This window comes from Streptomyces aculeolatus (assembly GCF_020400605.1).
Lineage (GTDB): Bacteria > Actinomycetota > Actinomycetes > Streptomycetales > Streptomycetaceae > Streptomyces > Streptomyces aculeolatus.
This window is the reverse complement of record NZ_JAINRD010000002.1, coordinates 1-57,671: the sequence shown is the minus strand read 5'-3', so window position 1 is coordinate 57,671 and position 57,671 is coordinate 1. Positions and strand designations below refer to the sequence as shown.

Annotated in this window: 48 protein-coding genes and 5 pseudogenes (1 of these 53 running past the window's edge); 27 read left to right on the top strand and 26 right to left on the bottom strand. The window is 72.0% G+C overall.

All coding sequences use genetic code 11. The features are described from left to right. From LG396_RS04530 to LG396_RS04520, 3 genes are all read right to left on the bottom strand, one after another. Window positions 1-85, bottom strand: partial view of an FAD-dependent oxidoreductase gene (locus LG396_RS04530; protein ID WP_225794008.1) — the 5' portion only. Its footprint begins 1,484 nt before the window's first position; only the first 85 of its 1,569 coding nucleotides appear in the window; the start codon lies at window positions 83-85; the stop codon falls past the left edge of the window. 44 nt (window positions 86-129) lie between these two features. Further along, entirely contained in the window at window positions 130-1,344 is a 1,215-nt protein-coding gene (locus LG396_RS04525; RefSeq protein WP_225793678.1) for a lycopene cyclase family protein, read from the bottom strand. A 160-nt stretch (window positions 1,345-1,504) separates the two neighbouring features. Further along, window positions 1,505-2,755 (bottom strand): NAD(P)/FAD-dependent oxidoreductase, encoded by a 1,251-nt coding sequence (locus LG396_RS04520; RefSeq protein WP_225793677.1) that lies wholly within the window; start codon window positions 2,753-2,755, stop codon window positions 1,505-1,507. A gap of 687 nt (window positions 2,756-3,442) precedes the next feature. Between LG396_RS04520 and uppS the strand changes: the two genes are divergently transcribed. Beyond that, window positions 3,443-4,129 (top strand): polyprenyl diphosphate synthase, encoded by a 687-nt coding sequence (uppS, locus tag LG396_RS04515; protein WP_372483283.1) that lies wholly within the window; start codon window positions 3,443-3,445, stop codon window positions 4,127-4,129. Continuing rightward, a complete protein-coding gene (locus LG396_RS04510; protein WP_225793675.1) occupies window positions 4,126-5,589 on the top strand; it encodes an oxygenase MpaB family protein in 1,464 nt (487 codons plus the stop codon). The genes uppS and LG396_RS04510 overlap by 4 nt, the downstream gene beginning before the upstream one ends. A gap of 195 nt (window positions 5,590-5,784) precedes the next feature. On the opposite strand, the gene LG396_RS04505 is transcribed toward LG396_RS04510, so the two are convergent. From LG396_RS04505 to LG396_RS04490, 4 genes are all read right to left on the bottom strand, one after another. Next, window positions 5,785-6,558, bottom strand: coding sequence for an enoyl-CoA hydratase-related protein (locus LG396_RS04505; RefSeq protein ID WP_225793674.1), 774 nt, complete (start codon window positions 6,556-6,558; stop codon window positions 5,785-5,787). Window positions 6,559-6,584: 26 nt separating this feature from the next. Then, the gene (locus LG396_RS04500; RefSeq protein ID WP_225793673.1) at window positions 6,585-7,886 is read right to left on the bottom strand and encodes an FNR domain-containing protein; all 1,302 of its coding nucleotides are present in this window, start codon (window positions 7,884-7,886) and stop codon (window positions 6,585-6,587) included. Beyond that, window positions 7,883-9,490: an amino acid adenylation domain-containing protein gene (locus LG396_RS04495; RefSeq protein ID WP_225794007.1), complete on the bottom strand. Its 1,608-nt coding sequence runs from the start codon at window positions 9,488-9,490 to the stop codon at window positions 7,883-7,885. The genes LG396_RS04500 and LG396_RS04495 overlap by 4 nt, the downstream gene beginning before the upstream one ends. Before the next feature lie 588 nt (window positions 9,491-10,078). Beyond that, window positions 10,079-10,477 (bottom strand): MerR family transcriptional regulator, encoded by a 399-nt coding sequence (locus LG396_RS04490; RefSeq protein WP_225793672.1) that lies wholly within the window; start codon window positions 10,475-10,477, stop codon window positions 10,079-10,081. A 59-nt stretch (window positions 10,478-10,536) separates the two neighbouring features. On the opposite strand from LG396_RS04490, the gene LG396_RS04485 reads away from it, so the two are divergent. Both LG396_RS04485 and LG396_RS04480 read left to right on the top strand, forming a co-directional pair. Then, complete coding sequence (locus LG396_RS04485) at window positions 10,537-11,445, top strand: NAD(P)-dependent oxidoreductase (protein ID WP_225793671.1); 909 nt, start codon at window positions 10,537-10,539, stop codon at window positions 11,443-11,445. A 279-nt stretch (window positions 11,446-11,724) separates the two neighbouring features. Further along, window positions 11,725-14,022, top strand: coding sequence for a right-handed parallel beta-helix repeat-containing protein (locus LG396_RS04480; RefSeq protein WP_225794006.1), 2,298 nt, complete (start codon window positions 11,725-11,727; stop codon window positions 14,020-14,022). Window positions 14,023-14,048: 26 nt separating this feature from the next. On the opposite strand, the gene LG396_RS04475 is transcribed toward LG396_RS04480, so the two are convergent. Genes LG396_RS04475 through LG396_RS04465 form a run of 3 tightly spaced genes read right to left on the bottom strand, consistent with a single transcriptional unit; the run spans window position 14,049 to window position 17,018 of the window. Further along, entirely contained in the window at window positions 14,049-14,705 is a 657-nt protein-coding gene (locus LG396_RS04475) for a response regulator (RefSeq protein WP_037745021.1), read from the bottom strand. Further along, window positions 14,684-15,853, bottom strand: a complete 1,170-nt coding sequence (locus tag LG396_RS04470; RefSeq protein WP_225793670.1) for a hypothetical protein — start codon at window positions 15,851-15,853, stop codon at window positions 14,684-14,686. The genes LG396_RS04475 and LG396_RS04470 overlap by 22 nt, the downstream gene beginning before the upstream one ends. Continuing rightward, entirely contained in the window at window positions 15,843-17,018 is a 1,176-nt protein-coding gene (locus LG396_RS04465) for a sensor histidine kinase (RefSeq protein ID WP_225793669.1), read from the bottom strand. Before LG396_RS04465 ends, LG396_RS04470 begins: the two co-directional genes overlap by 11 nt. A gap of 172 nt (window positions 17,019-17,190) precedes the next feature. On the opposite strand from LG396_RS04465, the gene LG396_RS04460 reads away from it, so the two are divergent. Continuing rightward, a complete protein-coding gene (locus LG396_RS04460) occupies window positions 17,191-18,102 on the top strand; it encodes a peptidoglycan-binding protein (RefSeq protein WP_225793668.1) in 912 nt (303 codons plus the stop codon). Window positions 18,103-18,280: 178 nt separating this feature from the next. After that, entirely contained in the window at window positions 18,281-19,183 is a 903-nt protein-coding gene (locus tag LG396_RS04455) for a peptidoglycan-binding domain-containing protein (protein WP_443729172.1), read from the top strand. A gap of 16 nt (window positions 19,184-19,199) precedes the next feature. Here the strand turns inward: LG396_RS04455 and LG396_RS39115 are convergent, their stop codons facing one another. Beyond that, window positions 19,200-19,490 (bottom strand): NTP transferase domain-containing protein, encoded by a 291-nt coding sequence (locus LG396_RS39115; protein WP_263978718.1) that lies wholly within the window; start codon window positions 19,488-19,490, stop codon window positions 19,200-19,202. A 109-nt stretch (window positions 19,491-19,599) separates the two neighbouring features. Here LG396_RS39115 and LG396_RS04445 point away from each other — a divergent pair, with 109 nt between their 5' ends. The 4 genes from LG396_RS04445 to LG396_RS04430 all read left to right on the top strand — a co-directional run bounded on the left by LG396_RS04445 (window position 19,600) and on the right by LG396_RS04430 (window position 24,873). Then, complete coding sequence (locus LG396_RS04445) at window positions 19,600-20,331, top strand: DUF7873 family protein (RefSeq protein WP_018837920.1); 732 nt, start codon at window positions 19,600-19,602, stop codon at window positions 20,329-20,331. 706 nt (window positions 20,332-21,037) lie between these two features. Continuing rightward, window positions 21,038-21,724: a hypothetical protein gene (locus LG396_RS04440; protein ID WP_225793666.1), complete on the top strand. Its 687-nt coding sequence runs from the start codon at window positions 21,038-21,040 to the stop codon at window positions 21,722-21,724. A gap of 3 nt (window positions 21,725-21,727) precedes the next feature. Further along, on the top strand, window positions 21,728-23,701 hold the full coding sequence (locus LG396_RS04435; protein ID WP_225793665.1) for a GMC oxidoreductase: 1,974 nt from the start codon (window positions 21,728-21,730) through the stop codon (window positions 23,699-23,701). 5 nt (window positions 23,702-23,706) lie between these two features. Continuing rightward, window positions 23,707-24,873 carry a ferritin-like domain-containing protein gene (locus tag LG396_RS04430; protein ID WP_225794005.1) on the top strand — a complete coding sequence of 389 codons (1,167 nt, stop codon included), beginning with the start codon at window positions 23,707-23,709 and terminating at the stop codon, window positions 24,871-24,873. 123 nt (window positions 24,874-24,996) lie between these two features. On the opposite strand, the gene LG396_RS04425 is transcribed toward LG396_RS04430, so the two are convergent. Both LG396_RS04425 and LG396_RS04420 read right to left on the bottom strand, forming a co-directional pair. Next, window positions 24,997-26,004, bottom strand: a complete 1,008-nt coding sequence (locus LG396_RS04425; RefSeq protein ID WP_225793664.1) for an ADP-ribosylglycohydrolase family protein — start codon at window positions 26,002-26,004, stop codon at window positions 24,997-24,999. Window positions 26,005-26,181: 177 nt separating this feature from the next. Next, window positions 26,182-27,441: an MFS transporter gene (locus tag LG396_RS04420; protein WP_225793663.1), complete on the bottom strand. Its 1,260-nt coding sequence runs from the start codon at window positions 27,439-27,441 to the stop codon at window positions 26,182-26,184. A 26-nt stretch (window positions 27,442-27,467) separates the two neighbouring features. Between LG396_RS04420 and LG396_RS04415 the strand changes: the two genes are divergently transcribed. Both LG396_RS04415 and LG396_RS04410 read left to right on the top strand, forming a co-directional pair. Further along, window positions 27,468-27,989, top strand: coding sequence for a CGNR zinc finger domain-containing protein (locus LG396_RS04415; protein ID WP_225793662.1), 522 nt, complete (start codon window positions 27,468-27,470; stop codon window positions 27,987-27,989). A 103-nt stretch (window positions 27,990-28,092) separates the two neighbouring features. Beyond that, window positions 28,093-29,010, top strand: a complete 918-nt coding sequence (locus LG396_RS04410; protein WP_225794004.1) for an ATP-grasp domain-containing protein — start codon at window positions 28,093-28,095, stop codon at window positions 29,008-29,010. Window positions 29,011-29,173: 163 nt separating this feature from the next. Here LG396_RS04410 and LG396_RS04405 read toward each other — a convergent pair whose 3' ends face one another. After that, window positions 29,174-30,223 carry an LLM class flavin-dependent oxidoreductase gene (locus LG396_RS04405; RefSeq protein WP_225793661.1) on the bottom strand — a complete coding sequence of 350 codons (1,050 nt, stop codon included), beginning with the start codon at window positions 30,221-30,223 and terminating at the stop codon, window positions 29,174-29,176. A 246-nt stretch (window positions 30,224-30,469) separates the two neighbouring features. On the opposite strand from LG396_RS04405, the gene LG396_RS04400 reads away from it, so the two are divergent. Next, window positions 30,470-31,087: a TIGR03086 family metal-binding protein gene (locus tag LG396_RS04400; RefSeq protein ID WP_225793660.1), complete on the top strand. Its 618-nt coding sequence runs from the start codon at window positions 30,470-30,472 to the stop codon at window positions 31,085-31,087. 199 nt (window positions 31,088-31,286) lie between these two features. Here the strand turns inward: LG396_RS04400 and LG396_RS04395 are convergent, their stop codons facing one another. Further along, window positions 31,287-31,625, bottom strand: coding sequence for a DUF952 domain-containing protein (locus LG396_RS04395; protein WP_199850253.1), 339 nt, complete (start codon window positions 31,623-31,625; stop codon window positions 31,287-31,289). A 123-nt stretch (window positions 31,626-31,748) separates the two neighbouring features. Between LG396_RS04395 and LG396_RS04390 the strand changes: the two are divergent. Continuing rightward, window positions 31,749-32,713: pseudogene (locus tag LG396_RS04390) on the top strand (SpoIIE family protein phosphatase); the annotation flags it as partial. Between the two features lie 108 nt (window positions 32,714-32,821). Here LG396_RS04390 and LG396_RS04385 read toward each other — a convergent pair. Continuing rightward, complete coding sequence (locus tag LG396_RS04385) at window positions 32,822-33,841, bottom strand: DUF4331 family protein (protein WP_225793659.1); 1,020 nt, start codon at window positions 33,839-33,841, stop codon at window positions 32,822-32,824. A 430-nt stretch (window positions 33,842-34,271) separates the two neighbouring features. Next, complete coding sequence (locus LG396_RS04380; RefSeq protein WP_225793658.1) at window positions 34,272-34,859, bottom strand: TetR family transcriptional regulator; 588 nt, start codon at window positions 34,857-34,859, stop codon at window positions 34,272-34,274. Window positions 34,860-34,925: 66 nt separating this feature from the next. Between LG396_RS04380 and LG396_RS04375 the strand changes: the two genes are divergently transcribed. From LG396_RS04375 to LG396_RS04365, 3 genes and pseudogenes are all read left to right on the top strand, one after another. After that, complete coding sequence (locus LG396_RS04375; protein WP_225793657.1) at window positions 34,926-35,453, top strand: SRPBCC family protein; 528 nt, start codon at window positions 34,926-34,928, stop codon at window positions 35,451-35,453. A 570-nt stretch (window positions 35,454-36,023) separates the two neighbouring features. Then, window positions 36,024-38,447, top strand: coding sequence for a lantibiotic dehydratase (locus tag LG396_RS04370; RefSeq protein ID WP_225793656.1), 2,424 nt, complete (start codon window positions 36,024-36,026; stop codon window positions 38,445-38,447). 162 nt (window positions 38,448-38,609) lie between these two features. Further along, window positions 38,610-38,745: pseudogene (locus LG396_RS04365) on the top strand (IS5/IS1182 family transposase); the annotation flags it as partial. A 4-nt stretch (window positions 38,746-38,749) separates the two neighbouring features. On the opposite strand, the gene LG396_RS04360 reads toward LG396_RS04365, so the two are convergent. Continuing rightward, the gene (locus tag LG396_RS04360; RefSeq protein WP_225793655.1) at window positions 38,750-39,337 is read right to left on the bottom strand and encodes a hypothetical protein; all 588 of its coding nucleotides are present in this window, start codon (window positions 39,335-39,337) and stop codon (window positions 38,750-38,752) included. Between LG396_RS04360 and LG396_RS04355 the strand changes: the two genes are divergently transcribed. Beyond that, window positions 39,233-39,976 (top strand): transposase, encoded by a 744-nt coding sequence (locus LG396_RS04355; protein ID WP_225794003.1) that lies wholly within the window; start codon window positions 39,233-39,235, stop codon window positions 39,974-39,976. The two genes, LG396_RS04360 and LG396_RS04355, sit on opposite strands and share 105 nt — an antisense overlap. Before the next feature lie 91 nt (window positions 39,977-40,067). Beyond that, window positions 40,068-40,297 (top strand): annotated as a pseudogene (locus tag LG396_RS04350) (IS5/IS1182 family transposase); the annotation flags it as partial. Between the two features lie 29 nt (window positions 40,298-40,326). Here the strand turns inward: LG396_RS04350 and LG396_RS04345 are convergent. Then, entirely contained in the window at window positions 40,327-40,572 is a 246-nt protein-coding gene (locus LG396_RS04345; protein ID WP_225793654.1) for an Imm21 family immunity protein, read from the bottom strand. Between the two features lie 30 nt (window positions 40,573-40,602). Between LG396_RS04345 and LG396_RS04340 the strand changes: the two are divergent. From LG396_RS04340 to LG396_RS04325, 4 genes and pseudogenes are all read left to right on the top strand, one after another. Beyond that, window positions 40,603-40,989 (top strand): annotated as a pseudogene (locus tag LG396_RS04340) (transposase); the annotation flags it as partial. A gap of 310 nt (window positions 40,990-41,299) precedes the next feature. Beyond that, window positions 41,300-41,968 carry an RNA polymerase sigma factor gene (locus LG396_RS04335; protein ID WP_225793653.1) on the top strand — a complete coding sequence of 223 codons (669 nt, stop codon included), beginning with the start codon at window positions 41,300-41,302 and terminating at the stop codon, window positions 41,966-41,968. Beyond that, a complete protein-coding gene (locus LG396_RS04330) occupies window positions 41,965-43,224 on the top strand; it encodes a CU044_5270 family protein (protein WP_225793652.1) in 1,260 nt (419 codons plus the stop codon). Before LG396_RS04335 ends, LG396_RS04330 begins: the two co-directional genes overlap by 4 nt. A 1,103-nt stretch (window positions 43,225-44,327) precedes the next feature. Continuing rightward, window positions 44,328-44,669 (top strand): hypothetical protein, encoded by a 342-nt coding sequence (locus LG396_RS04325; protein WP_225793651.1) that lies wholly within the window; start codon window positions 44,328-44,330, stop codon window positions 44,667-44,669. Window positions 44,670-44,959: 290 nt separating this feature from the next. On the opposite strand, the gene LG396_RS04320 is transcribed toward LG396_RS04325, so the two are convergent. Beyond that, window positions 44,960-46,105 (bottom strand): hypothetical protein, encoded by a 1,146-nt coding sequence (locus LG396_RS04320; protein ID WP_225793650.1) that lies wholly within the window; start codon window positions 46,103-46,105, stop codon window positions 44,960-44,962. Window positions 46,106-46,433: 328 nt separating this feature from the next. Beyond that, a complete protein-coding gene (locus LG396_RS04315; protein ID WP_225793649.1) occupies window positions 46,434-49,283 on the bottom strand; it encodes an AfsR/SARP family transcriptional regulator in 2,850 nt (949 codons plus the stop codon). 180 nt (window positions 49,284-49,463) lie between these two features. On the opposite strand from LG396_RS04315, the gene LG396_RS39910 reads away from it, so the two are divergent. Then, window positions 49,464-49,967, top strand: coding sequence for a transposase family protein (locus tag LG396_RS39910; protein ID WP_372483364.1), 504 nt, complete (start codon window positions 49,464-49,466; stop codon window positions 49,965-49,967). Between the two features lie 131 nt (window positions 49,968-50,098). Beyond that, window positions 50,099-50,437: pseudogene (locus tag LG396_RS04310) on the top strand (transposase); the annotation flags it as partial. 736 nt (window positions 50,438-51,173) lie between these two features. On the opposite strand, the gene LG396_RS04305 reads toward LG396_RS04310, so the two are convergent. Further along, window positions 51,174-52,532, bottom strand: a complete 1,359-nt coding sequence (locus LG396_RS04305; RefSeq protein WP_225793648.1) for a class I SAM-dependent RNA methyltransferase — start codon at window positions 52,530-52,532, stop codon at window positions 51,174-51,176. Between the two features lie 190 nt (window positions 52,533-52,722). Between LG396_RS04305 and LG396_RS04300 the strand changes: the two genes are divergently transcribed. Together LG396_RS04300 and LG396_RS04295 are read left to right on the top strand one after the other, a co-directional pair. Beyond that, window positions 52,723-53,394, top strand: a complete 672-nt coding sequence (locus tag LG396_RS04300; RefSeq protein ID WP_018838188.1) for a potassium channel family protein — start codon at window positions 52,723-52,725, stop codon at window positions 53,392-53,394. A gap of 43 nt (window positions 53,395-53,437) precedes the next feature. Further along, window positions 53,438-54,106 (top strand): potassium channel family protein, encoded by a 669-nt coding sequence (locus LG396_RS04295; RefSeq protein ID WP_130457778.1) that lies wholly within the window; start codon window positions 53,438-53,440, stop codon window positions 54,104-54,106. A gap of 63 nt (window positions 54,107-54,169) precedes the next feature. Here the strand turns inward: LG396_RS04295 and LG396_RS04290 are convergent, their stop codons facing one another. The 4 genes from LG396_RS04290 to LG396_RS04275 form a co-directional block, all read right to left on the bottom strand. Continuing rightward, window positions 54,170-54,985: a DUF3159 domain-containing protein gene (locus LG396_RS04290; protein ID WP_018838186.1), complete on the bottom strand. Its 816-nt coding sequence runs from the start codon at window positions 54,983-54,985 to the stop codon at window positions 54,170-54,172. Continuing rightward, window positions 54,982-55,386: an OB-fold nucleic acid binding domain-containing protein gene (locus tag LG396_RS04285; RefSeq protein WP_018838185.1), complete on the bottom strand. Its 405-nt coding sequence runs from the start codon at window positions 55,384-55,386 to the stop codon at window positions 54,982-54,984. The genes LG396_RS04290 and LG396_RS04285 overlap by 4 nt, the downstream gene beginning before the upstream one ends. A 32-nt stretch (window positions 55,387-55,418) precedes the next feature. Further along, window positions 55,419-56,102, bottom strand: a complete 684-nt coding sequence (locus tag LG396_RS04280) for a response regulator (protein WP_225793647.1) — start codon at window positions 56,100-56,102, stop codon at window positions 55,419-55,421. A 137-nt stretch (window positions 56,103-56,239) separates the two neighbouring features. Next, window positions 56,240-57,671, bottom strand: a 1,432-nt coding sequence (locus LG396_RS04275; RefSeq protein ID WP_225793646.1) for a sensor histidine kinase, incomplete at its 5' end; no start/stop codon positions are given.

Here is a 57,671-nt window from a genome sequence, read left to right as displayed (position 1 = left end):
ATCGCTCCGCGCCGGGCGCGGGGAAGAGGATCTCGGCCTTGCGGTCGCGGCCCCGGCGGGGGGCGGTGGTGCGGCGGGGGGTCACAGGGCGCACTTCCTTGTCGTGGTCGAGCCGGCGTCGTGGGCGGGTCATCGGCCGCTTCCTCCGGTCAGGGCGCCGGGCTCGGAGCGGCGCGGCAGAAAGGGCACCTCGACCGCCGTACGGAGCATCGGCCGGACGGGGGTGCGCAGCCCGATGCCCCACTCCTCCCAAGGTGAGGTGGTGCCGTCGAGGAACCGCAGCAGGCGTTCGGCCGGGATCCGGCGGAACAGGGCGGTGAAGAAGGCGGGTCCGTCGATCCGTCCGGTGTCCAGGGCCCGCAGCAGGACCGCGTCCATGGCCAGCGCCCGTCGCCCGTGGGGTGCCGGGACGTTCCCGTGGCCGTCACGCAGGGTCGCGGCGATGGCTCTGCTGTGCCGTTGCACCGCGGCGAAGGTGTAGCCGGTGGCGGGACGGGTGGCGCCGCCGGCGGTCCCGATGCGGAACACGGCGGCGCCGGCGCGCCGCGGGAAGCGGGCGTCGGTCATGGGGATGACTCCCTGCTCCGTCCGCTCCGCGGTGAGTTCGCCGAGTCCGAGGATCTCGCGGCAGTAGTGCCCGAGTGCCGACTCGTACGCCCGGGTGCTCAGCACGGTGCGGGAGAACTCGGTGTACTCCACGAGCGCCCGGTCCGGCGCCAGCGGCAGGACGTAGCCGAAGGCGAGCCCGTGTGCCGGCTGGGGAACCCGGAAGTCCATCAGGTCCGCGACCGCGGGATCGAACCGGTCGGTGCCGGTGCGTACGAACCAGCCGCGGAAGTGCTGCAGCAGCCGCGTACGCGCCGGCGGCAGACCGGGCAGCGGCCGCGAGTCGAAGACCCTCCGGGCGTGCAGCGTCAGGGACCGGCCCTCGGGCAGCGTGCACCGGACCTCCGCGCCTCCGGGTACACCGCGCACCGATTCCACCGTGGCTCGCAGCAGACGTCCGCGGCCCGTACGGTCCAGGTGGCCGTGGACCATCCGCTCGAAGTCGGCGGAGCGCACCATGCGGTAGGTGAACGGTGCCGGTCCCACGGTGACCGGCCGGCCGTCGGTGCCATGCAGACGCAGCACGGACCAGGAGCCGCTGACCGCCTCTTCGAGGCCGTCGACGCCCGCCCCCCAGTAGCACCAGGTCCGCTCTGCAGGACGCAGCGGACCGTCCGGCGGCTCGACCAGCGTTACGGTGGCGGCGCCGTCCTCCGTCAGCCGGTGGGCGAGGCTGAGACCGGCCGCACCACCACCGATGACGAGCACGTCGGAGTCCTCGGTGCTGCTGGGTGTCACCGGACCCTCCGTTCGACGAGGGCGTCCAGCCCTTCATGGGCCGCCGGCGCTTCGTGCACGGTCCGAGCACACGACCCGGGACGGTAGGGGCCGAAGCCGGCGGCCGGCGAAACCGGACGTACCCGTGCGGCGTTGGCCCGGCCCCGCTCACACCCCCGCGTCACCTCTGCGGTCCCAGGTCGGCCATCACCTCTCGCGCGGCGCGCGTACCCGACGCCAGGGCGCCCTGCACGGAGCCGGTCGCCCGGTGGTCCCCGCACACGTACCTCCCCGGGCCGAGGCGGGTGGTGCGGCTCAGCGACCACGGGGGAAGCATCGCCGGCAGCGCACCCTCGACCGTGCGGGCGGCGACCTGCTCCCACTTGCCCGTGTCGGTGCCGTACAGCTCGGCCAGACGCCGGAGCACCTCCTGTGCCCTGCCGGGCAGGTCCGTGCCCAGTACGGAGGTGGAGACCAGTCCGGTGCCGGGGGGCGCGTAGGTGGGAGCGACCTCGCTGAGGACGCAGGTGTTGAGGACCGCTCCGGTGCTGTCCACCCTCAGGATCGGTTCGGCCGTCGGCGGGCGGCCGGTGGCGTGGTAGTACGTGGTGACGGTGCGGGTGTCCGGCACGATCAGGTCCGGCACCAGGCGGGCGGCGGTCGCCGGATCCGTCGCCACCACGACGACCCGGGCCGGCACCTCACTCCCGTTCCCGAGCAGCACTCCGTCGCCGGTGACCTCCTCGACGGGCGTACCGAGGCGCAGGACGCCGTCGGGCAGGCCGGCGGCGAGCTGGGCCGGTACGGCGCCGATGCCCTCCGCCGGCAGGCACACGGACCCGCGGACCATGCTCCGCCAGACCAGGTGGAAGAACCGCGCGGAGGTCTCCAGCCGGTCCTCCAGGAAGACGCCGGACAGGAAGGGCCGCAGGATGCCGGCGATCACGGCGTCCGACAGTCCCGCCCCGGACAGGGCTGCCGAGGTGGGGCGGTCCCGGCGCCGGCCGGTGACGGACACGGGCAGAACGGCGTCCCGTACAGTGAGTGCCGCCATCGCGGCCAGATCGCGGGCCGCCAGGACCCGCCCCGGCAGCAGCGTCCCTGCCGCACGGGGCTCCCTGGTCGGATCGGCGAGGCGGACGGGCCCGTCCGAGGTGTGCGCGACGACGCCCGCGGTGAACGGCCGCAGACGCAGGCTCCTCAGCTCCAGACGCCGCTTCACCTGTGGATACGAGGTGTTGAACACCTGGAAACCCCGGTCCAGCAGGAATCCGTCCCGCCGGTCCGTGCGCATCCGGCCGCCCACACCGTCGGACGCCTCCAGCAGGGCCACGCGCCATCCGGCGCGGCACAGGTCCAGGGCGCACGCCAGGCCGGCCAGGCCCGCACCGACGACGACTGCATCCGGCGCCCGGCGATGTTCGTCCCTCATACCTCTCCTCGGTCGAGGCCGTATCCGTGGCGCCCGGGGGGGCCGTCCACTCGGCCCTTTCGCCTCGGCCAGTGCCCGGAACCGGCCGACGCCGGAACATGGTGCGAGCGCGGCGAACGGCGGGCCCGCGGCCACCTGTCCAGCGGACCACGTCCCCAGCCCGATCCCCAGGCGCCACGACCAAGTGCCGTCGGACGACAACCCGTCACGGGGACACCGCAACTCCGAGCGGCGACCGTTTTCGGCTGCGGCTCGCCGCGGGCACCGGTGGGGATCCGGGTGGCGCGTACGCGCCCGTGAACGAAGCGACCGTCCTGGATCGGACATCCCGCTTCACCACAGGGTGAAGCCCACACACGGACGGATTCGAACGTACGAGTCCAGGGTGACGGCCACTCGTTCGGCCGCGGAGGGCCCGGTCGCGCTGTCAGACTCCGCAGGAGAGAAAGCGCCGGTGGGGCGTGGACGAGGCGGGGCGGCGAGGCGGGGTGGGGTGTGACCGAGCGCGGCAACGCCGGCGGTGCCGCTCCGGACGGGGCGGGGCGGGGCATGACGGACTACGGCGCCCCGCACGCACGCGCAACGACGGAGGGCCGGCCGGCCGGGCGACAGAGCGGTGGCCGACCCGGGGATCGGCGGCGGGACGAGGGGGCGACGCGTGGCGGGCCGCGGCACGTGGCCTGCGTGATGGACGGCAACGGCCGTTGGGCGCAGCGGCGTTCGCTTCCGCGTACAGCGGGACACCGGGCCGCGGAGACCGCCGTCATCGACGTCATCGAGGCGGCCCGGACCGCCGGCGTGGAGTGGCTCAGCCTGTATGCCTTCTCCACCGAGAACTGGAACCGCCCCGGCAGCGAGGTCGAGTTCCTGATGCGGCTGGTGCGCCGGGTGGTGCGCAAGCATGCGCCGCTGCTGCTCGCGCGCGGCATCCGTTGCCGTTTCCTCGGGGTCGAAGACCCGCGCATCCCCCGTGAACTGGCCCGGGACTTCGACGACTTGGCGGCCCTCACCGCCGACAACCGGGGGATGACAATGACCGTCGCCTTCGACCACGGCGGGCGCCGGGACATCGTCGAGGCTGCACGGTCGCTGATCCGCAGCGGGACGTCCGCCGACGAGGTGACCGAGCGGCTCTTCGCGGGCCACCTGCCCTTCCCCGACACTCCTGATGTGGATCTGGTCATCCGCACCTCGGGGGAGCAGCGCATCTCCAACTTCATGCTCTGGCAGGTCGCCTACGCCGAGTGGGTCTTCCCCGAGGTCCTCTGGCCGGACTTCCGGGCTCCCGACTTCCTCGCCTGCCTGCACGCCTACCGGCGCCGCGACCGCCGCTTCGGCGGCGTGCCCGCCCGGACGAAGGGAGACCGGTCATGATCACCGAAACCACGGGACCGGCCGACGGGGCATCCCTGTTCGGTCCGGAATCGCATTTCAGCGCTTTCTTCGACGACCCGCGCTGGGCCCTGGCCATCATCCGCGCCACCGTACTGGAGGCCGCTCACCCGCAGATCGGCGCCGCCCTCGTCGACAACTCCGTCTTCGTCGCCCACCCCTGGCGCCGACTGCGCAACACCTTCCTCAGCATGCGGCGCATGTTCGGCACCGACCCGGCGGTACGCGAACGGGAGGCCGCCCGGCTCAACCGGCTGCACGCCCGCATGAGCGGCTCCGACTCCCGCGGCCGCGCCTACGACGCCATGGACCGCGCGACCCGCGCCTGGGTGGTCGCCACCCTCTTCGAGAGCGCCGTCACCATGTGCCGGCTGAGCGGACAGCCGCTCGACCAGGACACGATGGAGCGGATGTACGCCGAGTACCGCGGGTTCCTCGCCGCGCTCGACGGCGACGCCGCAGAGCTCCCCGAGGACCTGCACGACTTCTGGCGCTACTTCGACCGGGTCGTCGACAACGAGCTGGAGAACACCGAGGCGGCCCGTGTCATCCTCTACCGGCTCTTCGACCACCTGCCCGCCCCCGCGCTGCTCGACGGCGCGCCGACGCTGTGGGCGGCCGGCCGCGCCGTCGCCGGTCCGCTCATCGGCGCGATCACCGTCGCCTCGCTCCCCGAGCCCTTCCGGCGCCGGGCCGGCCTGCCCGAGATGCCCGGCGCCCCCACCCTCATGCAGGGCGCCTACCTCGCCGCCGGGCTCACCCGATTCCTGCCCGAGGGCTGGCTCGACGCGGAAAGCATCATCGAAACCCTCTCACTCCCGCCGGGCAGCGACGACCCCCGCGCCCGCACCGTAACCGCCCTGCGCGCCCGTATGAAGCGGGCATCGGCTCTGCTCCGCCTCCTCACACCGCTGAGCGGCGGCACCGACCCCGGGCCGGTACCTTCCGCGGCCGCGGAGGAGAACCGACGCTCGGCGGAGGAGTTCTTCCGCCGAGTGCTGGACCAGACCGGCGACGGCCAACTCGACTGGCCCGACCTCGCCGCCATGGCACGCGAACTCTCCACCCGCCTCGACCTGGACGAGCCCGAGGAGGTCCGTCTCTACGACGCCTTCGCCGCCTGGTGGCGCGAACTCCAGGCCGCCCTCGACACGGACGGCGACGGCCGCGTCAGCGCCGAGGAGTACGCCACCGCCGTGCCCTCCCTCGCCGGACCCGCGCTCATCCGCGTTGCCGAGGTCCTCTTCGACGCCACCGACAAGGACGGCAACGGAAGCATCGACGCGGACGAGTACCGAACCCTCTTCCGCACCGCCTTCCACCGCGACCTCACCAACGCCGGCGGCGCCTACGGCCGGAGCGCCTTCGTGGGCGACTTCCTCTCCTTCATGGCGGGCCGCCGCGCGAGCACCCCGTACGACCCCCTCCTCGCCGACGCCTGACGAGCACCCGGCGTACGAGCGGCCCCCCGGGGGTCGGATACGGCACGCCCCCGGCCCGGCCCCGGGCGCGTTGCCGCGGTGCCACGGCTTCGGCAAGGTCGGCAACGGGCCGGGCGGGAGGCCGGGAATCGACTGCCCGGCGGGGTGCGCCGTGCGCACCGCGGCGGGCAGACGCCCGCCGCGGTGCACCGGCGGCTACCGGCCGGTGAAGCGCGGCTCGCGCTTCTCCAGGAATGCGCGCATACCCTCCTTCTGGTCACTGGTGGCGAACAGGCTGTGGAAGAGCCGCCGTTCGAACAGCAGCCCTTCCCGCAGCGGCACCTCCTGGGCCCGGCCGACGGCCTCGCGAGCCGCCCGCACCGCGGGGGTGCTGCGTGCGGCGATGGCGGACGCCACCGCATGCGCCTCGGCGGCAAGCCGGTCCGCCGGGACGACGCGGGCGACCAGGCCGGCCCGCTCGGCCTCGGCGGCGTCCATGGTCCGGCCGGTGAGGATCAGGTCCATTGCCTTGGCCTTGCCCACGGCCCGGATCAGGCGCTGGGTGCCGCCGATGCCGGGGATCACCGCGAGGGAGAGCTCCGGCTGGCCGAACACCGCGGAGTCGGCGGCGATGACGAGGTCGCACATCATCGCCAGCTCGCAGCCGCCGCCCAGCGCGTAGCCGCTGACCGCCGCCACGGTCGGGGTGCGCAGGGCGCAGAAGGCGTCCCAGCCGGCGAAGAAGTCCTCCTCCGCCATCTCGACCGCCGACTTCGTCGCCATCTCCCGGATATCGGCGCCGGCTGCGAAGGCGCGCTCGGAGCCGGTGATGATGAAGCACCCCACATCCGGGTCGGCGTCGAGCTCGCCGAGCGCCCCGGTCAGTTCCTCCATCAGCTCGCTGCTGAGCGCGTTGAGCACCCCGGGCCGGTGCAGCCGGGCCGTCACCACGGCATCGTTCGCGTCCCTTTCGATCTTCACGTGTTCCACTGCCGCCTCCTCGTGTCCGTGTGCGGTCATGAGTCCCAGATCGCGCCGTACGCGGGGATGCCGCGGCTCTCCAGGGCGTGCACCACTCGCCACGTGAGCTTCTTGTTGGAGATGCAGATGACCGCTTCGGCGCCGGACCTCTCGTACGCCCAGTACGCCAGGCGCACCATGTCGGGCTTGCCCCGCTCGTCGGTGTCCCAGATGAGGGCGTCGGGCTGCACGGCGAGGATTTCGTCGACGAGTGCGTCCCCGTAGGTGTGGCGGGGGCTGCGGGTGGACCACACCAGGGTGGCCGGCACCTCCTGCGCCAGCAGGTGCGGCAGGCACGGACCGATGCCGCTGCCGGTGGCGACGTAGACCACCTTGGTGAAGAGCCGTTCGATGTTGGCGACGCCCGCCGTGGTGATGCCCTTGACCCAGAGCTTCTCCGGGGCGTCGTCGACCAGCCGGCCCGTCCAGTCCCCGGCGCGGGAGACCGTCAGGCGGAATCCCTCCTCGCCGGGAGCGGGGACGTTGGCGAAGGAGTGCCACTCCAGCAGCGGGCTGCGGCTGACCGCTGTGGAGGACCCTGCGAACGGCGTCTCGCCGTGGTTGAACCGGAGCAGCGCCACGTGCGACGACGGGCGGGTGATCCCGACCGGCACCTTGCGCAGCCGCAGCCACGGCAGCGCGACACTCGCGGTGATGCCCGCCAGCACCCACAGCGCCACCGCCGAGCCGGTCAGCGCCGCCTGCGCCCACAGCAGGGCCAGAGCCGCCCAGCCGGCGAACCGATGGGTGCGCTCGAACAGGTCGTGGTGCGGGGTACGGATCCGCGGCAGCGCGGTCACCAGCATGGTGGCGAGCAGCAGCAGCGGGGCGTAGCTCACCGACAGCACCGCGGCGTCGGCACCCTCGGCGGTCAGGGCCGCCACCGAGGCGCAGAACCAGAGCGAGCCGGAAAGAGCGCCGCCGACGTGGAGGCCGCCGAAGTGGTAGACCTTGCCGAGAGTCCAGCGGATCCTCAGCGGCCAGCGGGTGGGGGCGGAGGTGGCGATGCGGAAGAAGAGGTTGATGACGTACTGGTTGCGCGCGATCACGGCCAGCGCGACGTTCGCGAGAGCCATGTACGACAGTGTTCGCGCGTCCCACCATCCCCCGGTGGTGCCGGCCGTGGCCGCCGCGAGGTTCCCGGCGAGCACACCGGCGGCGAGCCGGTTGTAGTGCATCAGGCGGGGGTGCTTGAACGCGCGGCGCAGCGCTCCGGTGCGCGGCGGCAGCCGCACCTCCCCGGGCCCGGACGGCATCCGGACGCGGGTGGCGGCGTCCTGTGCGGCCGGGGCCGTCATGACACGGCTCCCTGCGTGACGGCGGGGGCGAGAGCCGCCACCGGGGCCTCGGTGGCCAGGCGCCGTAGGAGCTCCTTGTCCGTCTTGCCGCGCGCGGTGACGGGCAGCGCGTCGAGCGCGTGCACCTCCGCCGGCGTGCAGTAGTACGGCAGCGCCGCGACAACGGCACGCCGCGCCGCGTCGATATCCACGTCCGCCGGCGTCACGAAGGACACCAGGCTGCGCCCGTCCCGCTGCAGCGTCACCGCCTGCCGGCAGCCGGGGACGGACTCCAGCACGGCGGACACGGAGTCGAGCTCGACGCGGAAGCCGCGCACCTTGACCTGGTCGTCGGTGCGTCCGAGGTGCTCCAACTCGCCTTCCGGGGTCCAGCGGCCCAGGTCGCGGGTGCGGAACATCATCCGTCCGCCGCCGAGGAAGGGGTCGGGCACGTACCGCTCCGCGTTCAGGGACGGGTTGTCCAGGTAGCCGGCCGAGACGCAGTCGCCGCCGGCCCACATCTCGCCCACCTCGCCGATGGGCAGCGGACGCAGCCGGTCGTCGAGGACGTAGACGGTGTTGTTGGGGGTGGGGCGGCCGATCGTGAGCCGGGTGCCCGGCGTGTGCCGATGCATGGTGTTGACGATGGTGGTCTCGGTCGGACCGCAGCAGTTGTAGAAGGTGGCCCTTGCGGCCCAGGCGTCGGCGAGCGGCCGGGGGCAGGGCTCGCCGGCGACGGCGACGGTGCGCACGCGGGCGCAGCGGGCCGGGTCGATCCGGCTCAGCACGGTGGGGGTCGCGATCAGCACGTCGGCGCGCTCGGCGGTGGCGGCGATGTCGCGGCCCCGGATGAGCAGCGTGGCACCGTGCGCGAGGCAGCCGAGGATCTCCCAGGACGCCATGTCGAAGGCGATGTTGAGGAGCTGAGCCACGCGCAGGCCAGGGCGGATGCCCAGGCTGCCGGGCTCGGTGAGCAGGATGTTGCAGACGTTGCGGTGGGTGACGGCGACGCCGTTGGGGGCGCCGGTGGTGCCGGAGGTGAACAGCACGTAGCAGGGGTCGTCCGGGACCGCGGGCCGCTGCCCGTCCTGCGTATCCGGGAGCGGGTACGCCGGACTCGGAAGGAGTTCCCCGGACATCACCTCGTCGATGTTGACGAGGATGGTTCCCTCCGGCACCGGTAACAGGTCGGCGAAGTCCGAGACGGTCAGGACGACTTTCGTCCGGGCGGTGCGCATCACGTGGCGCAGCTGCGCCGCCGGGGCCGCGCCGACGTCCTGCGGCACGTAGGCGGCGCCCGCCTTCAGCGTCCCCAGCAAGCCGACCAGCATGGGCAGCGAGCGGCGGAGGAACACCCCTACGGCGTCGCCTGCGCCGACGCCGCAGCCTCTCAGCACGGCGGCCAGCCGCTCGGCGTGCCGGTCGAGTTCGCCGTAGGTGAGGGTCTCGCCCCGATGCTCGGCGGCGACGGCATCGGGCCGGGCGGCGGCGTGCTCCTCGATGGGCCGGTGGATCAGCCGGTACTGCGGTGTGCTCGCGGGGCCCAGACCGAACCGCCGGAACAGCCGGCGGTCGGCGTCGGGCAGATGGTTCGTAGCCGTCGCGAGAGCGTGGGGGTCGGACACATACGTCAAACGCACAGAAGCCTCCTGGCAGTCCGGGCTCCGCGCTCGCCCGGCGGCGAGCGCGGAGTCGGATGGGCAGTGGTCGAGCGCCGTGCGGAAGTGGCCGTGTGCGCACACGCCACCGGTGTTCGAAATGTTGAACGTTGAACGACCGGTCGCGAGATGACTGTCGCATCGCATGTGACGTGGGTCAACAAGAGGTGCCTTATTGAATTTTACGCATAGTTATGCTATTTAGACTGATTAGTTCGACTAAGTCTAATATGCACCACTGTCCAGCTCGCCCGGCCCGCCGCGACACCGGCCGCCGCGGGCATGAGGGGGATCTTCACGCGAGTGGGTACGTCATCGGTCCCGCGCTTGCTCAAGTGCGCGCTGTACTGCGGCAACTCGGCCACGCTTTGGGTGATGCCGACGCTCGTCCGACGCCGAGGCCCGAGGCGGCCGCCGGGGCCTACCGCAAAGGCCTGGCCTGGAAGGCCGCCCTGGCCTATCTCAGAGGTCGTCGTGGATGCAGATACCCGGCTCGGGGTAGCCGCCACCCGGCCCGCGCCGGGCGTCCACAGCCGGCAGCCGGCCCGGGCGCTCCTACGCGGAGCCGGCCGCGTAGCAGGCGTCCGGGTCGCCGGCCCCGTCCGGCACGGTGGCGGCGATGACGGCATCGAGCGTGCTGCGTGCGGCCAGCAGGCCCGCGACGGCCCCGTCGATGCGGTCGCGCTCCCGCTTCAGGTCGGGCAGCATGCCGGGACAGCCCGGCGCGAGGACCTTCCCGTCGTCGACCATGCAGGGCAGCAACTCGGCGATCGTGGCGGTGTTGAGGCCGGCGCCGAGCAGGATGCGGATACCCCGGACGGTGGCCACGTCCTCTTCCGCGAACTCGCGGTACCCGCTCGGCCGGCGTGCCGGCCTGAGCAGCCCCTGCTCCTCGTAATAGCGCAGAAGCCGCTGGCTGACCCCGGTCCGCCGGGAGAACTCCCCCATGCGCATGTGACGACCACCACGTCCGATTGACTCTCACATCGATGTGAGACAGCACTCTAGTCCGCATGACGAACAGCCGATCAGCAAGCACGCAGCACGCACCCGTCACCGTCGTCGGCCTCGGCCCCATGGGGCTCGCCCTCGCCGGGGCCCTGGCGGATCGCGGCCACACCACGACCGTCTGGAACCGCACCCCCGAGAAGGCCGACGGCCTCGTCGCCAACGGCGTCCACCGGGCGGGGAGCGTCGCCGAAGCGGCGTCCGCGAGCCCGGTCACGATCATGTGCCTCAAGGACTACGGGACCATGTACGACGTCTTCGACTCCGCGCGGGACGCCTTGAAGGGCCGCGTCCTGGTGAACCTCAACTCGGGTACGCCGAAGGAGGCGCGCGCGGCCGTCGCCTGGGCGGCCGAGCACGGCATCGCGTACCTGGACGGCGCGATCATGGTGCCGCCCCCGCTGGTCGGGCAGCCCGGATCCGTCTTCCTCTACAGCGGTTCGCGGGACGTGTTCGACGAGCACCGGGCGACGCTGGCGGGCATGGGCGACCCCCGGTACCTCGGCTCCGAGCCCGAGCTGGCGGTGCTGTACAACACCGCGCTGCTGGAGATGATGTACGCCACCATGAACGGGTATCTGCACGCCACCGCCATGGTCGGCACGGCCGGGGTCTCGGCGGTGGAGTTCGCCGAGCTGGCCGTCGGCTGGTTCATGCCGACCGTGCTGGGCCCGATGGTCGCCGAGGAGGCTCCGGGCCTGGACGAGGGCACGTACCCCGGAGACCTCGGCACCCTGGAGATGAACCTGAACGCGCTCGAACACATCACCCGCACCTCCGAGGAGCAGGGCGTGCACACCGGGCAGCCGCGGCTGATGCAGGAGATCGCCGCACAGGCGGTCGCGGAGGGCTACGGCGGCAACAACTACCTGGCCGTGTTCGAGGTCCTCAAGAAGGCGCCCCGGACACGGTGACCTCCTCACTTGCGGTCGATACATCCCATCTCTGCCCGACGCGGCCCACCGGCGTACAGCACCCCCCGCACCCGCTGATCGCCTCCCCGGCCAGCGGATATTCTCGCGCGCACTGTTGACGCCCCGACAGGTCACTGCCACCATCCTCCGGGCTGGCTACGCAAACATCCCTCCTCTGATCGGATGAATGCTGTCCTGTGCCCGTCCATCAGGCCCGCGGTTGCACAGTTCCCCGCCCGAAGCCCCTTCGCCGCCAAGGGAGAAGACGTCGTGAAACCCATGCCGCTGCGCGCCGTGCCGCCCCACCGCCGCAGACGCACCCTCACCGGAGCCGCCGCGGTGTGTGTTCTGGCGGCACTCCTGACGGCCCCCTCCCCCGCCGTGGCCGACGGCCCGTCACATCCGGCCCGGTCCCCCGCCGCTCCCGGAGCCCCGGCGGACACGGCCGCGGTCGACGACGCCGGCCGCACGGTCGTCGACGTCACCGACTTCGGTGCGGACCCCGCCGGCAGGGCCGACTCGGCGGCGGCGGTCGGTGCGGCCGTCGCCCACGCGAAGACCGTCGAAGGCCCCACCACCATCCGCTTCCCCACCGGCACGTACCAGCTGTGGCCGGAGAAGACCCCCAAGCGGGAGCTGTACGTCAGCAACACGGTCGGCACCGACCAGACGTACAAGACGAAGAACATCGGCATCCTCATCGAGGACATGCACGACGTCGTGGTCGACGGCGGCGGCTCGACCATCGTCAACCACGGCTACCAGACGGTGTTCGCCGCGATCCGCTCCACCGACGTGCGCTTCACCGGCTTCTCACAGGACTGGGCGGCCCCCAAGACCGTCGACATCACGGTCTCCGGGACCGGAGTGAGCGACGGCCGGGCGTACCGGATCGTCGACATCCCCGCGACCTACGACTACGCGGTCGAGGGGACGTCGGTGCGCTGGTACGGCGAGCGCAGCCCGGCGACCGGAGAGCCGTACTGGACCGGCACGAACTCGTTCAACTACTCCCAGGTCCACGACCCGGCGACCAGGAAGACGTGGCGCGCGGCCAACCCCGTCTTCGAGGACGTCGCCGGGATCACCGATCTCGGCGGCGACCGGCTGCGCATCGCCTACGACCACGCCGACCCGCCCGCCGACCGCGGCCGCGTCTACCAGATGCGTGAGACCACGAGGGACACCCCGGGCGCGCTGTTCTGGGAGTCCGCGCGCGTCACCGTCGACCACCTCAGGCTCGGCTACCTCCACGGCTTCGGCCTGGTGGGCCAGTTCAGCGAGGACATCACCGTCGATTCCGTCGCCTTCAAGGCCGACCGCCGCACCGGGCGCGTCACCTCCGGCTTCGCCGACCACATCCAGATGTCGGGGGTCAAGGGCACCGTCCGGGTCACCGACTGCGTCTTCGACAACCCGCAGGACGACCCGATCAACGTGCACGGCACGTACCTCCAGGTCACCGCCGCGGAGCGGAACAGGCTGCAACTGCGCTACATGCACCCGGAGACCGCCGGATTCCCCCAGTTCTACCCGGGCGACTCCCTCGAACTGGTCGACAAGCGCACCATGCTGCCGGTGCCGGGGGCGACCGCCACGGTGGTCTCGGTGCAGGGGCCGACCGGCGAGGGCGTACCGGCCGGCGCGGATCCGGACACGTACCTGCGCACGATGACCGTGGAGGTCGACCGGCCCCTTCCGGCCGGCGTGCTCGCCGCTCCGGACGGCTACGTCGCCGAGAACACCGCCTACACGCCGAAGGTCGAGATCACCGGCAACACCTTCCGGTCGGTACCCACCCGGGGGATCCTCGTCACGACCCGCCGCCCGGTGCTGATCGAGGACAACCGCTTCGACGGCATGAGCATGGCCAGCATCTACATCTCCTCCGACGCCCACCAGTGGTACGAGTCCGGGCCGGTACGGGACATCACCATCCGCCGGAACATCTTCGACCGGCCCGCGAGCCCGGTCGTCTTCCTCGATCCCACTAACCGGGACGTCGTCCCCGGGCAGCCGGTGCACCGGGGCGTCCTCGTCGAGGACAACGACTTCAACCTCACCGGCGGCACCGTGGTCGCGGGGCGCAGCGTCGGCGACCTGACGTTCCGCCACAACCGCATCCAGCGGTACGCGCACCTGCGGCTCAGCGGCCCGCAGGAGCCGCTGGCCGTCGGGGACACCGCCGCCCTCACCACGGACGCACCGCCGGACGGCCACACCGAGCCGCTGTTCACCTTCGACGGAGCCGACGACGTGACCGTCGCGCGCAACACCTACGACGCGGGGTTCAACATGCGCCTCGACACCGCCGCCATGGACCCGGCCGAGGTCAGGGTCACCGGCGACGACCTGGCGCTGAACACCGACAACCGCACCACCGACCCCGTGACCGTCACCTACACCAGCTCCGATCCGGCCGTCGCCGCCGTCGCCCGCGACGGCACGGTCGCGGCGGTCGGCGCCGGCGAGGCCGTGCTCACCGCGCACGCCGTCATCGGCGGCGAGCAGGTCGACTCCAACCCCGTGACGCTCACCGTGACCGCCCCCGCCCCCACGCCGCAGGAGAAGGGATGACCGACGAACGAGGTGCCCGCCCCGCCTCAGAGGTCGTCGACCCGGACCAGGCCGTCCTGGATGGCCCGGGCCAGGAGCGCCGCCTTGGTGGGGGCCTCCCGGCCGCTCATCGCGTACTTGATCCGGATGTGTTCGAGATGGGTGTTGACGGTGCGCGGCGAGATGCCCAGGCGTTGACCCACGAAGTCCTTGGACTCGGACTGGAACCACTCGATCAGTACCTCGGTCTCGCGCGCCGAGAGCGACGGCCGGCCCGTGGACCGGTCGCCGGCGAGTGCGCCCGCCAGCGACGGCGGTGTGAACGCGCGGCCGGAGGCCGCGGCGGCGGCGGCCTCCTGGAGGTGCGCGGCGCCCTCCGCCTTCGTCAGATAGCTCAGCGCGCCCAACTCCAGGCACTGCAGGGCGATGTCGTCGGCCGCGCGCATCGAGTAGACGACGACCCGCCGCCCGGCCTCGGTCAGCCGGCGCAGGTCGTTGACGGCCGGAGCCGGCCCGCCCAGGTGCAGGTCGAGGATGACCACGTCGGCGGTGGCGCCCTCGCCGGTCCACGCGACCCGGACGTCGTCGCCCGAGGCGGCGACCCGGATCGGCGGGGTGCCGGTGGTCAACCACTGGGCGACCCCGGCGCGTACCGCGGGATGGTCGTCGACGATGACCGCGCTCAGCCCTGGCGCGTGCGCCATCCCGCCTCCAGCCTCAGGTGGTCCCCGTAGACGCCGTACTCGACCCGGACCCGGGCGGTGGCGGCGGCGGCCACGTCGGCAGCGGCGTCGGCCACCACTGCGACCCGTACCTCCTCGTCGGTGCGCAGCACGCTCACCCTGGCACGACTCCGCGCCGCCGACAATGCCGCGATCACCGGGCCGGTCAGCTCGCGACGCACCTGCGCGGGCACCGGCACGGCCGCGCCGCTCACCGCGAACGACACGTCCACGCCGCGCCGTTCGGCCGTGTCCACGCACGCGGTGACCTCGTGCACCAGCGGGTCGGGAACCTCGTCGTTCTCGGCGAACAGCCGCCGCAACTGCGTCGCGGCCAGTGCGCAGCGCCGCTGGGTGTCGGGGTCGCGCGGATCGAGTTCGCCGTCGGCCAGGCCCGCGAGCAGCGGCAGCGTCGAGCCCAACTGCCCCGCGAACGCGCTGTGCTGGTGCTGCTCCCACTGCTGTGCCGTCAGCACCTTGGTCAGCAGGTGGTCCCGTTCGGCGGTCGCCGGTGCCGCCTCGCGGGTCTGCTGCTGGAGCACCCGCGTGATCACGATGACGGCCAGCTGGACGTTGACGGCGGCGAACGCGGCGGCGCCGGCCGCACCGAGGGCGGAGCGGTCCGGTACGCCCGCCGACAGGAACATCCCCATGCTCGCCGCCAGATGGGCGGCCAGCACCGTGACCAGGACCCGGACCCGGTCCAGCAGGAGCAGCAGCAGATGCCACCCCACCAGGCCGAACGACCAGTCGGCCGGGCCGAACCGCCGTTCCGGGCCGAGCGCCACCGCGGCGCAGAACGACGCCGCCAGCACCACCGCCGTACCGGCTGCCACGAGCGCCCCGGGCAGCGGTCGGCGGCGCAGCACCCACCCGCAGCAGACCGCGGTGACGCCGGCCAGCGCGGCGAACGCGGCCACCGCGAGCCACCGGTGGCGACAGTCCTGTACGAGCACGGGGTGCAGGCTCAGGCCGAGTTGCAGGACGCCGGTGGCGCAGACCAGGACGATCCGCATCGTCGCGTGGACGTGATCGCCCGCCGCCCGCGGCTCACCCGCGGCCGCTGGCCGCTTCTCCCCGGCGGCCGGCACACCCGAGCCGTCGTCCGCCGCCCGCGGTTCACCCGTCACCGGGCCACACCAGCCTGACGGTGGTGCCCGCGCCGGGGTGCGAGATGATCGCGGCGGCGCCGCCGACGGCGGCCATCCGCTCGACCACCGAGCCCCGGATCCCGCGGCGGGAGCGCGCCACGCGGTCCGGCCGGAAGCCCGCTCCGCGGTCGGCCACCAGGACGACGACCCGGTCGCCTTCGCTGCGTACGCGTAGTTCCGCGGCGTCCACCCCGGCGTGCCGCTCGACGTTCCGCAGCGCCTCGCGCACCGCACGGACGAAGGCGAGTGCCACCGAGGCCGGGACCAGCAGGGTGTCCTCCCCGCTCATGTCCACGGCGGGCCGGCGGCGGTCGACGACCGCGCGCAGGGAGGCCGTGAGCTCCACGGGGCTGTCCTGGGTGGTCGCCCCGCCCGCCGCGCCGGTGAGCACCGCGAGGTCGTGCCGGGCGTACTCGGCGATCCGCGCCGGGTCCGCGTCGTCCGCCCGCGCCGCCACCATCAGGAAGGTGGCCGCGGCCGTGTCGTGGAGGAGCGCCAGATACTCGCGCTCCTGCCGTTTCCGCGCCAGTGACACCGCCTCCGCGCGCGCCAGTGCCGACCGGCGTTCCCGTATCTCGTCCACCCGTCTGCCGGACCGGCGCAGCAGTACGTACCCGAGGCGCGCCAGCAGGCACTCGAACACCAGCCGGGGTATCACGGTGCCGGCCGGACCGGACCCCGGCCACGCCGGATCGGCGCCGGCCAGGTCGGCCGCCACCAGGTCGACCGCGAGCAGCCCGGCCGTGACCGGCACGGCGACCGGAAGGGACCACTCCCACTGCAGCGTGATCGCGGTGGTGGTCAGCAGGTTCAGCGCCCACGGGTTCTGCGGCCCGCCGGTCCACTCCTGTGTCGCGCAGACCGCCGCCACGCGCAGGACGGCGAACACCAGCGACACCGCCGCGCCCCGCCCGGTGAGCCCCGTCCGGCAGTCCGCCGCGGCCCCCGCGAGCACCAGGCAGAACAGGGCGATTCCCAGCGGCAGGGCCCCGTCGGGCACGGAGAGCAGGCCGAAGACGCTGATGACGACGAGCGCGACACCGCGCACCGGAGGCGCCAGTCGCCGGGCGGACGCCGTGAACCGCGCCTCGACACTGCTCTGCGGGTCGCCGGACGGGTCGCTGCGTGGGGGGAGTGACGACAAGCCGGCCACCTCACCTGCCGGTGCCGCGCACGGGATGACATGTCATGGTCCTGCCGCCTGTCGGTCGAACGCCCGATGCCTGCCGGATTTTTCGTTGCTACGTTCGGCGCCCACATGTTCCCAGATACGGGGAGTCGGGTTGCCTTCAGGAACAAAAGTCAGACGTGCATGGGTGGTCGTCGCCGCGGTGTGCGCGACGCTGATGGCCTCCCTCGGCCTCGCCCAGTCGGCCACCGCCGCTCCGGCCTGGCCGGTGCTCAGCAACGGTTCGTCCGGGTCGAACGTGGCCGCGGCCCAGTACCTGCTGCGCGGTCACGGCTACGACATCGCCGCCGACAGCGCCTTCGGCCCGGCGACCGAGGGCGCCGTGGTCGCCTTCCAGCAGTCCAAGGGCTACGGGGCGGACGGAATCATCGGCCAGCAGACCTGGCCGGGCCTCGTCATCACGGTGCGGCAGGGCGACAGCGGCCCCGCGGTCGCCGCGGCCCAGTCCGCGCTGAACAAGTTCGGCTACGGGCTCGCCGTGGACGGGGAGTTCGGCGCGGGCACGGCCGCCGCCGTCACCTCGTACCAGAGCTCCAGGGGCCTGGCCGTCGACGGGATCGTCGGCCCGGACACCTGGCAGAACCTGATCGGGGAGAACGGCGGCGGGGGCGGCAACTACTCGCTGCCCATCCCGCGCGACGCCCTGTCCCGCGGCTACTACGACGTGCCGCACCACGACTACGCCGCACTGGACCTGCCGGTGGGCACCGGGACCCCGGTGTACTCGATCACCTCCGGCGTGGCGAACCAGATCAACAACAGCCGGTGCGGACTCGGCTACCAGGTCGTCGGCGACGACGGCGCCACGTACCTCTACTGCCACTTCTCCGCGCACGGGGCCGGCTCCGGCGTCCGGGTCGACGCCGGCACCCAGATCGGGCTGTCGGGCAGCACCGGCAACTCCACCGGCCCGCACCTGCACGTGGAGATCGCGGCGGGCGGCGCGAACCGCTGCCCCGGCGCCCTCCTCGGCCCGGTCTACGACGGATCCACCCCGCCTGCGCCGGGTGCTCTGCCTACGGGCGGCTGCATCGAGTAGCGGCGTGCCGGGGCCCGGGCGCACAGCTCACCGCGACCGCCCGCCCGGGCCCCCGGCGTCGTGGTGTCCGTCCCGCCCCCCACTCGGCACGGGCACCGGTCGATGCACCCCTCCACCCCCCACCCATCCACCGAATCCACGGGGAGTCCCGTTGAACCCAACAACGACCACACAGCGGGTGACCCCCCGTTGGTGGGCCGCGATCGCCGCCGCGTGCGCCGCGGCGCTGCTGGTGTCACTCGCCGTCGTCCAGTCGGCCACCGCCGCCCCGGCCTGGCCGGTCCTCCAGAACGGCTCGACCGGTGCGAACGTCTCCACCGCCCAGTACCTGCTGCGCGACCGCGGCTACGACATCGCCGTGGACGGCGAGTTCGGCCCGGCGACCGAGAACACCGTGCTCACGTTCCAGCAGTCCAAGGGCTACGGCGCGGACGGCGTCATCGGCTCGGAGACCTGGCCCGGCCTGATCGCCACCGTCCGCGAGGGCGACAGCGGCGACGCGGTCTCGGCGGCGCAGACGGCACTGAACAAGTTCGGCTACGGGCTCGCCGTGGACGGCGAGTTCGGCCCGGCGACCGCCTCCGCGGTCACCGACTTCCAGAGCACCAAGGGCCTTTCCGCCGACGGCGTCGTCGGCCCCCAGACCTGGCAGAGCCTTCTCGGCGAGGGCGGCGGTGACGACGGCGGCGGCTGCTCGGTGCCGGCCGAGCCGGACCCCGAGGTACTCAGGATCGTCTACCGGACCGGCATCGAACTCGGCGTCAGCGACCGCGTGATGCTCGCCGGCTTCGAGGCGGGCGTGGTCGAGTCCAACATGAACAACCTGGACTGCGGCGACCGCGACTCGCTCGGAGTGTTCCAGCAGCGCCCGTCGCAGGGCTGGGGAACTCCCGAACAGATCATGGACGTGTCGTACGCGTCCCACGCGTTCTTCACCCCCGCCATCAAGGTGGCGGCGAACAACCCGGGCATGTCCGCGGGCCAGGTCGCGCAGAGCGTCCAGGTCTCGGCCTACCCGGACCGTTACGACGCGGTCGAGGACACCGCACTCGCACTCATCGAACGCGCCAAGGATCTCTAGGCCCGTCCCGGCGATGTCAGGGACCGTCAGGGGATCGCAGACCTGATGCCGCGTCCGCACGGACAGTCGCGGATCCCCACCGAGGAATGGCCCCCGTAGGCCCCCACGAGCGCGGGCCGGAGCGAACCCCGCCCCGGCCCGCGCCCTCGATCGACCGGTCGAGCAACGGCGTACCGCCGACGGACACCCTCGGCTTGTCCGCTCCGTTCAAGCGCTCGGCGCGCCCTCCCGCCAGCACCACCGCGTCGTATGACGCTCCTGTGCCGCCTCCCGGCGCCCCTGGCTCGCCGGCTGCCGACGCCTCCATCGTCGCTACGGACGCAAAACCGACCCACTTCCTCGCCCCCGCGGGCTCAGGTGTCGGCCAGGGTGCTTAATCGGATGTGCGTGCGGCACGGGGTTGTTAGGTTTGCCGTGTGCCGAAGCTGAATCAGATCATCGCAGTCGAAAAGGGCGTCAAGTCCAAGGCCCTCCAGGAGCTCACCCAGGTTCACCAGGACGTGCAGAAGCCCGCCCTGCTGGCCGGCATCTCCCGGACCTACCAGCCCAAGGACGAGGAGGGCGAGCAGCTGCCGCCCGAGTCCACGCGGGTGCAGGTCAAGGCCGAGGACGCGCTGCGGGCGACCGCCGGGACGCTGACACGGCTCTTCGACGTGACCGCGACGAAGGACTGGGCGAACCGGTCCGCGGTCGCGGACGTGGTGGTCGACGGTACGGTGCTGTTGCCCCAGGTGCCCGTCCCGTACCTGCTGTTCCTGGAGAAGCAGCTCACCGACCTGCACACCTTCGTGCGCAAGCTGCCGGTGCTCGACGCCTCCGAGTCGTGGAGCCTGGACCCCTCGACGGACTCGTGGAAGACGGACCCGGTGCGCACCATCCGCACGAAGAAGGTTCCGCGCAACCACGTGAAGGCCGAGGCCACCGAGAAGCACCCGGCGCAGGTCGAGGTGTACTACGAGGACGTCCCGGTCGGTTACTGGACCACGGTGAAGTTCTCCGGCGCGCTGCCCGCCCGGCGGGTCAACGAGCTCCTCGACCGCGTCGAGAAGCTCCAGCAGTCCGTCAAGTTCGCCCGCGAGGAGGCGAACAACACCGATGTCACCGACCAGCGGGTCGGCGACGCGGTATTCGGCTACCTCTTCGGGTAGCCGCCACATACGCCCTCCGTCGCGAGCGGAGGGTGCGCGATGAGCGCAAGCTGAAACTGATGTCGAAGCTGATGAGGGGTGTCAGTTGGGGGTTCGAATCCCTCTCCCCGCACCACCTGCGGGGGTGGCCCAAGCCTGGCAGAGGCGGCCCCGTGAAACTCAGATTCTCGCTCCAGTCTCAGTATTCGCCGCCGAACACCGGATCGACCGAGCGTGGGCGAACATCGACGGATGGGGGTTCAAGTCCCTCCGGCGCCTCTCTCATGGCGCTGTAGTTCAAAGGCAGAACACGTCGATCTCAACATGATCCGCGACTCTTAAACGCCGTCGGTGTGCGCAAATGGGCGGCAAGCTGGAGCCCGGGAGCTGGACATGCTCCCGGGCTCCGTCACGTTCCGCGCCCGCGCTTGTGCGGTGACCGCGGCCGGCGTGCGCGTTCAGTCGTCCGAACTCTCCCCCGCAGTGATGAAATCCCCTTCCTGACAGGGGCGTTGAGCCCAGGGCGGAGAACCGTTTCTCTCGCCGCGCCGCCCGGAGGATCGGTCGCCGCGCGGGTCCACTTCCCCCTCGCCGGCTTCTCGGTTCGTGCGTTTGCTGCGACGCGTGCATGTGGCAGACACCTGGCATCCGGCGGAGGCGCACTGCCCGGTGCGGAAGGAGATCCCCCACATGCCAGACCTCACAGTCCCCTCGGTAAGGGGTTCGCATGACTGATCACGAGGCCGCCGCGCACAGCGCCGGCCCCGCCCCCCTCGACCGCTTCGTGAGGCTGTGCGTGCCGCTCACCGGGTTCACCGCGTACGAGCTGCGCAGCACCGGCATGGCGCAGCTCTACTTCGACACCGCAGGCCGGGAGATCGGCCACCGGAGCCTCGACGCCTTCCTCGGCGTCTGGGAAGAGGCCCACCAAGGCGGCCTCGGCCCGTCCCGGCTCCCCGCCCTGGAGCGGGAGTTGGCGCGCGCGCTGATCTACCTCTGGTACACCGGTGCGTTCCCCCGCATCGCCCCGGCCGCCCACGCGGAGCTGCGCCGGGACCGGCCGAACCAGGAGTTCGTGGCGTCGCCGGAAAGCTATCCCGAGGGGTTGGTGTGGCGCGCCTTCGGCGGCCACCCGGCGGGCGCGAAACCCCCGGGCTTCGGAACCTGGGGGGATGAACCGCCCGTGCTTCCCACCGAGGCGGAACTGGCCGCCCGGATCGCCGCGGAGGACGCGGGCCCCGGCGGCGCCGTGGCGTACGACGCCGGCTCGTACGGCTCGGCCGGAGAAAGCGGTGGGAGTACGCCGGCCCACCTGCTGCCCGGGCCGCGCAGCTCCCGGGCCGTCTCCCCCTCCGCCGTACCGCCCGCCTCGTCCCATCCCGTGCGGGAGACCTCCCCGGAAGCAGGTGAGTGACCGATGAGCGTCCACACGACCGGCGCTGCCGTCGACGGCCGCCACTACGACGCGATCGTCGTGGGCAGCGGCTGGGCGGGCAGCCTCGTCGCCCGCCACCTGGGCAGGAAGAACTGGCGCGTGCTGGTGCTGGAGGCAGGCAACGGCGGCACCGACAACTGGGTGGACTACCAGGACTCCGTACGCACCTTCTCGTCCGCCGTCGCCAAGGTGCCCAACTCCGCGTACCGGCCCAATCGCGCGGCCCCCTCCCCCGACGTCCTGGACCTGAGCCCCGGCGGCCCCGGGAACCCCGACGGCTACCGCGCCACCGGCCACTTCCTCCAGACCGGACCACTGCCCTACGGCACCGACTACCTGCGTGCCCTCGGGGGCGCGGGCATGCACTGGCTGGGCGCCGTCCCCAGGATGTTCCCCGAGGACTTCTCGACGCGGACGGCCTACCACTACGGCCTGGACTGGCCGCTGGGCGCCGCCGACCTGGAGCAGCACCTGCGCGACGCCGAGCACCTGCTCGGCACGGCGGGCGAAAGCCGTGAGCAGCACCGGCTCGGCACCGTGCCCGCGGACCACGAGTACCCGATGGAGCAGATCCCGCCGAGCTACCAGGACAAGGTCTTCCACAAGAAGCTCGACACCAGGACGGTCGTCGACAAGGTCGCCGGGAACCGGGAGTACCGGCTCCAGGTGTACGGGCTGCCGCAAGCCCGCAACAGCACCCCCAACGCCGCCTACCCGACCGCCGACGGCAGCACCTACAAGCCGCGCGGTGCGGTCGGTGTGCCCAACTTCGGCGAGCGCTGCGTGGGCAACGCCAGCTGCGTGCCCGTCTGCCCCGTACAGGCGAAGTCCTCGCCGCTCCGCCTCCAGCAGGACTTCACCGGCACGGTGGAGATCGCGACGCGCTGCGTCGTCAGCCGCGTGCTGCCGGGGCGCGGGAACACCGTGCGGGGTGTGGAGTTCCGCGAGTACGGCGATCCGGCGACACCCGCGAGCCGGGCGTACCGTGCCGAGGCCGACGTCGTGGTGCTGGCCGCGCACGCCATCGAGAACGCGGTCCTGCTGCTCGCCTCGCACATGGCCAACAGCAGCGGCAACGTGGGCAAGCACCTCATGGACCACCCCACCCTGCTGGCCTGGGCCGAGACGCCGCCGGAGATGCCGGTCGGCCCGTACCGGGGCCCGGGCCACACCTCGGGACTGGAGTGCTTCCGCACCGCGGAGGGCCGCAGGCAGCGGGCGCCCTTCCGGGTCGAGATCGGCAACTGGGGCTGGGGCTGGGCCACGGGAGCCCCGATGAGCAGCGTGAGCGGGATGCTCGGCCTCGGCGGGGACTCCGACGGAGAGGTGAACCCCGACGGGCGCTACGGCCCTGCCCTGCGCAGCGCGCTCGGCTCGCACCTCAACCGGCAGGTGCAACTCCAGATCGCCGTAGAGCAGCACGCCGACCCCGCCAACCGGGTCACCATCGACCCGAGCCGCCACCGCGACGCCATGGGCAACCCCCGCCCGATCATCCACTACGACCTGGCCAAGCACGTCAGGGACGGGATGTACGCCGCGCGACTCGCCGCGCTGGAGATCTTCAAGCTGCTGGGGGCGACCGACCGCAGCTCGTACGGGGCGCAGGCCGACGGGAGTTATCCGCTGGGGCACTACCGCCACTCCCCCGACGGCGTGCTGGAGGAGCTGGACCTCGTGTACCACGGGGCGGGACACGGAGCCGGTACGCACGTCATGGGTGCAGAGCGGGCCACATCCGTCGTCGACACCTACCAGCGCACCCACGACCACCCCAACCTCTTCGCCGTCGGCTGCGGCTCGATGCCGTCGGTCGGCACCAGCAACCCGACACTCACGATGGCGGCGCTGGCCCTGCGCAGCGCCGAGCGCATCCACCGCGACCTGGCCGAGCTGCACCAGCCGGTCACCGTCGCGGGCCCGCGCGCAGCCCGCACCCAGGAGGTGGCGCAGTGACCACGATGTACGACCTGGCGGCCAAGGAGTACCGGCCGCCGAAGGACCTGCCCGAGCTGAAGACGTACCTCCAGGCCGCGGTGGAGATCGAGCACCTGACGATCCCCGTCTACATGTCGGGCCTGTACTCCATCGTGCCGGGCACCAACGCCTACGCGTGCGAGGTGATCCGCAGCGTCCTCCTGGAGGAGATGCTGCACATGACGCTCGCGGGCAACCTGCTGAACGCGGTCGGCGGCACCCCTGACATGGGGAAGCTCACCCCCGGATACCCGGCCCGGCTGCCCTTCGGCGACGCGAGCCTTCCGCCCATCGCGCTCCAGCACTTCTCCCCGGGGGCGCTGGAGACCTTCCTGCTCATCGAGCGCCCCCACTCCTTCGTTCCGTCGAATCCGGACGAGACCGGCTGGACCTCGATCGGACAGTTCTACGAAGCGATCAGGCGCGGCATCGTCACCCTGGAGGAGGCCGCCCGGGGCACGGGGCAGACCATCTTCACCGGCGACCCCGCAGAGCAGGTGGGCCCTGAGGACTTCTACAACTCCGGCGGCGAGACCTTCCGCATCACCGATCTCAAGAGCGCCCTGCTCGCCATCGAGGTGATCAGCGAGCAGGGCGAGGGGGCCCAGGACTCGATCTGGGACAGCGACGACAAGATCTTCGGCGAACAGCGGCAGGTGGCCCACTACTTCCGCTTCAACGAAATCGTCACGGGCCGCAGCTACGGGCCCCACGACCTGCCGCGTACGCAGCCGAGCGGCCCGCTGGTCGACGTCACCTGGCAGGACGCGTACCCGATCGATCCGGGGGCGAAGTCGGCGCACTTCGCGCCGTACCCGGAGATCCATCGGGCGGTCGAGGACTTCAACGACACCTACGCCCGGCTGCTCGTGCTCTTCGAGAGGGTCTTCGACGGGAAGCCGCGCGAGATGGAGAAGGCGGTGCCGCTGATGCTGGAGCTGCGCGACCTCGCCCAGCGGATCTACCGGAATCCGCACCCCGACACGGCCGGCAAGCCGGGTCTGCACGCCAGCCCCACCTTCGAACTGGACGACTCCCGGCTCCGGCGGGCGAGGGAACACATCACCGACCTGCTCGCCGCTCCCGCGGAGATCCCCGCCCAGTCGGCCACGGGGCCGGCCGGCGCGCAGAAGGAAGAACAGCACTCATGAGCACCGCGACCAAGGAGGGCCGACTCCCCGCTCGCGTACCCCCACAGCCTGCCGCTCCTCGACGGCGCCTTCGCCGGCTTCGGCCGGTTCACGACGCCTGGGGGGATCCGGCGCTGCGGCGAGCTACTGATCCCAGGCCGCGCCGAGCGCCAGCAGCCGCTCGCGGTACTCGATGACCTCGACCCACTCCGGCGGCCAGGCCGCCGCCCCGTGGCACGCGCCGGCGAACGCCCCGGCCAGCGCGGCGATCGAGTCGGAGTCCCCGCAGGAGTAGGCGCCGCGGCGCACGGCGGCCGCCGGGTCGTCGGGGTGCTGGAGGAAGCAGAACAGCGCGGTCGCGAAAGCCTCCTCGGCGATCCACCCCTCGCCGGTGGCCAGGCAGGGGTCGGCGTCCGGATCGGCGTCCGGCAGCGCGGCCCCGACCCGGTCCAGGACGGCCAGGCACTCGTCCCAGCCGCGGGAGATGAAGGAGATCCGGTCAGGGTCCTGGGCGTGCTCGGCCAGGTCGCCCAGCCAGTCGGCCCGGTACACCGCCCGGTTCGCCTCCGCGTAGGCCCGCAGCAGCGGCAGCAGCTCCTGCGGGGCCGTGCCCTGGGCCAGCAGGTGGACGGTGTGCGCGGTCACGTCGCTGGCCGCCAGCGCGGTGGGGTGCCCGTGGGTGAGGCCCGACTGCAACTGGGCCGCGCCGGAGCGCTGTTCTCCGCTCAACCCGGGGATCAGGCCGAGCGGTGCGACCCGCATGTTCGCCCCGCAGCCCTTGGATCCCACCACGCTGGCCCGCTGCCAGGCCCCGCCCTGCTCCAGCGCCTCGCACGCGCGCAGGCAGGTGCCCCCGGGGGCCCTGTTGTTCTCCGGCGAGTGGTACCAGCTCAGGAAGTGCGCCCGCACCGGCGGCTCCATGCGCCCGGCGGTGAGCGGCCCGTCGGCCAGCACCGTGTGCAGCGCCTCGCCGAGGGCGAGCGTCATCTGCGTGTCGTCCGTGACGTAGGCCGTACCCGAGGAGACCGGCAGCGGGAGCGAGCGCCACGGCCCGAACTTCGCCTCGATCTGGGCGAAGGTGTTGAACTCGGTGGGGAAACCCATGGCATCCCCGATGGCCAGCCCCAGCAGAGCCCCCGTCGCGCGCTTCATCCCGTGCCCACCCCAACGTCGTCCCGGCCCACCGATCCTGGGCGCCCCGGATGACGACGCCGGCGGCGTCGGCATGGTTGCGTTCGTTCACTTCGAGGGGGTTCCGGCACGGCTTTGATGGAACGGTCACGACGAGTGCCCGGTTGACATGGCCTTCGAGCGGGCGTGAGATCCGCTTCAAGGCGAGGCCGGCGATGCGCCTGGAAGGACCCGGTCCCGGGGACGTGCCCGGGCGGTGATCGCGAGGGCCGCGGTTGTCATCACGGCCAGCAGGGCCCAGGCCGGCGTGAAGCTGCCGGTCAGGTCCCGCAGCAGGCCGAGCAGCGGCGGGACGACGACGATGGCGACCTGGTTGGCGGACATCGCCAGGCCCAGGGCGAACCCCGTACGGTCAGGCGGCGCCGACTCGGTCACGGAGGCCACCCACGGCCCGTACCAGCCGAACCCGAAGAAGCCGAGCCAGACAAGCGCCACGACGGCCACCCCGGGCGAACGCCCCGCGGGCGTCATCAGCACCGCCATGCCCGGCACGACGGCGACCATGCAGCCGGCGACCACGGCGTGGCGGCCCCGGCGTACGCGGTCGCTCAGCGCGGCGAGGCAGATGCGGCCGGCGACGCCCGCGCCCTGGGCCGCCACCAGCACCGCCGCCGCGCCGCCGGCGCCGAGCGAGGCGCTGTCGTGGAGGTACACGACCGTCAGGACGGCCACCCCGTACTGCACCGAGATGAGGCTGACCCCGGAGCACATGATCCGCACCATCGACGGCTCGCGGGCCGTCCGCAGCCGGGCGGCGAGTTGCGCCCTCAGCGGCTCGCGCGCCGCCGGGCGCCGGACGTCCGAACCGGGGGGCCGGCGGTACAGGACCAGGAAGGCGACGGCGCCGAGCAGGGCGACGAGGCTGCCGGCCAGCAGCGCGGCCTGGCGGCCGTGCGCCTCGGCGAGGAACGGCAGGACGGCCGCCGCGAGCGCGGCGCCCAGCGGGAGGCCGGCCTGCCGGACGCCCATTGCGAACCCGCGCTGCGACGAGTCGAACCAGGACGCCACCGACTTGCTGCCGCCGGGTTGGACGGTGCTGTACCCGGCACCGACGATCACCAGCACCACCAGCAGCCAGCCGTAGCCCGGAGCGAAGCTCCCCAGCCCGAGGCCGCCCGCGACCACGATGGCGCCGACGCCGACGACCGAGCGCTCGTTGTAGCGGTCCAGCAGCTCGCCGGCCGCCAGCAGCCCCACCAGGGGGACGAATTGGGCTGCGGAGATCAGCAGGCCCAGCTCCGCCGTACTCAGACCGAGCTCGCGCTGCAACTGGATGCCCATGGATCCGATGCCCTGCACGAAGAAGCCGGCGGCGGCCTGGGTGAAGGTGGCCGTGCCCAGGACGATCCATCGGTAGCGCCATACGTCAGGCGCGGTGTGTGCGACGCGTTGCTTCATGCCGCCCACCGTGCGGTAATGGTCTTGTGCATCTCAACCCTTACGGAGCGGACGCCGTCAACCTGGCCGCGTCGCTCGCCAACCGGCGCCCGGCGAGCGCCGCGGAGCTCGCCGACCGCTGCCGCGCGGCGGGGCTGGCGGTGGACGGCCCGGCCACGACCGCGGACCTCCGCCGAACCGCCGCCGCGCTGGACGCGTGGGAGGAAGTCGTCGACGCAGCCGACGACGAGGAGCGCGCCGAGCTGCTCAACCGGATACTGGCCGCGGCGGCCGCCTATCCGCGCATGACCAACCACGCCGGCTCCGGCTGGCACCTGCACTACCGCGACGCGGGGCAGCCCCTCGGCGACGTACTGCAGGCGCTGTTCGCCGTGGGCACCGCGCTGCATCTGAGCGGACGGGGCATGCACCGCCTGCGGCGGTGCGACGTGGCCGAGTGCACCACGATCTTCGCCGACACCTCCCGCACCGGGCGGCAGCGCTACTGCTCCCAACGGTGCGCCAACCGCGACGCGGTACGCCGACACCGCGCCCGGACCGCCCGCTGACCCGGTTTGTGATCACTTGAGGCCGAGGGGGCGACGAGGTCTCGGGCGTTGCGGCGGAGGCCGGGCCCGTGTGCGTAAGGCGTCCTCGACGAACACAAAACAGATGGTGGTCGGTTGGTCGGGCCGCGAAGATGCGGGCATGATGCTGCTGATTCCTTCCGACGTGCTGCGACCTCGGCGACCGGATGAGCACTTCGCTCCCGAGGCAGAGGCTGCGCGGGCGGCCGGTATCGAAGTCGCGCTCGTTGACCACGACGCACTGGTCGCCCCTGAGGGCGCCGCTCGCGCGGTGGCCCGCGTTCCGCAGGGGGGCGAAGCGGTGTACCGGGGCTGGATGGTGAGTGCCGAGCGGTATGCGGCCTTCGACGCAGCTCTGGCGCGACGGGGCATCACTCTGCGGACGGGCACCGAGCAGTTCCGGCGGGCACACGAACTGCCGGGCTGGTACGCGGATCTTCGCACGGTGACCCCGCCGTCGGTCTGGACCGCCGGCGACGACCGCGCCGGATTCGACCAGGCCAGAGCGGAGCTGGGAGCCGGTCCCGCGGTGCTGCGCGACCACGTGAAGTCGATGAAGCACTACTGGCACGAAGCGGCTTTCATCCCCGAACTCGCCGACGCCGACGCGGCCTGGGCCGTCGCCACCCGGTTCCGGGAGCTTCGCGGCGACGATATGGCCGGCGGGTTCGTCCTGCGCCGCTTCGAGCGGTTCGTCAGCGCCGAGGTCCGCACCTGGTGGGTGGACGGGGTTTGCCGCCTGGTCACCTCGCATCCGGACACGCCGGACCGCCCTTCTCCCGACGATGTGGACCTGGCGCCGGTCGAGCCGCTGGTCGCCGGCCTGGGCCTGCCCTTCGTCACGGTGGACCTCGCCATCCGGGCCGATGGAGTCTGGCGGATCATCGAACTCGGCGACGGCCAGGTGAGCGACAGGCCCCGGAGCATGCCACCCGAAGCACTGATCACCGTCCTGTTCGGGAACCGGCGCGCAGCCCAGAGCTTCGGCGAAGTCGCGGGTTGAGCGGGTTGTCCTGACGTGGGCCGGCACGTTGCCCTTGGTGCAGCCCTGCCGGTGCAGCAGGCCGGTCAGCTCGGCGAGCTGGACACCCTGGGAGTTGCCGGTGACGGTCTCCCGCTCGGGCAGCCGGACAGGCGAACCTGGCGGGTGTGGCGCGCATCCCGGGTCAGGTGAAGGCCGGCATGATCCGCTCCTTGATCAGCCGCAGTTGCGTGTTCACATCGGCCGCCTCGGTGAGGTCGCGGCCGGTGAAGGCTTTGACCATGGTGCGGTCGGTGACGGCGCAGATCATGTGGTTGACACCGCTGGGTGCGATGTCCCGCTGGATCTTCTCCCGGCACTCCTCGGGCGTACCCGCGATGGAGAGCCGCTCGGCGACCCGCGGCGAGGTCAGTTCGATGCCCCGGGCCAGGTCTCCGGCGGCGATCGCCTCGATGGCCGGCTTCAACTCCGCCGGGTCGACTCCGTTGCGGAGCAGCTGCTCCTCGGGCATGGAAGAGGCGTAGATGCCGACCATGCTGCGCGCCGCCTCCTTGGCGACCCCCGAGTCGGGCCCGGTCGCGAAGACCACCCAGGCCCCGATGTCGAGCGACCGCCAGTCCTTGCCGGCACGCTCGGCCCCGGTGCGGATGTGCCGTACCGCGTACTCGTACGCCTCGCGGGTGTAGCTCAGCGCGTGATGGCAGCCGTCCGACAACTCCCCGGCCGCCTCGAAGGACTTGGGCCCGCGCATCGCGCCGAGCTTGAGCGGAACGCGTTCCTGCACGGGCCGCGCGAAGGTGAAGAGCCCGTCGTAGGAGAAGAACTCGCCCTCGTAGGAGAGGGCACCCTCGTCCAGGAACGTACGCATCACGTGCAGCGCTTCCTTCACGCGCGACAGCGGCTTCGTGCGAGCCCAGTCGATCCGGTACTGGGCGAGCAGTCCGAAGTTGCCGCTGGACAGCACGCCTTCGGCGCGGCCGCCGGTGAGCTCGTCCAGGGTGGCGAGTGCCTGCGCGATCAGCGTCGGCTCCCGCAAGGTCACCGGCGACACACTCGGCCCGAGCCGAATCCGCTCGGTACGGCCGGCTGCCGCCGCGAACAGCAGCCACAGATCCTTGTGCCAGGTCTCGTCGGCCGCGTAACAGGCATAAAAGCCCAGGTCGTCCGCTAATCGAATGGAATCCAAGGACTCGGCCACGGAATAGTCGGGGAGCATGGCGTAGCTGAACTTCACGAGCGCCACCTTCGATCGGGGACCTGCATGCGGTGTCCTACGCTACGTAACCGCCATGCCCGCATCGAGAGCGCCTCAAGCGCACCGCGTCGATCATCTGCCGGTGGCAGCACCCCTCCGTCCGGCCCGGCAGGGTCCGCACCCGGCTGCTGGGCGAAGGTTCGGGGACGGGCCTGTCGGCGATGAGTTTCGGGCCCCGCGCGAGTCACAGTCAGTGGAGGAAGTACGCCACGGAAGGACCCCCGCATGACCGACGCAAGCCCCGCCGCACCGCCCGCCCGCCCGGACCTCGGCCCGCAGACCGAAGTCCTCGCCCGGCTCGCCGCCGACATCCCCGACGACCGGCTGGAGGATCCCACGCCCTGCGAGGGCATGGCCGTACGCCACCTGCTGGGCCACCTCATCGGCCTGACGGTCGCGTTCCGCGACGCGGCCCGCAAGGACCTCGGCGCCACCACCGGCACCGACCCGAACTCGGCGCCGCTCCCCGACCTCGGCCCCGGCTGGCGCGAGGAACTGGCCCGGGAGCTGCCCCAGCTCGCCGACGCGTGGAACGACCCGGCGGCCTGGGAGGGCGACACCCAGGCCGGCGGCGTCACCCTCCCGGGCGCGGTGGCCGGCCGGGTCGCCCTCAACGAGCTGGTCCTGCACGGCTGGGACCTCGCCCGCGCCACCGGCCGGCACTACCAGCCGGACGAGGAAGCGCTGCACGTCTCGTACGAACTGGTGGCAGCCACGCCCGACGGGCCCGCCCGGGAGGGGATGTTCGGGCCGCCCGTCACGGTGCCGGAGGACGCACCGCTGCTGGACCGGGTGGTGGGGCTCAGCGGCCGCGACCCGGGCTGGACGCCGCCCGAAGGCTGACGCGCGTCCACGGAAGGCGCTCTCGCCGCGGGCGGGAGAAGCCCAGTGGCAGTGGTCGGGCCGGGTGACCGGTCCGGTGCCGATGTCGCCCAGGTCGTCGGAGCAGCCGGGGTCGACGCCCGGCCACTGCGCCGTGGGACGCCCGCCCGCCCGGCCACGCCCGCAGCAGCGGCCTGCCCGGTCGGACGGCCATTGCCGCTCACCGCTGTCCGGGGTCGGTCCAGGGCTCGACTCTGAGGACCGCGCCCACCGGTATCGGGCCGTATACGTGCGGGAACTCCTCGCCGCCGGGCTCCGCCGCCTCGAAACGCACCGGCGCGGACAGGCGCTCGGCGTCGATGACCAGCACCACCGGGTCCTCCTCCGGCCGACTGCCGTACAGCGCCCGCGCGACCGGCGCGAGCTGGTGCCGAAGCGAGCAGTGGATGTAGCCCTCCTCCGCCAGGCTGCGCCCGCGGGTCGACTGCTCGTACACCCCGGTCCGGCGGGCGGCTTCCCAGCGTGCCCGCTCGGTGATATGCCACAGCTCCGTCGCCATCTTTCGATGGTAGTGACCCACCACCGACTTACTGCCGTCGTCGAGATATGAGCACAGTGGGGCGGCGCCGCCTCGGGCCGCAGACGGCGCACAGCGTCGCCGATGGGCGTGTGGAGGCGGTCGGTCCGGGAGGCGTTTCTGCGCAGCATGGGGCGTACTCGTGACCAGGTGGTGGGCCGCGACCTGTCTGACGCCTTTCCGGATGACCCGGAGAATCGTGCGGTCACCGGCATGCGCAAGCTGCAGGGGTCATTGCGGTGGGTGGCCGCCACCGGGGAGCGCGACGCCATGACGCTTCACCGCTACGACGTGGAGGACCCGGACCGGCCCGGGGTGTGGGAGGAGCGTTACTGGAGCCCGGTCAACGTCCCCGTCTACGACGCGGATGGGCGGGTGGCACTGCTGCTGCACCTGGAGGAGGACATCACCGAACTCGTCCGTACCCAGGGCGGCAAGGACCGGGCGACCGCGCTGGAAACCATGCTGTACAACGAGACTGGTACGACCTCGTCGAACTGCCCGACGGCCGTACGGCGGTGGCCGTCGGGGACGTCGTGGGCTACGGCCTGGCCGCCGCCTGCGTCATGGGCCAACTGCGCAGCGCCCTCAGCGCCGCCTTCCGCGTCTCCGACGACGGCCCCGCCCGGGCCCTGGAAGTCCTCGGTCTGTACGCCCGGTCCGTCAGCGGTGCGGAGTCGACGACGACGGTCCTGTGCGTCATCGACGGCGTCAACCGCGTCATCGCGTACAGCAGCGCGGGCCACCCTCCGCCGGCGCTGCTGCACCCCGACGGCACCGTGGAGTTCCTCGACCAGGCCACCGACCCCCCTCTCGGCGCGCGCCCCGAGCACATCCCCCGCCCCCAGAGCAAGGTTCCGTTCAGCGAGGGAGCCACGCTCGTGCTGTATACCGATGGGCTGATCGAACGCCGTCGTGAGGACATCGACGTCGGCCTGAACCGGCTTGCCGCCTCCCTCATCCGGCACCAGGGCACCGAACCCGAAGCGCTCGCCGGCGCCTTGCTGGACGACCTGACCCCACCTGCCGGTGCCACCGACGACATCGCCCTGGTCGTCATCCGCCTGTGAGCTTGCCCCCTCTGTCGGACGACTGCTTTCCCACTACCGACCAGCGCGAGACGGGCCGCCCTCGACATCGACATCATGACGCCCTGGCGGAAGCCCCCACGAAGACCGTCAGGAGGTGGTTGCCGGGTGCGGGTCGCCGAGGTAGGGGAACCGGTCCAGGGTGTCGGTGTGGGGCGTCAGGCCGGTGGGCGGCGCCTCGTTCTTGGTGAGGAACGCGACGCGGATATCGATGACGTCTTCCGTGAATGTCCGGCCATTGGGATATGCAGCGGGCTGGGACGGGTTGAAGTGCAGTACGTCGGGCAGAAGACCGTGCTCGTCGAGCGCGACGATCGCCTCCTCACGCGAGTAGCCGCCGGTGTGGCCCAGCAGGTGGACGAACTGGTCCGTCCACCTGGTCCGGTCGTTGACCGGCTCGCTCGCGTTGTACTCCTCCTTCGTGTCGTCGGTGTTGAAGAAACTGCTCATTGACGGGTGGCCGGCGCGGTCCGCGTGGACGAGTTCGCCGTCGCGAAGGACGCTGCACCGGCCCCAGATGTGCAACTCGTCCTTGGGGGCCAGCTCCGCGGTCGGCAGTTCGACGGCCATCGAGAAGACGTTGGCCTGGGTGTTGGAGTCGACGCCGGTCCACGGGGACTTTCCGCCCAGATGCGGCGCGGTGAAATTCCGCTTGCCGCTGATGTCGAACAGATTCTTGATTCCGTCGAAGTCGAAGAAGAAGGCGTCACTGCGGCTACCCGCGGCCACTTTGTAATCGCCGCTGCTGACCACATTGGCCCGGGGACCGAAGGAGACGGCGGCGTCCGACACGATCTTGGTGCCGACCGCCTCGGGCCTGCGGGACTCTGCACCGGTCGCCATGAAGACGCTGTATGTCTGCGAGCCATCGGATGCCGGCGGGCTGAAAACCCAACTGAAGGCGTGGTCGGTGAGGTAATCGCCGTCGTTGTCGACGTTCAGGCGGTACACGGCGTCGGGGTGCATGGCATCCGCGTTGGGATTCGCGTTGAGGATGAGAACGGTCCTGCTCGGATCGCCGGGCGCCCCGAAGGCGTAGAGGTCGCACAGATCGAGGCGCTGGTCGCCGAGCGGTGCCCCGAGGCTGAGGCCGGTGAAGTGATTGGACATGTCAGGCCCTTACGTTGTCTGCCCGTCGGAAACCGCCAGAGCCCTCGAACGACCGTTCTGGGGCGCGTGAGGTACACCCGCATCCGGGGGCATCCACGCTAGCCGCCGGAGCAGCCCGGCCATCGAAAGCGAAGGCGGGGCCGTCAAACAACGCTCGAACGGACCACCACGGTGCCCGGTCAGGATGCCGGTCCGGCCCATGAGGTGGTCCGGCAACTTCACGAGCACGTCGCGAACCGTTTACCCGCCGTGGGCCTCGACGGCGGGAACCGGGGTTGGAGGCCATCTCGTTGCCTCCAGACGCTGCTCCCATCGCCTCCGCGGATCGCCACACAACCGCAGACGACCAGTTGGCCCGTCGGCAGGCGGACCCGACCGTGGAGATGCCCGAACTCTGCCAGCGATCCGGCTGTGCACGGCCTGTGGCTTCTCAGCAGTTCAGGAGGGCGGTGGCGCCTTGCTCGGCAAGGTCCTCGGCATGCGCGGGCAGCGCCGACCCCGAGCGCAGGTGGCGTCGTACAAGCGCGAGGGGAAGGTCGATCAGGGCGAGGGCGGTCCGGTCGGCGGCTTCGGGACCGCGGAGCCCGAGCGCGGCGGCCAACTCGGCCAGAGCCGCATGCACGCGCCGGTTGCCGGCGTCGGCGCGCGCGCCCTGCGTAGCGGACCAGCGGGCGCGGTCGAAGGCGTCCGCGCCGTGGAGCAGCACGGTGGCCCGCGCGGGCTCGGCGCGGCTCCAGGCGACCACGTGCCGGGCCGCTGCCCGCGCCGACTGCGCGGCGTCGCGGTCGGCGCCCGCGAGGAGTACGAGGTAGCCCTCCTGGAAGGCCTCCACCGTCCGCAGCCACGTCTCGGCGAGCAGGTCGGTGCGCCCGGCGAAGCGGTGGTAGATCGAGCCGCTGGGGGCGCCCACCTCGGTGGCGACGGCGGACATGGTCACCGCCGCGGGACCGGCCGCCGCGGCCTTGCGTACGGCGGCGTCGAGGAACTGGTCGGTGGTGAAGCGAGGTTGCCTGGCCACGAAGTAGAGAGTACTCTCCAGAAAGTATTAGAGACCAACCTCTAATATGTCGGGGAGAGGGCCGTCATGGGCGTGTACAACGTGCACCAGCGCGTGCTGGGAGCGGCGCAGAGCGAGGTGGGGGCGCTGCTCGACACCCTCGCGGGCGACGGCGACGCACTCTGGCCGCGCGCCGGCTGGCCGTCCATGCGCTTCGACGGCCCCCTGGCGGTCGGCGCGACCGGCGGCCACGGACCCATCCGCTACACCGTCACGGCCTACGTCCCCGGCACCTGGATCCGCTTCACCTTCCGCGCGCCGCGCGGTTTCGACGGCTTCCACGAGTACGCAGTGCTCCCCCTCGACGAACACCGCACCCTGCTGCGGCACACTCTGGCCATGAACGTACGCGGCCCGGCCCGCCTCACCTGGCCGGTGCTGTGGCGTCCGCTGCACGACGCATGCCTGGAAGACAGCATGAACCTGGCCGAGGCCGCCGTGCAGGCACCGGCGCCCCCCGTACGCCGCACCGCCTACGTCCGCCTCCTCCGCACGCTGCCCCGCACCGCCGGCACCATCCGGCGGCGCAGCACGGCACTCCGACGCTCCTCCTGAAACGCCCTGCGCCCCCGCCACTCCGACCGGCCGCCGACCCACGAGCCGCGAAGCGGACGCGCAGTACGGCCGAGGGCTGCTGTGCTCGCCGACCAGCGAGTGGTGTTGCGGGCAACGCCGATCCGGGTGTGCGCTGCCCGGGCGGCTCCCTTGGTGGTCTACGTACGTCTTGATCCCCTGCGTTCGGTGCTTTCAGGGGCGCATTCGAGGTGGAGCGATTTCGTTTCCTTCCTTGGGAGCGTTTCCACCTGGTTCCTGTTTGGCGTCGTGCCGGCGTGGCGATGGACCCTGCCGTGAAGATCGAAGACTCCGCGGCCTGTCCGTTCTCGGGGGACGGCCTGTGCCCCCCGGCAGCGAATTCTTCTGCGCGGGCGGTGCCTCGCCGGCCGGGATGACGCCGGCGAAACACCGCCGAGGGGGCCTGAAAGCGCGGCTGAAGGTCCCGCGTCCGCTCCGCCGCCCGGCCTCACCTCCGTCACACAGCACATCGGGGAGCGGCAGGCCTCGAACGCCTCAGGCCGACGGTCTGTGCCGTATCCGCCGACCGACTACGACGCCCACCAGGAGCTGATGACAGTGCCACCGCCGAACCCGCCCGTTGCCGCCCTGCCGGACTCCCGCACGATCGACCGGGAGCCGACCGCCGCGCACCTGGTGCCGCTCGGCTCCACCGGATGGCACGTGTGGCGTGACGTATTGGTCCGGGGCGCCGGCTTCCCCGCCCGCCTCGTCGATGAACTGGCTGACCCGGACCTGGCACGTGCTGCCGATGCGCTGCTCTCCGGGACGGTCACTGCGGATGAATACCACCGCGCATTCGACACCGCGGTGGCACGTTTCGGCGAGGTCGTCCGGCGGACGGCCGCGGACCGCCGCTTCCGGGAGGCGGTGGCCTGGCAGAACCACGCCCTGCTCCCCAGGTGCCTGGACAAAGTCGTCGCGGGAGAGCCCCGGAACAGCAAGGGACGAGAACACCAGGAGACCATCGTCAACTACCTCCAACGCTACGCGTTGAAGAACGACACCATCGGCTTCTTCGGGCCCACCGCATGGGGGCAGTGGACCCGGCCTGCGGGCGGTGTGCGCGGGGAGGAGCTGCTCCGGATCGAGCCGGGTCGCAGGTTCCTCCGTCACCGGGCGGTGTACTTCGAGAGCTGGGCCGTCGACGCGGTCGCCCAAGCGCTGGGCCGGGACCCCGCGATGACGCCCTGGCTCCTGCCGCGCCGTGACCCCAACGTGGTCGTCGAAGAAGGCCGGGTCCGGCGTGCGTTCGGCTCCCCGCTGCTGCTGCCGCCCGCTCAGGCCGCACTGTTGCAGGCGTGCGACGGTAAGCGTCCGGCCGTCGAGGTGGCTCGTGAACTCGCCGGCCCCGGCCTTCCCTACGGTTGCGAGGCCGAGGCCATGACGGCGCTGACCCGGCTGCTCGGCGAAGGGCTCATCACACTCGGTCTCGAAGGCCCCCTTGAGCTGCACCCCGAGATCACCTTGCGTGACAAGCTGCACCGAATTGGCCATCTGTCTGTGCGGAACAAGGCGCTGGCGGATCTGGACCGGCTCCTCGGCGCGCGGGCGGACGTCGCGGCGGCAGCCGGTGACGCCGAGCGGCTGGCTGCCGCGCTCGACCGGCTCAACACCGAATTCGAGCAGGTCACGGGCACGGAGGCCGGACGGCTCCACGGACAGACCTACGCGGCCCGCACCCTCGTGTTCGAAGAAACGGTCCGCGATGTGGACGTGGAGCTGGGCACGGCCCTGCGTGCCGAGTTGGCCGGCCCGCTCGGTCTGGTGCTGGACAGCGCCAGATGGCTGGCCAACCGCATCGCGGCCGAGTACGGCGCCTACCTCTCCGCGGCCCACCGGGACTGGACGGCCGCACACCCCGGGGCGGCGATGCCACTCGTGGAGCTGTTGGAGCACGCCGGGCAGAAGCTGGGGTGCCTCGGCACGGACTCCGACGAGACGCGGGCCGCCATCGCCGACTTCCAGCAGCGGTGGAGGCACGTACTCGGGGCGGCGGCGCGCCCCGAGAGCGGCATGCCCGCACAACTCTCCTCCGGCATGCTCGCCGACCGGGTGCGGGCCACGTTCCCGGCCGCTCGCCCCGCCCACTCGGCCGCGGTTCACCACGCTCCGGACGTGATGATCGCCGCAGCCTCGGAAGCAGCCATCCGCCGGGGCGAATACGAGGCGGTCCTCGGTGAAGTACACGCTGCCTTCAACACCCTGGAGCACCGCTCAACCGTCGAGCACCATCCCGCACCCGACGCACTGCGCGGCTACGACGCCGCCGACCACGGCGGCCGACGGATCTACCTGGTGCCGCCGAAGAAGAACCTGCTGGCCACGACCAGCAGCCGGCTCAGCCCGCCGACGGCGATGCCCGCACCGGACACCGTCTACTGGAGCACGCGCAACCCCGGCATCGAACCGCCCGGCAGGTTCCTGGCCCTGGCAGACCTCTTCGTCCACGCCACCGGCGAACCCGGCGCCCTGGAAGTACGCGACGGCGCCGCAACCTTCCGCGCTCCTCTGCTCGACGTGCTCAGCGAACCCCTCAGCGACGTGACCGCGACCGCCTTCCAACCGTTCCCGCGCTGCCGGCACCGCGGACGGGTCACCGTCGACCGCCTCGTCGTGGCACGGGAGGCATGGACACTGCCCGCCGCAGAACTCACCTGGGCCGACCAACGAGAGGAACGGGAGAGGTTTCTCGCGGCCCGCGCCTGGCGCGTCGAAAACGGCCTTCCGGAGCGGGTGTTCGCCAAGACACCCGGTGAAATCAAACCGTTCTTCGTGGACTTCGGCAGCATCCCGCTCGTCAACCTCTTCGCGAGGGCCGTGCGGCGGGCGACAGCGAAGGACGCCGAAGCTCAGGTCACCCTCACCGAAGTCCTGCCCGACACCAACCAGACATGGCTGACCGACGATCTCGGCGAGAGATACAGCTGCGAGCTGAGGATGATCGCCGTCGACCCGCTGTCCACCGAGCGATAACCGAATGCCGGAGCGGCCCCGCCACCGCGGACCTGTGGTCCCGGCGGGGCCGAAGGCCGGGGTGTACAACGACTGGCCCCACCACGCGATCTCACAGTCCGGCTCGCTCCTGCTGGTGGAGACGGTCCGCAACGTCGGACCTGCTGGGTGGATCGGTTCTGGCTGCCGTGTCCAGGGCGGGAGTTGAGCGTTCGATGCGGTGTGGAGACATCGCCGTGGATCGCGTCGGACGAGTTGTGGGCTCGTAGTTGAGCCGTTGCTGCCGCAGGGTGGGCGCAGGTTCCGGTATCCGGGCCGGGCGCTCACCGCCGACCCCGCTGAGCGAATCGCCCTCTACGCGCCTGCGGATGCCTGCGCGAGTAGTCCGACAGCGGAGATGCATGGGAGTAGGTTGGCAGTTTGCGGATGGTCCTGGGAGGACCGAGGGCGATTCTTTTGCCGTTACTGCGGCAATGTTCGGCGAGTGGCAGCCCATCCAAACTCTGGATGGGCTGCCACCGGTCCGGGGATGCGGGCCGGGCGGAGGCCGGCCGTAGCGGGATGCCGATCCGGCTCAATCGGACCTTGTCCGTTCCGGTCGGCGTGGACACCTGATCGTTCTGTCTCCGAGCCGGCTGCAGTGGACGTGCAGCCTCGCCCAGCAACTGGCCGCCGCCGGCGAGCAGGTGGTGGACGTGCCCTCCACGCTCGCCGCCCGGGCCCGGTTGCTGGCAACGGGTGGGGACCGCTAGACCGACGAGGCCGACGCTCTGCACGTTGCCCAGGTCGCTCTCTTCCGGCAGGACCTGCGCGAGGTCGAGCCCGAAGGCCAGTCCACCATCCTGCGGCTGCTGACCGAGCGGCACGACGACCTGGTCCACGAGCGCACGCGCATCATCAACCGTCTCCATGCACTCCTGCGGGACCTGCTGCCCGGCGGTGCCCCCACCCGTCTGTCCGCGGAGAAGGCCGCCGCCCTGATGAAGGGCCTCCGTCCGGTCACCGCGACCGACAACTGCCGTCGCGACCTTGCTCGCGATCTCCTCGCCGACCTGCGGCGCATCGACCGCCAGATCCGGGACAACGGGGCCCAGATGCGTGACGCTCTGGCCGCCGTACGCACTCCGCTGACCACGCTGCCCGGGCTGGGCACCGTGCTCGCCGCCAAGCTGCTCGGACACGTCGGCGACGTCAGCCGCTTCCCCAGCGAGCACCACTTCGCCAGCTACACCGGCACGGCGCCCCTGCACGCCTCCAGCGGCAACAACACCCGCCACCGCCTCAACACCCGAGGCAACCGGGCACTGAACTCGGCGCTGCACATCATCGCCGCCTGCCAGATCCGCGACGGCGGCCGCGGCCGGGAGTACTACCTGCGGAAGATCGACGAGGGCAAGACACCAGCAGAGGCCCGCCGGGCCCTCAAACGACGCCTGTCGAACATGGTCTACCGCACCCTCAAACGCGACCACCACACAGGTCGCGCAGCCGCCGCTTGGCACACAGAGGCACTCATCAGCGTCTCCAAAGACGCCTGCCGGGCCCGGTGACACCCCCCAGGTCATCGAGTCGACAGGGGGGAACAGTCATACCGGCCCCGAAGGCCAGCGGCCCTCTTGCAGGACCGCGAAGAACATAACGGGGGATCGAGGTACGAGGCTCGTCGTCCCGCACCGCCGCGACTGACAGAGCGAGCCGCCTGCCTGGAAAGAAGAACACAACACCTCCCACCGCACGGTCCGCGCTCGGGTCGAGGACGCCTTGCCCGGATGGAGACCTGGAAGATCTTGCGCGACTGCCGTCTCAAGGGCGATGGCGTGCACCACGCGACGTTGGGCGTCGCTCATCTGCACAACCTTGCACGCCGCGGCCGACCGTACCTGACCGAGGCACTGCCCGATCAGGATTCGCACGGCAGGAACTGGACCAAGCCGACCCAGTTCTCCCCGTCCACCCAAGCCTGCGTGGTGCGGACCCTCCAGCAGCCGCCGGGCGGCGGGACCGTTGCCCGGGCGGGCATCCCGCCGCCGGGGTACTCCACACCCAGGTCGGAACCCGCCTCGGCGGAGTGCATGAGCACTGCCGGGCCGTCCGAGACCCAGGTGCCGCGCTCCTCCCACACCGTGGCCGGCGTGTTGCATCTCATGGTGAGCCACCGGGCCAGGCCGGTCACGTTGGTCGGCGTCATCATCAGCACCGCGCCGAGGCCCTGCCGGTCGACCGTGGCCGGACCGGCTCGAAGGACCACCTGATCACCGACGGGCACGACACCCCACTCACGGTCCCGCTGTCCCGGCGGCAACCGCAAGGGCGTCCACCAACCGCTGCCGCTGCTCGATGCGATCCCGCCGGCGGCCCCGATCGGTCATCCCCGCCGCATATCCGACTCGCTGTTCGCAGACCGCGGCTACGACCACGACGTCTACCGAGCCCAGGTCGACGCCCGCGGCGCTGTACCTGGCATCGCACGCCACGGCACCAAGCCCGGCACCGACCTGAGCACCTACCGCTGCGTGGCCGAGGGACCTTCGCCTGGCTGCAGGGCTTCCGACGCCTGCGCCTGGCCCGGTGCACGTCCATCAGCCCGGCGCAATCGCTCAGGGCGAGGGGGCGCCGACGCCCGCCATCGGCTCGAAAGACTGCCCGAACAGGTCGCGCCGTGTGTCAGAAGTCCTCCTCAGCAGCGGGCTCGACAGAAGGACGGTCCGGACGCCTTTGGGGGTCGTTGAGGCTCACCGCATTCGCCAGGGCCGGGAGCCATCGCCCGTGCGTCAGGGATTGGGAAGATGACCCGCCGTCGGTAACAATGCGCCCCCCGGACGCCATTACCTCGCGACAGCGCTCCACACGCCAGGAGGTACCGATGGTGGAACATGCGTGAGCCGGACGACGACGTGGTGCGTTTCACCGCAATGTACGACGACTTCCGGCAACGGGTGTGGGCCTACGCTGCCGCCCGGGCCGGGCGGCAGCGGGCCGACGAGGTCGTCAGCGAGACGTTCGCCGTCGCCTGGAGGCGTATCGGTGACGTGCCGGAGCCGCCGTTGCCGTGGCTGCTGGGCGTGGCCCGTATCCAGGTACGCAGCGGGGCCCGCGCGGCCGCGCAGCGGGCGGCGCAGGAGGCGCTGTTGCAGCCGCAGGCCGAGGTGGTGACGCAGGACGTCGCCGACGTTGTGGCAGAGCGGGTGACCGTGCTGCGGGCGCTGGCCGAGCTGGATCCGGACGACCGCGAGGTGCTGGTGCTGGTGGCCTGGCACGACCTGGACCAGCGGGGCGCGGCCGAGGTGCTGGGCTGTTCGCCGGTCGCCTTCCGGGTGCGGCTGCACCGCGCCCGCAAGCGGTTCGCCAGGGCGCTGGAGGACGTCACGCACGACGCCCGCCCCGCCGAAACCCCGCCCGTAGCGACCCCGCCCGCGCGCGCCGGAGTCGGCGCCCGCCCGGCTCGCGCCCGTGACTCCGGCACCGCCCGTGCCCGCAACGCCGAGACCGCCCGCCCCCGTAACACAGGCACCGCCCGTATCGCAGGAGAGGACCCCCGATGAGCCGTACGGACTCCCATGAGCTGATGCGGCGCCTGGCCGCCGCCCGCCCCGCCCACCTGGACCCGGTCCTCCCCGTGCCCGCCGCCACCCGCGCGGCCGAGCTGAGCCGGGCCATGGCGGCACCGGAGGCACCCGCCTCAGTCGCTGCCGCCCCCGTGCCGCCGCGACGCACGCTGCGCCGGCCCTACGCCTGGGGCGGCGGTCTGCTTGCCGGCGCCACTGCCGTCACCCTGCTCATCGTCTCGGCCACCTCCGGTTCCGGCCCTGCGGAGCCGCCGGACCACTGGGAGCTGGACGCGGTGGCGCCGCGGGCCGGCGATGCTGCCGACTCGGCCCTGCTGGCGGCGGCACACACGGCGGCGACGCAGGACGTCGTGCAGGACGGCCGTTACTGGCGCGTGTACTACGAGATGTGGCAGCAGCTCGCGGCCCGTGACACCGGCGAGAAGTACGGGATCGCCGGCGGTGCGCGCGAGACCCACTCCACGGACACCGAGACCGGTGAGTTCTGCGGGTCGGGCCAGAACTTCCCCTTCGCGCCCGCCTCCGCCGACGACCGCGAGGCGTGGGAGAAAGACGGATCGCCCAACCCCGTCTCGGTCACCATCGACCTGGCCACGGCCGTGCCGAGGGTGTTCAAGGTGGGCCCCGGCGACAGGATGCCGCTCTGGGCCGACGACGACGTCATGGGCTCCTTCGTGAAAGTCTGGCCGCGCGCCGGGAGCCCGACCCTGAAGCCGACACACGAGGCGCCCTTCCTCCTCGGCGGCCGGGGCCTCGGCCTGGAGCAGTTGAACGCCCTGCCGACCGACCCCGAAGCGCTCCGGGACGAACTCCTCACCGGCTACACGGGCAAGGCGAAGGCGGCGCCCGGGTCGCGCGAGACGTTCCTCTTCGATGCCGCCCGCACCTTGCTCCTCGACGTGCCGGTCAGCGGGGAGGTCCAGGCGGCAGCCTTCCGGATGCTCGCCGGCCTGGAAGGCGTCACCGTCATTGACGACGTCACCGACGTCGCAGGCCGAAAGGGCACCGCCGTCACCCTCGCCACCCCGGGCGAGAACGGCGGGACGCTGCAGGACCGGCTCATCTTCGACAAGGCCACGGCCCGCGGTCTGACCGCCGACACCGTCGTGATCGTCCCGGCGGGCGACTACGCCGACTACAAGGCGGGCGCGATCATCTCCGCCGAGTCGGTCGAGAAGAGCGAATGGACGGACAGCAAGATGCCAAGGCCGTGCCCGGTCCCCATGCCTTGACGAGACCTCGGAAAGGAGCGGGATCGTGCGCGGAAGCATGAAGAGTGCGGGGTACGCCGCCGTGCGGACACCGCCGTGACGGCACTCACCGCGGGCCTGACCGCGGCGCCGGGGGCGTCGTCCGGTGACAGCGGCAGTTCAACGGCGTACCGGCAACAGGCCGGGGCATGGGTGAGGTTGATCACCGGGGACCGGGTCCGGGCGGACGGCGCGGGCCGGCCCACTGCCATGGACCCGGGGCCCGGCAGGGAAGGAATACCGGTGCACACGTATGGGGACGGCGGCCACACCTACGTCGTGCCGAGCGACGCGAGCGGGCTCATCGCGGAGGGCACGGTGGACAGGCGGCTGTTCGACGTCGCTCTGCAGGGCAGCGCGGAATACGTACGCCATCGGCCCGACGGGCTGAAGCTCAGCGTCGACTACCGCGGCGAGAGCCCGGAGGCCCGGAGCAACTGCACGCCGTGGACGGCACGGACGTGCTGCACCGCTTCCCGCGGCTCAACGCCGAGGCGCTCACTACCGGCTGGGGTGAGGCGCCCGCGCTCTGGCAGGTGCTGACCAACCCTGAGCGCGGTGCGCGCTCGGAGTCCGGCGTGGCGCGCGTGTGGCTGGACGTTCTGGTACGGGCCGGCCTGGACACGAGCGTGCCGCGGACCGGCACCCGGCCGCGTGGGAGGCGGGGCACGACGGCAGCGGTGTGCAGATCGCCGTGCTGGACAGCGGCGTCGACGCCACCACCGGGACCTGGCGGGGCGGGTGGTCGCCGGCGGAAACTTCTCCGCTGCCGCGGACGGCAAGCACCGCTACGGCCACGGCACGCACGTCGCCTCGATCGCGGCCGGCACCGGTGCCGCCTCTCCGGGGCAGACGGCACGTTCACGCTGGCTGAAGCCCTGTCTTGCGGGCCCCCGGCGACGTGCTGGGGAGCCCGCACGATGGTGGAGTCCACCGAGACGGCCCAGTACAGGTCGTCTTCGGCGTCGGCCTGGGCCATCAGCCACGTGAACACCCGCTCCCGGGTGCCGCCGATGGCCCACATCCGCAGCCGGCCGTAGACGCCTCGCCAATTGCCGTACTGCTGCGCCGGGTAGTCTCCGGCCATGTCCTTGACCGACCTGAGTGCAAGGTTTCGCGACACAGATCAGCGGCGGCGCGTCCAGGCCGTTGTCCATGACCGGCTTGCGGACGACCGAGAACCTCAGGAGTGCCGCTATCTCATGCGGTTCTGGTGGCAGCTCAGCATGCCGTACCGGGAAGTGACCATGGAGCAGCTCGGATTGAACGTCAGCGAGGCGAAGCTTGTCGTTCTCGAAGAACTGATCCGAGCGATCAGGACGTCCCATGAACGGATCGACGCCTGGGTTGCCGCGACGCGGCAGGCGTTCCCGCCGATCGAAGACCTCGGCTTCAGGACCTCCCGCGACGGCAGCCCCGGGAGCTGACCGGGTCCAGGTCCACGTGCCCTGTCACGGCGCGTACGGTGCGTATCGGCCCCGCGCTTCCGTTCTGCTTGCGATCAGCCAGAATGTTTGTGCAAGGCCGCACCGGCACGGAACCGGAGTCTTCCGCAACGGCCCCTGTCCGCAACCGTCGCGTCATCGTCGCAGCAGCAGTGCTGGGCGAGCCAGCCGATGTCCTGGGATCGAGCCAGAGAGCGATACGGCCTCGTGCGGCTTCGGCCTGCGGGTCGGTGGGCTCCGGAGCGTTCATTCGGCGACTCTATGCTCCACTCTCACGAAGGGCCTGCCGTCGTGATCGACGGGTCTGACGGGCAGGTCGAGTTCCGGGGGTTCTGGCCTGCGATGTGGAGAGCGTGGACGACATCGTGGACGCCGGTGCCGGCGGTCAGCAGGTCGCGGCGGAGGTGGGCTTCGGCGGCGCGCAGGTGGGCGCGGACGGTGTTGCGGCTGAGGTCGAGCAGGCGGGCCACAGCCGCTCGGGGCATGCTTGTCACGAGGCAGGTGATGTCGACGGTGGTCTTCGGAAGGGAGTCCAGCGGCCGCAGGAGCGCACGGGCCCAGGCGAGAGCGGGCCGGCGGGGCAGGACCTCGCCCAACGGGGTCTGCTCCTGATGAGAGACCACGCGACCGGGGGTGGCCCGGGCGGCGGCCAGGGCATGGGCAGCCTGTCCGTATGCCTCGGCTGTGGAGCTGAGCGGATGCGAATTGCTGACACCCATTGCGTAACCAGCGTTGTCCCGCACCAGGCGGCGCAGCTCTTCGCCCAGGCCACCAGGGTGGCCGCCGGAGCCGTCCCCCTTCCGGCCACCGGTGTCGTCCGCGATGAGACAGATCACGTGCCCCTTGAAGATCGGGCAGTGCACCAACAGATCGGGACCGTGGTAGCCGGAGGGATCCTGGTAGGCCCGCACGATCCTGTCGCGGTCGGCAGGCAGGCAGTGCAGCAGATGGACACGCAGCCGGTCGGCCTCCAGCAACGGTGGAACGGCACCGGTCGTCATACGGCGGGCCGGCACCGGCCCCGCGACCAGCAGTGCCGAGAGGACCCCGAACCTCACCCGGCGCGCCTTGTACTGGAAGCCACGCCAGGTCCGATCGCCGTCCGTGGCGCGGCGGAGCAGTGTGATGACGCTGCCGGTGTGTGAGATCAGCGCAACCGCCTCCGGGCTCGGCACCGACCGGGCGGCAGCCACCAGTACAGGGCGCGAATCGTGCACACCGAGAACCTCACAGCGTACGTTCCAGCCGTCGGCCTGGGTCGCGGCTGCGGCCAACTGCCCGCCGGACATACGCGCGAGCAGCGGGGCGAGGGAACGCAGAATCTCCTGGGGAAAGCCTGCGGTGGACGAATCCACCGTGTCCCCGTCCGCCGCGACCAGCGCGAAGTCCGCGCCGGTGTGCCGGTGCAGCCGGTCCATGACCTCCCGCGCATCCGGCCCGTCCGCGCGGGATGCCTGACGTCTCACCTCACGCAGAAGCCCGTGAAGCCCTGCGGTGTCCCCATACGCCTCTACGTCCATCCCGGCCCTCAAACCGCCTCTGCCGACCCCCGAACTCCGCATACGTCCGGACACCGCCGACCCGCGGGACCGGCGGACCACAGCTGGCATCCGAGCCTCAGCGGTCCGCACAGCCCTATTCGCCGCCTGCATCGCCGAGCGGTACCGGTACCGGAGTTCTGACGCGGCGCCATGACGAAACCTGGACATGGCCGGGGCCCGAGGCACGGCCGGCAGAGGGGTCGCCCTACGCGCTTTGCAGGCGGGAGCGTGGTTCGGCCGCGGCCGGGTGACGGAGGTCTTCGAACATGCGCAGTGCCTGTGTCCACGACGTCCGGGCGGCCTCGGCGTCGCCGAGGTCCTTCTGTGCGTCGCCGAGAGCGGTGTGCGCCTTGGCTGCGTTGAGCGGGTCCGCGGCGTCGGGTGACTCCAGCAGTTCGATCGCTCGCCTGAAGCAGCGGATTGCCTCGTGCGGATCGCCGAGGCGGTGGTGGGCGCGGCCAAGGCTGTCGCAGGTGATGCCCATGAAGTACAGGTCGCCCACGCTCTCCTGTACGGCCAGCGCCTGCCGGGAGAGCGCCAGCGACGACGCGGGCTGGCCGAGCAGGCCGTAGATCCAGCCGATGGTGTTCAACTCGCGGCCCTCGCCACGGCGGTCACCGGCCTGACGATAGAGGGCGAGGGACTTGCGCGCGTGCTTCAGGGCCGGCTCCGGCTCGTCGCCTACCTCGTGCAGGATGGCCACGTAGTGGTGGACCTCCGCCTGACCGGCGAGGTCACCGCTGCTGCGGAACAGTTCGTAGGCAGTGTCCAGATGCTGCCGTGCCTGCTCGATGCCGCCCAGCCGGAAGGCCGAGCGGGCCTGGTCGCACAGGACGGCAGCCAGCTCGGGATCCCCCGCGGGGTCGCCGGCCGTCCGGCGGGCAGTCGCGAGGACAGTCTGAAGCAGTCGGTTCTGCTCGATCCACCGCCCATCGCGGTCGAGGTAGGTGCCCAGCCTGCGGCCCAGACGGACAACATGCCCGTCGAGATCGGTGTGCACGGCGAGTCGTACGGCATCGGTGAGGGTACGCCGCTCGGTGGCGAACCAGGCGTAGGCCGGCGACGCCTCGGCGAAGGTCTCGGGGGTGATGCCGGACGGGGGCGGGCCGAGGTCCGGGAGCCGGTCGCGGTGGGCCCACAGGGTCCGGCACGCGGCGTGGGCCGAGTGCAGGTAGTAGTCGAGCGTGCGGCGGACGGCTTCCTCGCGCCGCTCTTCCGCGTCCTGTTCGCGCGCCAGTTCGGCGGCGTAGTCGCGCAGCAGGTCGTGCATGGCGAACCTGCCGGGCGCCCGCTCGTCCAGCACGCTGGCCCAGGTCAACTCGCGCAGGAGGGGCCGGGCCCGCGGCGGCCCGATACCGGCCAGGGCGGCTGCCGCGCCGGTGCCGAACTCGGGCCCCGGGTGGAGGCCGAGCAGCCGGAACAGCCGGGCGGCGGCGGGGCTCAGTACGCGGTACGACCAGGAGAGGACCGTCCGTACGTCCGCCGTCAGTTCGCAGCCACCGGAGTCGGGCGTCCGGTCGGCCAGCGCGGTGAGGGTGATACCCGGACGTGCGGCGAGGTGGGCGGCGGCCAGGGCAAGAGCCAGCGGCAGCCGTTCGCAACCGTTCACGATGTCCGACACCGCGTCCTGCCGGCCCGCCAACTGCTCGGCCGTCAGGCGCCGGACGAGCAGTTGCCGCGCCTCCTCCGTACTGAACGGCTCCAGCACGATCTGATCCGCACCCGTCTCGGCGACGAGGCTGGGAAGCCGGTGGCGGCTGGTGATCAGGGTGGCGCATCCCGGTGCGCCGGGCAGCAGCGGCAGCACCTGGCAGTCGTCGCGGGCGTTGTCGAGAACCACCAGTACCCGCCGGCCCGCCAGCAGGCTGCGGAACAGACCGGTGCGGGCGTCGGTGCCCTCGGGGATCCGGCTGTCGGGGATCCGCAGTGCCTGCAGACAGGCCCGCAGGGCCTCGGCGGGCTCGACCGGGCTGTCCCCCGCGGCGAACCCGCGCAGGTTCACGTACAACTGCCCGTCGGGAAACCGCTCCGCGACCCGCTGCGCCCAGTGCACCGCAAGCGCGGTCTTCCCCACCCCCGCGGTGCCGACCACGGCGCAGATCGACGCATCCGCAGAACCCCCGTCCGCCCCCGGCAACAGCCGCTCCAGACGGCGGAGATACGCCTCCCGCCCGGTGAACCCGGCCACGCCCGGCGGCAACTGCGCGGGGCGTACGGCCGGCGGGGCATCGCCGGTCAGGGCTCGGGGCTGCGCGATGCTCTCCTCGCCGGGGTCGGGTTGCTCCTGACGCCGGTGCAGGCCGGGGCTGCGGCGGAGGATCAGCTCGTGCAACCGGCGCAGCTCGGGACCAGGTTCCTCGCCGATCTCCCCGACGAGGGACGCGCGCGTACGGGCGTACACCTGAAGGGCGTCGGACTGCCGCCCGGACCGGTACAGGGCCAGCATCAACCGCCCCGCCAGCGGCTCGGCCAGCGGGTGCTCCACGACCTCCGCCGACAGGCCGGCCACCGACTCCGCGTGCCGGCCCAGCTCCAGCTCGACATCGTACCGATCGGTCAGCAGCGAGACCCGCTCCCGCTCCAACCCGGCCCGCACCTGCTCCGCCCACTCCCCCCGCAGCCCGGCCAGCGGCGTGCCCCGCCACAGCGCGCTCGCCTCGCCGAACAGCTTCGCCGCCCGCTCCGGATCGTCGGACCGATCCGACCTTCCCTGAGCGGCGAGAGCGCGAGTGTGTTGCAGATCGACGCTCTCCAGGGAGATGTCCAGCGCATATCCGCCGTTACCGCGGCGTAGTACGGGGGCGTGCGGACCGTCCTGCGCGGCCTGCCGCAGGAGCCGGCGCAGCCGGGAGACGTACGTATACAGCACGTCACGCGCGGCTCCGGACGACTCCTCGCGCCAGACGTGCCTGATCAACGTCTCGACCATGACCAGCCTGCCGGGGGCCATCGCCAGCACCGCCAGCACACACCGCTGCTGCGGCGGCCCCAGCGGGTACTGCCGCCCGTCCGCCCCGCGGAGCTCCACCGGGCCTAGCAGCCGTAACTCGCTCACTGCGTCGATCCTCCGCTTGTTCCGCTCCGAGGGGATGTCGTCCGCCGACGAGCACGACGCCCTCCGGGAGGCGTCGGCGGCATCGCGGGAGTCGGCGCGAGGGCGGCCGGTCCGGTGAACGAGGCTAGGTGACGCGGTAGCGGCCCGCCAACGTGCACGGTGCTCAATTCCGGGCGCTGGATGTGCACGGTGCGCAGACCCCCGTGCCGGTCGCTCCCTCCCGTGCCGTCTGGTGGCCGACATCGTCGAGGAGCGCTGCGGATTCACGGCCCTCGCCCTGGCCCGGTAGCCGCACGGCGCTCGCCGCAGACTGCGCGTGACCCTCGCCATGCGTGTCGGACCCGGCGCCGCGCTCTGTTCAGCGGTGCCGGGTCCGGCAGTTCGGTGTGGGGAATCGGTCACCTGCGTCACTGCGCCACCCACGACGTGCGGGCCTGCTGGTTCGGCGTCGACCGCTCCACCATCACCTGCGCCACCGGCGAAGTGCGGCGGCTGCTGGCCCAGCGGGGCTGCATTGGCGCGCCCTGCGTCCGGCTACGCACCCTCGCCGAGGTCATCGACCATCTCGGTGCCGACGGACAGACCGGGATCCTCGACGGCACCGCGATCCGCGTACGCCGCCCGGCCGCCGGACGCCAGGACCGGACCAGTTCACCTCCGGCAAGACCAAGCAAAACGCGGTGAGGTCCCTTGTGGTCACCGACGCCGACGGGCGTTGCCGTTCTGCAGCCCGACTCGGCCCGGTAGCTGCGCGGATATCACCCACGCCCGCCAGTTGGGACTGGCCGAGCTGCTGGCCGGCGGGCCATCCAGGCCCCGACGACCTCGACGTGCACCTGATCCTGGACCACTACGCAACCCACAAGACGCCCGACATCAAACGGTGGCTGCTGGCCCACCCCAGGTTCCACCTGCACTTCACCCCAACCAGCGCTTCCTGGCTGAACCTGGTCGAGCGGTGGTTCGCCGAGCTGACCCAGAAGAAACTCAAGCGCGGCGTCCACCACTCCGTCCAAGCCCTCGAACGCGACATCCGATCCTGGCTCGCCGACTGGAACCAGCACCCCAGACCGTTCGTCTGGACCAAGACCGCCGACAAGATCCTCGACAAAGTCGCCACCTACTGCCGACGAATCTCCGACTCAGGTCACTAGCCTCGCGGTTTCGCTTCATGTGGCTGAGCTGGTCGGATGTGGGTGAAGCGGTGGTCTCGGCCGGCGCGGGGCCGTTCCGGCATAGCCGGGCCGGGAGGAGCCCCCAGGACGGAGGGCTCCCCGCACATGCGGGGTTGGTCCCTCGTGGAGCACCACGTTGTCCCCCGTGATTCGCTGCTCCCCGCGCCCGCGGGGCGGTCCTGCTCGGTGACAGCCTGCCCAGTCATGTGGCTGTCAGCTGCACGCAGCTGTGCTGAAGGCACGCTTCTTCGAACGGCGCGGCCAAACGCAAGATCGAGTAGCACTCGGGCCAGCTAACGATCTCTGCGACTCTCCGGTGTGCGGACGCTGATGAGAACTCAGCAGGAAACCGCAGGTCGAAACGATCCCTCTGAGGGGTCTCTGGGTGGGGCGGGTGGGACTCGAACCCACGGCAGCACCATCCGCCCGAAAGCGGCCGACCCCGGCCCTCTTCTGCTCTCAACACTCGCGTTCTCCACGGCCTCGACCAAGATCAACGGAAAGCGGTGCGCGCTCTCCGTACAGGACTCAGCAACCTGGAGGGCAAGCTCACTCGCCCGTCCGGAATGCTGTCTACCCAGCTCAACGAGGCATTTGAAGCAAGATCAACGAGCGTCAAACGAGCGTCAAGATACCTCGGAGAGCGTCATTTCAGCGTCAAGATATCGCCCATACCGCACACAACGCACATCATGCACATCACGAAAAGTGCAGGTCAGGACGCCTTTTCGGCCCTCACAAGCACCGCCACGCACTCCATGTGGTGGGTCATCGGGAAGAGGTCGAAGGCGCGGAGCCACTTCGGGGTGTAGCCCGCGGCGCTGAAGTACGAGAGGTCTCGGGCCAGGGCTGCCGGGTCGCAGGCGACGTAGGCGATGCGGCGGGGGTGGAGGGCGGTGATCTGGGTGACCACCTGGCGGCCGGCGCCCGTGCGGGGTGGGTCCAGGACGACGAGGTCCGCTTCCGTGATGCCCGTGCGGGGCAGGACGCGGTCCACCTTGCCCTGTTCGATGCGGACGCGGTCGAGGTCGGCGAGGTTGTGGCGGGCGTCGGTGGCCGCGCGTTTGCCGGATTCGATGCCGAGGACCGCGCCCTTGGGGCCGACGCGTTCGGCGAGGGCGCCGGCGAAGAGGCCGACGCCGCAGTAGAGGTCGAGGGCCATGTCGCCCTTCTTCGGCATCAGGCCCGTCATCACCGTTTCGACGAGCAGGTCCGCGCCCCGCGGGTGGACCTGCCAGAAGCCGCCCGCGCCGACGCGCCAGGTGCGGCCCGCGGCGCGTTCGCGGACGAAGTCGCGGCCGTGGACGCGGTGGACCGCGGCGGGGGTGCCCGGGGTGCGGGAGTCCTCGGCGCGGAGTACGGAGACGGGGCGGTCCAGTTCGACCAGGGGGAGCCGGCCGCCGGGGCGGGGGGTGAGGACGACCTGGCGGTCGCCGGAGCCGGTGGCGGCGATGGCCTCCACCGTGGCGGTCTGCGGCCACTCCCGGGCCTCCACGCCCAGCTCCTCCACCTCCGGGGCGGCGATCAGGCAGCGGTCGACGGGCTGTACCTCGTGCGAACGGTGCTTGCGCAGGCCCGCCCGGTCGTCGGCGCCGATCGCGAACTGCACCCGGGTGCGCCACGCCGGCACCTCGCCCTTCGGCACCTTGTCGCCCGGCACCGGCTCCACTGTGCCGTCCCACCCCGCGTCCTCGGCGGTGAGCCCCGCGAGCCGGCTCAGCTGCTCGGCGAGGACGTCGGCCTTCAGGCGCCGCTGGGCGCCCGGGGCGACGTGCTGGAAGTCGCAGCCGCCGCACTTGCCGGGGCCGGCGTAGGGGCACGGGGCCTCGATGCGGTCCTTCGCGGGCGCCAGCACCCGTACCGCGTCCGCGCGCAGGAAGCGTGCGCCGGCGTGCCCCTCGGTGACGCGCGCGACGACTCGTTCGCCGGGCAGCGTGTGGCGTACGAAGAGCACCTGGCCCTCCGCCGTACGGGCGACACAGTGCCCCCCGTGCGCCACCGGGCCGACCTCGACCTCGTACTCCTCCCCTACGGCGCTCGGGGACGTGGCGGGCGCCTGCTGTTCTTCGGGCACGGGGCGGACTCCTGGGAAGGGGGTGGGTGCGGCGCTGCGGCCGCGCGCCAGTCTAGGCCGCCCGCGAAGGCCGTACGGTACGGGCCGTCCCCCGCGCCCCACGGGCCGGCCGGCGCCACCCGGGGTGCCCCCTGGCCCAGGGGGTGTGTAGCTTGAACGGAAAAGGCCAGCCGAGGCGGAGGGACGCCGCGTGCACATCGTGATCATGGGGTGCGGCCGGGTGGGCTCCACCCTGGCGCGCACGCTGGAGCAGCAGGGGCACACGGTGTCGGTGATCGACCGCGACCCCACCGCCTTCCGCCGCCTCGGCCCCGGCTTCGGCGGGCGCCGCATCACCGGTATCGGCTTCGACCAGGACACCTTGAAGGACGCCGGCATCGAGGAGGCCGGGGCCTTCGCCGCGGTCAGCTCCGGCGACAACTCGAACATCATCGCCGCCCGCGTCGCCCGCGAGATGTTCGGCGTCGAGAACGTCGCCGCCCGGATCTACGACCCCCGCCGGGCCGAGGTCTACCAGCGCCTCGGCATCCCCACCGTCGCCACCGTCCGCTGGACCGCCGACCAGATGCTGCGCCGGCTGCTGCCCTCGGGCGCCGAGCCGCTGTGGCGGGATCCGAGCGGCCGGGTGGAGCTGGCCGAGGTGCACACCTCGGCGGCCTGGATCGGCCGCCGGGTGGCCGAGCTCCAGGAGGAGACGGGCGTACGGGTCGCGTTCCTCACCCGGCAGGGCGAGGCCGTGCTGCCCACCGCCAAGACGGTGCTGCAGGACGGCGACCTGGTGCATGTGATCATGCGTACCGACGAGGTGGAGCAGGTCGAGGCGGCCTGTGCGAAGGGCCCGGACACGGAGGACCGACGGTGAGCGACGCAGACGCGCGCGGCGGCGGAGCGAAGGGAGCAGCGCTGTGAGAGTCGCGATCGCAGGTGCCGGCGCGGTGGGCCGCTCCATCGCGGGCGAGCTGCTGGACAACGGGCACGAGGTGCTGCTCATCGACAAGACCCCCACCGCCATCGCCGTCGAGCGCGTGCCGCGGGCGGAGTGGCTGCTCGCCGACGCGTGCGAGATCGCCTCGCTGGACGAGGCCGCGCTGCAGCGCTGCCACGTGGTCATCGCGGCGACCGGCGACGACAAGGTGAACCTCGTCGTCTCGCTGCTCGCCAAGACGGAGTACGGCGTGCCGCGCGTGGTCGCCCGGGTCAACAACCCGCGCAACGAGTGGCTCTTCACCGAGGCGTGGGGCGTGGACGTCGCCGTCTCCACGCCGCGGCTGATGTCCGCCCTGGTGGAGGAGGCCGTCAGCGTCGGCGACCTGGTCCGGCTGCTGCGCTTCAGCCACGGCGACGCGAACCTCGTCGAGCTGACGCTGCCGGAGGAGTCGGCGCTCATCGGCACCGCCGTCGGTGACGTCGACTGGCCGGCGGACACGACGCTGGTGACGATCATCCGCGGCAGCACGGTCCTCACCCCGAAGCCCGACGACACCCTGGAGGCGGGCGACGAGCTGCTCTTCGTCGCCGCGCAGGCCCGCGAGGAGCAGCTGGAGGAGCTGCTTTCCGTACGGCGCGACGGCTGACCCGGGGGCTCCGGCAGCGGGGCGGGGCGGGGCAGTCCCGGCCTGGGCAGCCCCGGGCGGGGGCTAGTCCCGTTCCGCCGTCGCCTTCCGTGCCTTCTCGCGCTCCTCTTCGGCCTTCTCCTCCGCCTCCATCTCCGCGATCACGTCGATCGGCGGCGGCGCCTGCTTGAGGAAGATGTACGTGAGCGTGACCGCCAGCAGCAGCGGCGGGATCTTCAGCGCCACGATCACCCAGCCGAACTCCTTGGGGTCCGCCCAGAAGTACAGCGGGAAGAGGATCGCGGACTTCGCCAGGAAGATCAGGCCCCAGGCCCAGCTCGCCTTGGAGTACGCCTTCTTGCGGCCGGGGTTGCGGGTGCGCCACGACAGGTTCTCGCGGAACAGCGGGCCGAGGATCAGCCCGATCAGCGGCACGCCCGCGAGCGTGGTGAGGATGTACGCCAGCGCCAGGCCGAGGCCGTAGAGGAGGCCGGGGAGGTAGAAGTCCTTGGCGTTGCCGGTCATCGACGCGAAGGCGACGCCGATGGCCACGCCGAAGACACCGCTGAAGGCGTGCTTGTAGGTGCCGCCGGTGACCAGCCGGGTGAGGCCGAGCAGCAGCGAGACGCCGAGGGCGGCGATGGCGGAGGGCTTGATGTCCGAGCCGATGGTGTAGACGAGCACGAAGACGAGCCCGGGGACGGTGGTCTCCACCATGCCGCGGATCCCGCCGAACGCCTCGGCCATGGCGGCCTGGGTGACGGCGTGCGAGTCGCCCTGCGGTACGTCGGAGCCGGGACGGCCCGCGTCGTCACCGGGCACGGGCGCGGTCCCGGAGGGGCCGCCGGTCGTGCCGGTGCCGCCGGCGGGGTCGTCGGCCGGCTTCTCGAATGACGTCACCGCTGCTCCTGTCCGAGGGGTCGCAGTTCGTACTTGGGGTTGAAGAGCACCCGCCGGCCGCGGCTCATGGCGATCCGGCCGGAGGCGGTCAGGCTGCGGCCCGGCTCGATGCCGGTGATGGCGCGGCGGCCGAGCCAGACCAGGTCGAGCGAGTCCGTGCCGTCGAAGAGCTCCGCCTGCAGCGCGGGGACGCCGGCGCGCGGCTGGAGCGTGACGGTGCGCAGACTGCCGGTGACGGTGACCACCGCGCGGTCGTGGCACTGCCGGATGGGTGTGACGTCGGCGGTGTCCGCGTCGGGCGGCAGGGTGTCCTCCGCCGGCGGCTCCGCGGCGCCGGTGATCCGGCCCAGCAGCCGGCGGAACGGGCCGGCGGGGCGGTCTTCGCTGCGGGCGGGGTCCATGCCCGCAGGGTACCCGCCCGGGGCGGTCCGTTTCACTGCTCGAAGCGGTAGCCCATGCCCGGCTCGGTGACGAAGTGGCGCGGGTGGGCCGGGTCGGCCTCCAGCTTGCGGCGGAGCTGGGCCATGTAGACGCGCAGGTAGTTGGTCTCCGTGCCGTACGAGGGTCCCCAGACCTCCTTGAGGAGCTGCTTCTGGCTGACCAGCCGGCCGGCGTTGCGTACCAGCACTTCGAGCAGGTGCCACTCGGTGGGCGTGAGGCGTACGTCGGCGCCGTCGCGGTTGACCTTCTTGGCCGCGAGGTCGACGGTGAAGGTCTCCGTGGCGACGACGGCCTGGTCCCCTTCGGGGGCCGCGGGCTCGGCCCTGCGGACGGCGGCGCGCAGCCGGGCCAGCAGCTCGTCCATGCCGAAGGGCTTGGTCACGTAGTCGTCCGCGCCCGCGTCGAGGGCCTCGACCTTCTCGTCGGAGCTGTGCCGGGCGGAGAGCACCAGGATCGGCACCCGGGTCCAGCCGCGGATGCCGCGGATGACGTCGACGCCGTCCATGTCGGGCAGGCCGAGGTCCAGGACGATCACGTCGGGGTGGCGGTCGGCGGCGAGCTTGAGCGCGGTGGCGCCGTCCTGGGCGGCGTCGACCTCGTACTTGCGCGCCTTGAGGTTGATGACGAGCGCGCGCACGATCTGCGGCTCGTCGTCGACCACGAGCACCCGGTGCATGGCGGCTGCCTTTCGTCCATTCGGAGGATACGGAGACGGGGACGCGGTGGGAGACGGGTCCGGGGAGGCCGGGGACGTCGGGGACGCGGTACGCGCCGATGCCGCCGGGGGCGGGGCGGCGCACCCGCGGACGGACGTCACGTCGTCGCCTGGGCCGGCAGCTCGGCGGGCGCGGCCGGGCCGCGGCCCGGGGCCGCCCGCAGCGTGAGCACCATGGTCAGCCCGCCGCCGGGGGTGTCCTCCGCGACGAGGGTGCCGTCCAGCGCCTCGGCGAAGCCGCGGGCGACCGCGAGGCCGAGGCCCACGCCGGCGCCGCGGGGGGCGTCCCCGTAGCGCTGGAAAGGCTCGAAGATCCGGTCCTTGCCGCTGTCCGGGACGCCGGGGCCGCGGTCGACGACGCGCAGCTCGACCCGGCCGCCGAGCGCGCTGGCCTGCACCAGGACGGGAGTGCCGGGCGGGCTGTACTTGACCGCGTTCTCGACGACGTTCGCCACCGAGCGCTCCAGCAGCCCGGCGTCGACGGCGACCATCGGCAGGCTCTCGGGGATCCGCAGCGTGACGCTGCCCTCGGGCACCCCGGCCAGCGCCTTGGGCACGACCTCGTCGAGGTCGACCTCGCGCAGCAGCGGCGTGACGGTACCGGTCTGCAGCCGGGACATGTCGAGCAGGTTGCCGACGAGGGCGTCGAGGCGGTCGGCGCCCTCCTCGATGGCGGCGAGCAGCTCCGCCTCGTCCTCCTCGGACCACGCCACGTCGTCGGAGCGCAGCGAGGTGACGGCGGCCTTGATGGCGGCGAGCGGGGTGCGCAGGTCGTGGCTGACGGCGGCCAGGAGCGCGGTGCGGATGCGGTTGCCCTCGGCGAGCTTGCGGGCCTCCACGGCCTCGGCGGACAGCCGCTGCCGCTCCAGTACGACGGCGGCCTGGGCGGCGAACGCGCCGAGCACCCGGCGGTCGGCGGCGGGCAGCTTGCGGCCGGTGAGCGCCAGTGCCATGTCGTCGCCCACGGGCATGTCGGCGTCGGCGTCGTCCGGCCCCGCGGGCGCGCCGGCGCTGCTGCCGACGCGGCCGACGCAAGTCCAGCCGTCCTCGCCGCGCTGCCGCTCGAAGAGCGCCACGGACTCCATGCCGAACGTCTCGCGGACCCGGTCGAGCAGCGATTCGAGCGACCCCTCGCCGCGCAGCACGCTGCCCGCGAGCAGCGACATCACCTCCGACTCGGCGCGCAGCCGGGCGGCCTGGGAGGTGCGGCGGGCGGCGAGGTCGACAACGGACGCGACGGCGACGGCGACCGCGAAGAAGACGACGAGGGCGACGATGTTGCGCGCGTCGGCGATGGTGAAGGTCTCCACGGGCGGGGTGAAGTAGTAGTTCAGCAGCAGCGAGCCGACACCGGCGGAGGCCAGCGCGGGCAGCGTGCCGCCGAGGAGCGCCGCGAGCACGGTGGCGAAGAGGAACAGCAGCACCTCGTTGGCCAGCCCGAGGCTCCGGTCGAGCATGAGCATCACCGTGGTGAGCAGCACGGGCCCGACCAGGCCGACGAGCCAGCCGGCGACGATGCGGCGGCGGCCC

Excerpts from the sequence above, each read along its gene's own strand:
- LG396_RS04520 (WP_225793677.1), bottom strand. The coding sequence starts at position 2,755 with ATGAGGGACGAACATCGCCGGGCGCCGGATGCAGTCGTCGTCGGTGCG.
- uppS (WP_372483283.1), top strand. The coding sequence starts at position 3,443 with ATGGACGGCAACGGCCGTTGGGCGCAGCGGCGTTCGCTTCCGCGTACA.
- LG396_RS04510 (WP_225793675.1), top strand. The coding sequence starts at position 4,126 with ATGATCACCGAAACCACGGGACCGGCCGACGGGGCATCCCTGTTCGGT.
- LG396_RS04500 (WP_225793673.1), bottom strand. The coding sequence starts at position 7,886 with ATGACGGCCCCGGCCGCACAGGACGCCGCCACCCGCGTCCGGATGCCG.
- LG396_RS04490 (WP_225793672.1), bottom strand. The coding sequence starts at position 10,477 with ATGCGCATGGGGGAGTTCTCCCGGCGGACCGGGGTCAGCCAGCGGCTT.
- LG396_RS04485 (WP_225793671.1), top strand. The coding sequence starts at position 10,537 with ATGACGAACAGCCGATCAGCAAGCACGCAGCACGCACCCGTCACCGTC.
- LG396_RS04480 (WP_225794006.1), top strand. The coding sequence starts at position 11,725 with ATGCCGCTGCGCGCCGTGCCGCCCCACCGCCGCAGACGCACCCTCACC.
- LG396_RS04475 (WP_037745021.1), bottom strand. The coding sequence starts at position 14,705 with ATGGCGCACGCGCCAGGGCTGAGCGCGGTCATCGTCGACGACCATCCC.
- LG396_RS39115 (WP_263978718.1), bottom strand. The coding sequence starts at position 19,490 with ATGGAGGCGTCGGCAGCCGGCGAGCCAGGGGCGCCGGGAGGCGGCACA.
- LG396_RS04440 (WP_225793666.1), top strand. The coding sequence starts at position 21,038 with ATGACTGATCACGAGGCCGCCGCGCACAGCGCCGGCCCCGCCCCCCTC.
- LG396_RS04435 (WP_225793665.1), top strand. The coding sequence starts at position 21,728 with ATGAGCGTCCACACGACCGGCGCTGCCGTCGACGGCCGCCACTACGAC.
- LG396_RS04430 (WP_225794005.1), top strand. The coding sequence starts at position 23,707 with ATGTACGACCTGGCGGCCAAGGAGTACCGGCCGCCGAAGGACCTGCCC.
- LG396_RS04425 (WP_225793664.1), bottom strand. The coding sequence starts at position 26,004 with ATGAAGCGCGCGACGGGGGCTCTGCTGGGGCTGGCCATCGGGGATGCC.
- LG396_RS04420 (WP_225793663.1), bottom strand. The coding sequence starts at position 27,441 with ATGAAGCAACGCGTCGCACACACCGCGCCTGACGTATGGCGCTACCGA.
- LG396_RS04410 (WP_225794004.1), top strand. The coding sequence starts at position 28,093 with ATGGTGGTCGGTTGGTCGGGCCGCGAAGATGCGGGCATGATGCTGCTG.
- LG396_RS04400 (WP_225793660.1), top strand. The coding sequence starts at position 30,470 with ATGACCGACGCAAGCCCCGCCGCACCGCCCGCCCGCCCGGACCTCGGC.
- LG396_RS04395 (WP_199850253.1), bottom strand. The coding sequence starts at position 31,625 with ATGGCGACGGAGCTGTGGCATATCACCGAGCGGGCACGCTGGGAAGCC.
- LG396_RS04385 (WP_225793659.1), bottom strand. The coding sequence starts at position 33,841 with ATGTCCAATCACTTCACCGGCCTCAGCCTCGGGGCACCGCTCGGCGAC.
- LG396_RS04375 (WP_225793657.1), top strand. The coding sequence starts at position 34,926 with ATGGGCGTGTACAACGTGCACCAGCGCGTGCTGGGAGCGGCGCAGAGC.
- LG396_RS04370 (WP_225793656.1), top strand. The coding sequence starts at position 36,024 with ATGACAGTGCCACCGCCGAACCCGCCCGTTGCCGCCCTGCCGGACTCC.
- LG396_RS04360 (WP_225793655.1), bottom strand. The coding sequence starts at position 39,337 with ATGGAGACGGTTGATGATGCGCGTGCGCTCGTGGACCAGGTCGTCGTG.
- LG396_RS04345 (WP_225793654.1), bottom strand. The coding sequence starts at position 40,572 with ATGAGATGCAACACGCCGGCCACGGTGTGGGAGGAGCGCGGCACCTGG.
- LG396_RS04335 (WP_225793653.1), top strand. The coding sequence starts at position 41,300 with ATGCGTGAGCCGGACGACGACGTGGTGCGTTTCACCGCAATGTACGAC.
- LG396_RS04330 (WP_225793652.1), top strand. The coding sequence starts at position 41,965 with ATGAGCCGTACGGACTCCCATGAGCTGATGCGGCGCCTGGCCGCCGCC.
- LG396_RS04325 (WP_225793651.1), top strand. The coding sequence starts at position 44,328 with ATGTCCTTGACCGACCTGAGTGCAAGGTTTCGCGACACAGATCAGCGG.
- LG396_RS04320 (WP_225793650.1), bottom strand. The coding sequence starts at position 46,105 with ATGGACCGGCTGCACCGGCACACCGGCGCGGACTTCGCGCTGGTCGCG.
- LG396_RS39910 (WP_372483364.1), top strand. The coding sequence starts at position 49,464 with ATGTGCACGGTGCGCAGACCCCCGTGCCGGTCGCTCCCTCCCGTGCCG.
- LG396_RS04285 (WP_018838185.1), bottom strand. The coding sequence starts at position 55,386 with ATGGACCCCGCCCGCAGCGAAGACCGCCCCGCCGGCCCGTTCCGCCGG.
- LG396_RS04280 (WP_225793647.1), bottom strand. The coding sequence starts at position 56,102 with ATGCACCGGGTGCTCGTGGTCGACGACGAGCCGCAGATCGTGCGCGCG.